The organism is Streptomyces sp. NPDC006339, assembly GCF_040612775.1.
In the GTDB taxonomy this organism is placed as follows: Bacteria; Actinomycetota; Actinomycetes; order Streptomycetales; family Streptomycetaceae; genus Streptomyces.
Map to the genome: position 1 here is coordinate 1 of NZ_JBEXQW010000036.1, position 55,185 is coordinate 55,185.

General features: G+C 74.3%; 54 protein-coding genes. 16 read left to right on the plus strand and 38 right to left on the minus strand.

What is annotated here, in order from left to right:
* Positions 1 to 101 (plus strand): fasciclin domain-containing protein (locus ABZ135_RS26395; RefSeq protein ID WP_356698940.1); only part of this gene is annotated, 101 nt, incomplete at its 5' end.
* Between the two features lie 90 nt (positions 102 to 191).
* Here ABZ135_RS26395 and ABZ135_RS26400 read toward each other — a convergent pair.
* From ABZ135_RS26400 to ABZ135_RS26440, 9 genes are all read right to left on the minus strand, one after another.
* Positions 192 to 1,769: a serine/threonine-protein kinase gene (locus tag ABZ135_RS26400; protein ID WP_356698793.1), complete on the minus strand. Its 1,578-nt coding sequence runs from the start codon at positions 1,767 to 1,769 to the stop codon at positions 192 to 194.
* A gap of 255 nt (positions 1,770 to 2,024) precedes the next feature.
* On the minus strand, positions 2,025 to 3,092 hold the full coding sequence (locus ABZ135_RS26405) for a 3-oxoacyl-[acyl-carrier-protein] synthase III C-terminal domain-containing protein (RefSeq protein ID WP_356698794.1): 1,068 nt from the start codon (positions 3,090 to 3,092) through the stop codon (positions 2,025 to 2,027).
* 185 nt (positions 3,093 to 3,277) lie between these two features.
* On the minus strand, positions 3,278 to 4,540 hold the full coding sequence (locus tag ABZ135_RS26410) for a beta-ketoacyl-[acyl-carrier-protein] synthase family protein (RefSeq protein WP_356698796.1): 1,263 nt from the start codon (positions 4,538 to 4,540) through the stop codon (positions 3,278 to 3,280).
* Complete coding sequence (locus tag ABZ135_RS26415; RefSeq protein WP_356698798.1) at positions 4,530 to 4,796, minus strand: phosphopantetheine-binding protein; 267 nt, start codon at positions 4,794 to 4,796, stop codon at positions 4,530 to 4,532. Before ABZ135_RS26415 ends, ABZ135_RS26410 begins: the two co-directional genes overlap by 11 nt.
* A complete protein-coding gene (locus ABZ135_RS26420; protein ID WP_356698799.1) occupies positions 4,793 to 5,839 on the minus strand; it encodes an acyl-ACP desaturase in 1,047 nt (348 codons plus the stop codon). Before ABZ135_RS26420 ends, ABZ135_RS26415 begins: the two co-directional genes overlap by 4 nt.
* Before the next feature lie 282 nt (positions 5,840 to 6,121).
* On the minus strand, positions 6,122 to 6,871 hold the full coding sequence (locus tag ABZ135_RS26425; protein ID WP_356698801.1) for an anti-sigma factor: 750 nt from the start codon (positions 6,869 to 6,871) through the stop codon (positions 6,122 to 6,124).
* The gene (gene sigK / locus ABZ135_RS26430; RefSeq protein WP_356698803.1) at positions 6,868 to 7,455 is read right to left on the minus strand and encodes an ECF RNA polymerase sigma factor SigK; all 588 of its coding nucleotides are present in this window, start codon (positions 7,453 to 7,455) and stop codon (positions 6,868 to 6,870) included. The genes ABZ135_RS26425 and sigK overlap by 4 nt, the downstream gene beginning before the upstream one ends.
* Positions 7,456 to 7,761: 306 nt before the next feature.
* Positions 7,762 to 8,445 carry a CHRD domain-containing protein gene (locus ABZ135_RS26435; RefSeq protein WP_356698805.1) on the minus strand — a complete coding sequence of 228 codons (684 nt, stop codon included), beginning with the start codon at positions 8,443 to 8,445 and terminating at the stop codon, positions 7,762 to 7,764.
* 166 nt (positions 8,446 to 8,611) lie between these two features.
* Positions 8,612 to 9,055 carry a MarR family winged helix-turn-helix transcriptional regulator gene (locus tag ABZ135_RS26440; RefSeq protein WP_356698806.1) on the minus strand — a complete coding sequence of 148 codons (444 nt, stop codon included), beginning with the start codon at positions 9,053 to 9,055 and terminating at the stop codon, positions 8,612 to 8,614.
* A gap of 109 nt (positions 9,056 to 9,164) precedes the next feature.
* On the opposite strand from ABZ135_RS26440, the gene ABZ135_RS26445 reads away from it, so the two are divergent.
* Complete coding sequence (locus tag ABZ135_RS26445) at positions 9,165 to 9,725, plus strand: quercetin 2,3-dioxygenase (protein ID WP_356698808.1); 561 nt, start codon at positions 9,165 to 9,167, stop codon at positions 9,723 to 9,725.
* A 70-nt stretch (positions 9,726 to 9,795) separates the two neighbouring features.
* On the plus strand, positions 9,796 to 10,707 hold the full coding sequence (locus ABZ135_RS26450; RefSeq protein WP_356698810.1) for an alpha/beta hydrolase: 912 nt from the start codon (positions 9,796 to 9,798) through the stop codon (positions 10,705 to 10,707).
* A 97-nt stretch (positions 10,708 to 10,804) separates the two neighbouring features.
* Here ABZ135_RS26450 and ABZ135_RS26455 read toward each other — a convergent pair whose 3' ends face one another.
* Positions 10,805 to 11,599: a Gfo/Idh/MocA family oxidoreductase gene (locus ABZ135_RS26455; protein WP_356698812.1), complete on the minus strand. Its 795-nt coding sequence runs from the start codon at positions 11,597 to 11,599 to the stop codon at positions 10,805 to 10,807.
* Here ABZ135_RS26455 and ABZ135_RS26460 point away from each other — a divergent pair.
* Positions 11,586 to 12,284 carry a substrate-binding domain-containing protein gene (locus tag ABZ135_RS26460; RefSeq protein ID WP_356698814.1) on the plus strand — a complete coding sequence of 233 codons (699 nt, stop codon included), beginning with the start codon at positions 11,586 to 11,588 and terminating at the stop codon, positions 12,282 to 12,284. The two genes, ABZ135_RS26455 and ABZ135_RS26460, sit on opposite strands and share 14 nt — an antisense overlap.
* A 21-nt stretch (positions 12,285 to 12,305) precedes the next feature.
* Here the strand turns inward: ABZ135_RS26460 and ABZ135_RS26465 are convergent, their stop codons facing one another.
* Positions 12,306 to 12,971, minus strand: coding sequence for a TetR/AcrR family transcriptional regulator (locus ABZ135_RS26465; protein WP_356698816.1), 666 nt, complete (start codon positions 12,969 to 12,971; stop codon positions 12,306 to 12,308).
* Positions 12,972 to 13,268: 297 nt separating this feature from the next.
* Between ABZ135_RS26465 and ABZ135_RS26470 the strand changes: the two genes are divergently transcribed.
* The 4 genes from ABZ135_RS26470 to ABZ135_RS26485 all read left to right on the plus strand — a co-directional run bounded on the left by ABZ135_RS26470 (position 13,269) and on the right by ABZ135_RS26485 (position 18,628).
* Positions 13,269 to 14,549 carry an MFS transporter gene (locus ABZ135_RS26470; RefSeq protein ID WP_356698818.1) on the plus strand — a complete coding sequence of 427 codons (1,281 nt, stop codon included), beginning with the start codon at positions 13,269 to 13,271 and terminating at the stop codon, positions 14,547 to 14,549.
* 34 nt (positions 14,550 to 14,583) lie between these two features.
* A complete protein-coding gene (locus ABZ135_RS26475) occupies positions 14,584 to 16,359 on the plus strand; it encodes a glycoside hydrolase family 3 N-terminal domain-containing protein (RefSeq protein WP_356698819.1) in 1,776 nt (591 codons plus the stop codon).
* A gap of 144 nt (positions 16,360 to 16,503) precedes the next feature.
* On the plus strand, positions 16,504 to 17,613 hold the full coding sequence (locus ABZ135_RS26480) for a 5'/3'-nucleotidase SurE (protein ID WP_356698821.1): 1,110 nt from the start codon (positions 16,504 to 16,506) through the stop codon (positions 17,611 to 17,613).
* 100 nt (positions 17,614 to 17,713) lie between these two features.
* Complete coding sequence (locus ABZ135_RS26485) at positions 17,714 to 18,628, plus strand: hypothetical protein (RefSeq protein ID WP_356698822.1); 915 nt, start codon at positions 17,714 to 17,716, stop codon at positions 18,626 to 18,628.
* 27 nt (positions 18,629 to 18,655) lie between these two features.
* On the opposite strand, the gene ABZ135_RS26490 is transcribed toward ABZ135_RS26485, so the two are convergent.
* A complete protein-coding gene (locus tag ABZ135_RS26490; protein WP_356698824.1) occupies positions 18,656 to 19,495 on the minus strand; it encodes a BRCT domain-containing protein in 840 nt (279 codons plus the stop codon).
* On the opposite strand from ABZ135_RS26490, the gene ABZ135_RS26495 reads away from it, so the two are divergent.
* On the plus strand, positions 19,494 to 20,240 hold the full coding sequence (locus ABZ135_RS26495) for a hypothetical protein (RefSeq protein WP_356698825.1): 747 nt from the start codon (positions 19,494 to 19,496) through the stop codon (positions 20,238 to 20,240). The genes ABZ135_RS26490 and ABZ135_RS26495 overlap by 2 nt on opposite strands.
* A 133-nt stretch (positions 20,241 to 20,373) precedes the next feature.
* Positions 20,374 to 20,838, plus strand: coding sequence for a hypothetical protein (locus ABZ135_RS26500; protein ID WP_356698827.1), 465 nt, complete (start codon positions 20,374 to 20,376; stop codon positions 20,836 to 20,838).
* Between the two features lie 29 nt (positions 20,839 to 20,867).
* Here ABZ135_RS26500 and ABZ135_RS26505 read toward each other — a convergent pair whose 3' ends face one another.
* From ABZ135_RS26505 to ABZ135_RS26540, 8 genes are all read right to left on the minus strand, one after another.
* Entirely contained in the window at positions 20,868 to 21,206 is a 339-nt protein-coding gene (locus tag ABZ135_RS26505) for a hypothetical protein (protein ID WP_356698829.1), read from the minus strand.
* Positions 21,185 to 21,361: a hypothetical protein gene (locus ABZ135_RS26510; protein WP_356698831.1), complete on the minus strand. Its 177-nt coding sequence runs from the start codon at positions 21,359 to 21,361 to the stop codon at positions 21,185 to 21,187. The genes ABZ135_RS26505 and ABZ135_RS26510 overlap by 22 nt, the downstream gene beginning before the upstream one ends.
* Before the next feature lie 81 nt (positions 21,362 to 21,442).
* A complete protein-coding gene (locus ABZ135_RS26515; protein ID WP_356698832.1) occupies positions 21,443 to 22,384 on the minus strand; it encodes an NAD(P)-dependent oxidoreductase in 942 nt (313 codons plus the stop codon).
* Positions 22,381 to 23,544 (minus strand): cytochrome P450, encoded by a 1,164-nt coding sequence (locus tag ABZ135_RS26520; protein ID WP_356698834.1) that lies wholly within the window; start codon positions 23,542 to 23,544, stop codon positions 22,381 to 22,383. Before ABZ135_RS26520 ends, ABZ135_RS26515 begins: the two co-directional genes overlap by 4 nt.
* A 403-nt stretch (positions 23,545 to 23,947) precedes the next feature.
* Positions 23,948 to 25,486 carry a class I adenylate-forming enzyme family protein gene (locus ABZ135_RS26525; protein WP_356698835.1) on the minus strand — a complete coding sequence of 513 codons (1,539 nt, stop codon included), beginning with the start codon at positions 25,484 to 25,486 and terminating at the stop codon, positions 23,948 to 23,950.
* A complete protein-coding gene (locus tag ABZ135_RS26530) occupies positions 25,486 to 26,226 on the minus strand; it encodes a glycosyltransferase family A protein (RefSeq protein WP_356698837.1) in 741 nt (246 codons plus the stop codon). Before ABZ135_RS26530 ends, ABZ135_RS26525 begins: the two co-directional genes overlap by 1 nt.
* Entirely contained in the window at positions 26,223 to 27,170 is a 948-nt protein-coding gene (locus ABZ135_RS26535) for a ketoacyl-ACP synthase III (protein WP_356698839.1), read from the minus strand. The genes ABZ135_RS26530 and ABZ135_RS26535 overlap by 4 nt, the downstream gene beginning before the upstream one ends.
* Before the next feature lie 309 nt (positions 27,171 to 27,479).
* Entirely contained in the window at positions 27,480 to 27,890 is a 411-nt protein-coding gene (locus tag ABZ135_RS26540) for an excalibur calcium-binding protein (protein WP_356698841.1), read from the minus strand.
* Positions 27,891 to 28,120: 230 nt separating this feature from the next.
* On the opposite strand from ABZ135_RS26540, the gene ABZ135_RS26545 reads away from it, so the two are divergent.
* On the plus strand, positions 28,121 to 28,672 hold the full coding sequence (locus ABZ135_RS26545; RefSeq protein ID WP_356698842.1) for a phosphatase PAP2 family protein: 552 nt from the start codon (positions 28,121 to 28,123) through the stop codon (positions 28,670 to 28,672).
* 60 nt (positions 28,673 to 28,732) lie between these two features.
* Here the strand turns inward: ABZ135_RS26545 and ABZ135_RS26550 are convergent, their stop codons facing one another.
* Genes ABZ135_RS26550 through ABZ135_RS26560 form a run of 3 tightly spaced genes read right to left on the minus strand, consistent with a single transcriptional unit; the run spans position 28,733 to position 31,285 of the window.
* Positions 28,733 to 29,377, minus strand: coding sequence for an L-threonylcarbamoyladenylate synthase (locus tag ABZ135_RS26550; protein WP_356698844.1), 645 nt, complete (start codon positions 29,375 to 29,377; stop codon positions 28,733 to 28,735).
* Entirely contained in the window at positions 29,374 to 29,979 is a 606-nt protein-coding gene (locus tag ABZ135_RS26555; protein WP_356698846.1) for a carbonic anhydrase, read from the minus strand. Before ABZ135_RS26555 ends, ABZ135_RS26550 begins: the two co-directional genes overlap by 4 nt.
* A 31-nt stretch (positions 29,980 to 30,010) precedes the next feature.
* Positions 30,011 to 31,285 carry a hypothetical protein gene (locus ABZ135_RS26560; protein WP_356698848.1) on the minus strand — a complete coding sequence of 425 codons (1,275 nt, stop codon included), beginning with the start codon at positions 31,283 to 31,285 and terminating at the stop codon, positions 30,011 to 30,013.
* A 120-nt stretch (positions 31,286 to 31,405) separates the two neighbouring features.
* Here ABZ135_RS26560 and ABZ135_RS26565 point away from each other — a divergent pair, with 120 nt between their 5' ends.
* Entirely contained in the window at positions 31,406 to 31,669 is a 264-nt protein-coding gene (locus tag ABZ135_RS26565) for a hypothetical protein (RefSeq protein WP_356698850.1), read from the plus strand.
* 618 nt (positions 31,670 to 32,287) lie between these two features.
* Here ABZ135_RS26565 and ABZ135_RS26570 read toward each other — a convergent pair.
* The 4 genes from ABZ135_RS26570 to ABZ135_RS26585 form a co-directional block, all read right to left on the minus strand.
* On the minus strand, positions 32,288 to 34,246 hold the full coding sequence (locus tag ABZ135_RS26570) for an FAD-dependent oxidoreductase (protein WP_356698852.1): 1,959 nt from the start codon (positions 34,244 to 34,246) through the stop codon (positions 32,288 to 32,290).
* 133 nt (positions 34,247 to 34,379) lie between these two features.
* The gene (locus ABZ135_RS26575) at positions 34,380 to 35,471 is read right to left on the minus strand and encodes a TetR/AcrR family transcriptional regulator (protein WP_356698854.1); all 1,092 of its coding nucleotides are present in this window, start codon (positions 35,469 to 35,471) and stop codon (positions 34,380 to 34,382) included.
* Complete coding sequence (locus tag ABZ135_RS26580; RefSeq protein ID WP_356698855.1) at positions 35,468 to 36,901, minus strand: FAD-dependent oxidoreductase; 1,434 nt, start codon at positions 36,899 to 36,901, stop codon at positions 35,468 to 35,470. The genes ABZ135_RS26575 and ABZ135_RS26580 overlap by 4 nt, the downstream gene beginning before the upstream one ends.
* Before the next feature lie 82 nt (positions 36,902 to 36,983).
* On the minus strand, positions 36,984 to 37,610 hold the full coding sequence (locus ABZ135_RS26585; protein ID WP_356698857.1) for a TetR/AcrR family transcriptional regulator: 627 nt from the start codon (positions 37,608 to 37,610) through the stop codon (positions 36,984 to 36,986).
* A 230-nt stretch (positions 37,611 to 37,840) separates the two neighbouring features.
* On the opposite strand from ABZ135_RS26585, the gene ABZ135_RS26590 reads away from it, so the two are divergent.
* Positions 37,841 to 39,403, plus strand: a complete 1,563-nt coding sequence (locus ABZ135_RS26590) for an APC family permease (protein ID WP_356698859.1) — start codon at positions 37,841 to 37,843, stop codon at positions 39,401 to 39,403.
* Between the two features lie 70 nt (positions 39,404 to 39,473).
* On the opposite strand, the gene ABZ135_RS26595 is transcribed toward ABZ135_RS26590, so the two are convergent.
* The 6 genes from ABZ135_RS26595 to ABZ135_RS26620 form a co-directional block, all read right to left on the minus strand.
* Positions 39,474 to 40,196, minus strand: a complete 723-nt coding sequence (locus ABZ135_RS26595; RefSeq protein ID WP_356698861.1) for a hypothetical protein — start codon at positions 40,194 to 40,196, stop codon at positions 39,474 to 39,476.
* 180 nt (positions 40,197 to 40,376) lie between these two features.
* A complete protein-coding gene (locus tag ABZ135_RS26600; protein ID WP_356698863.1) occupies positions 40,377 to 41,243 on the minus strand; it encodes an SDR family oxidoreductase in 867 nt (288 codons plus the stop codon).
* Positions 41,240 to 43,696, minus strand: coding sequence for an acetate--CoA ligase family protein (locus ABZ135_RS26605; protein ID WP_356698865.1), 2,457 nt, complete (start codon positions 43,694 to 43,696; stop codon positions 41,240 to 41,242). Before ABZ135_RS26605 ends, ABZ135_RS26600 begins: the two co-directional genes overlap by 4 nt.
* Entirely contained in the window at positions 43,693 to 44,856 is a 1,164-nt protein-coding gene (locus ABZ135_RS26610) for a Glu/Leu/Phe/Val dehydrogenase dimerization domain-containing protein (protein WP_356698866.1), read from the minus strand. Before ABZ135_RS26610 ends, ABZ135_RS26605 begins: the two co-directional genes overlap by 4 nt.
* 116 nt (positions 44,857 to 44,972) lie before the next feature.
* On the minus strand, positions 44,973 to 46,817 hold the full coding sequence (locus tag ABZ135_RS26615) for a thiamine pyrophosphate-dependent enzyme (protein WP_356698868.1): 1,845 nt from the start codon (positions 46,815 to 46,817) through the stop codon (positions 44,973 to 44,975).
* Entirely contained in the window at positions 46,817 to 47,974 is a 1,158-nt protein-coding gene (locus ABZ135_RS26620; RefSeq protein WP_356698870.1) for an acyl-CoA dehydrogenase family protein, read from the minus strand. Before ABZ135_RS26620 ends, ABZ135_RS26615 begins: the two co-directional genes overlap by 1 nt.
* A 258-nt stretch (positions 47,975 to 48,232) precedes the next feature.
* Here ABZ135_RS26620 and ABZ135_RS26625 point away from each other — a divergent pair, with 258 nt between their 5' ends.
* Positions 48,233 to 48,853, plus strand: a complete 621-nt coding sequence (locus ABZ135_RS26625) for an L-threonylcarbamoyladenylate synthase (protein ID WP_356698872.1) — start codon at positions 48,233 to 48,235, stop codon at positions 48,851 to 48,853.
* 77 nt (positions 48,854 to 48,930) lie between these two features.
* A complete protein-coding gene (gene lexA / locus ABZ135_RS26630) occupies positions 48,931 to 49,662 on the plus strand; it encodes a transcriptional repressor LexA (RefSeq protein WP_356698874.1) in 732 nt (243 codons plus the stop codon).
* Between the two features lie 71 nt (positions 49,663 to 49,733).
* On the opposite strand, the gene ABZ135_RS26635 is transcribed toward lexA, so the two are convergent.
* The 3 genes from ABZ135_RS26635 to ABZ135_RS26645 form a co-directional block, all read right to left on the minus strand.
* Entirely contained in the window at positions 49,734 to 50,384 is a 651-nt protein-coding gene (locus tag ABZ135_RS26635; RefSeq protein WP_356698876.1) for a cysteine hydrolase family protein, read from the minus strand.
* Between the two features lie 61 nt (positions 50,385 to 50,445).
* A complete protein-coding gene (locus ABZ135_RS26640; RefSeq protein ID WP_356698878.1) occupies positions 50,446 to 51,717 on the minus strand; it encodes a cation:proton antiporter in 1,272 nt (423 codons plus the stop codon).
* A gap of 6 nt (positions 51,718 to 51,723) precedes the next feature.
* Complete coding sequence (locus tag ABZ135_RS26645) at positions 51,724 to 52,194, minus strand: TrkA C-terminal domain-containing protein (RefSeq protein ID WP_356698880.1); 471 nt, start codon at positions 52,192 to 52,194, stop codon at positions 51,724 to 51,726.
* Between the two features lie 231 nt (positions 52,195 to 52,425).
* Between ABZ135_RS26645 and ABZ135_RS26650 the strand changes: the two genes are divergently transcribed.
* On the plus strand, positions 52,426 to 52,944 hold the full coding sequence (locus ABZ135_RS26650; protein WP_356698882.1) for a HEAT repeat domain-containing protein: 519 nt from the start codon (positions 52,426 to 52,428) through the stop codon (positions 52,942 to 52,944).
* Between the two features lie 298 nt (positions 52,945 to 53,242).
* Here ABZ135_RS26650 and ABZ135_RS26655 read toward each other — a convergent pair whose 3' ends face one another.
* Together ABZ135_RS26655 and ABZ135_RS26660 are read right to left on the minus strand one after the other, a co-directional pair.
* On the minus strand, positions 53,243 to 53,887 hold the full coding sequence (locus ABZ135_RS26655; protein WP_356698884.1) for a response regulator transcription factor: 645 nt from the start codon (positions 53,885 to 53,887) through the stop codon (positions 53,243 to 53,245).
* A complete protein-coding gene (locus tag ABZ135_RS26660) occupies positions 53,875 to 55,095 on the minus strand; it encodes a hypothetical protein (protein WP_356698885.1) in 1,221 nt (406 codons plus the stop codon). Before ABZ135_RS26660 ends, ABZ135_RS26655 begins: the two co-directional genes overlap by 13 nt.
* Between the last annotated feature and the right edge of the window lie 90 nt (positions 55,096 to 55,185).

Consider the following 55,185-nt stretch of genomic DNA (forward strand, 5'->3'; position numbering starts at 1 on the left):
AGGACTACACCGTCAACGACACCTCCAAGGTCGTCTGCGGCAACGTCAAGACCGCCAACGCCCACGTGTACATCGTCGACACCGTCCTCATGCCCCAGTAGCGTCCGCGCGTCCTGACGACACTCCGGTGGCCCGGCACCCCAGACGGGGAGGTGCCGGGCCACCGGTTCACCGTCGCTCGGCGGAGGGACCTATCGGACGATCGGCTGGCGTATGTCGTCGCGGATCTTGCGGGTCTCCCCGGCCGCGACGTCGAGGTCGGGCGCGATGTGCCGGTCGAACACGACGACGGCGACGGTGTTGGTGTCGGCCCAGGCGCACACCGTCTCCCCGACGTACGCCGCGCAGGTGAACTCGACGTCCGAGCCGGGGACGCGGATCACCCTGCGCGGCTCGAGGACGCTCTTCGAGCCCGTCTCGGTCGCGGACCTGATCATGGAGTCCCGATGCCCCTCGGGGTCCTTGAGCCGCCCGTACAGGCCGGTGATCCGCACGTCTCCGTAAGTGTCCCCGGTCGTGCGGTAGTCGGCGCTGATGTGCGTGGCGTCCTTCTGGGTCGCGTTGTCCGCGACCTTCTCGAGCGAGGGCACCTCGTCCTTCTGCGCGTACGTGCCCTTCGCCATCGTCCCGGCGATGGTGAGCCTGTGCGTGGCCTCGGGGAACGGTTCCTCCGGCTCCCTGGACGCGTACGTCGCGTAGGCCGCCCCGCCGATCAGGAGCAGGGCCCCGGCCACGGCGCCGACGAGCAGCCCCACGCGCATCCGCTCCGGTGGCGCGGACTCCGGTACCGGGTCCCGGAGTTCGGCGTGCCGGCCGACGGCGGCGGTCACGGTGACGGCACTCTCGACGCCACCCGCTCCGGCCCGCGCCGCCACGGTCGGCGGATGCGGCAGCGGGTCCGGCAGCGGGTCCGGTGAGGGCTCCGCCGGGGTGTCCGCCGCCGTGTCCGCCGCCGTGTCCGGCGCCGCCTCCGGTACGAAGAAGTCCAGCAGCTCCTCGGGCGTCGGCCGCCGCCCCGGCTCCTTGGCCAGGCAGGCGGCGACGATCACGCGCAGGCCCTCCGGAAGGGCGGACAGGTCCGCCTCCTCGTGGACCGACCGGTACATCAGCGCCATCGGGGTGCCCTCGCCGAAGGCACTGCCCCCGGCCGCCGCGACCAGCACGGCCCCCAGCGCGAACACGTCCGCCGCGGCGCCGACTTCGCCCCCCTGCGCCTGCTCGGGGGCGAGGAAACCGGGCGTGCCGAAGGCCATGCCGGTGGAGGTGAGCCGGGTCGACTCCAGGGCGCGGGCGATGCCGAAGTCGAGGACGCGGGGACCGTCGTCGGCCATGATGATGTTGCCCGGCTTGAGGTCGCGGTGGATCAACCCGCAGGCGTGGATGGCCTGCAGGGCCTCCGCCAGGGCCGCGCCGAGCAGGCGCAGGTGCCGTTCGTCCATCGGCCCCCGCTCGGCGAGCAGCCCGGACAGGGTCGGTCCCGGGATGTAGGCGGTGGCCAGCCAGGGCGTCTCGGCGTCCGGGTCGGCGTCGACGACCGGCGCCGTGTGGAACCCGCCGACCCTGCGGGCGGCCTCGACCTCGGCGCGGAACCGCGCGCGGAAGTGCGGATCGGCGGCCAGCTCGGCCCGGGCCACCTTGACGGCCACCGTACGTCCGCCACGGGACCGCGCCAGGTACACCGTCCCCATACCGCCCGCGCCCAACTCCCGTTCCAGCGTGTACCCGCCGATACGCCCCGGCAGATCCACGCCCTCCGTCCCTCGCGCCATGTGCGGCACGCTCCCCCCGTCGAGATCCCGGATGCGACGGTGCCCGAACCCCCGGCCGCGGTCACCTGCCGACCGCCGGCTGTCCGTCCGGCCGTCCGGCCGGCATCTCCGCCCCGGCCCGTCGCGCGTCCAGTATGCCCGCGGGCGCGGCTCCGAGCCCGCTCGGCCGGCCCGCGCCGGCCGCGCCGGCCGCGCCGAGGACCGTGGTCCCGTCCGCCGCCGGCCTCGTGCTCGCCCCGGCGGCGCGCCGCCGGCTCACCAGCGGGTGAGGACCAGCTCGATGGAGAAGCCGGGGCCCATGGCGGCGATGACGCCGGGGGAGCCCTCGGGAGGTGGCGTCCGCATGAACGTCTGGAGGACGTGCAGGACGGAGGCCGAGGAGAGGTTTCCGTTCTCCGCCAGGGACCGCCGGGTCGGTTCGAGCGCGTGCGGCGGCAGGCCGAGCGCGTGCTCGACGGCGGTGAGCACCTTCGGCCCGCCGCCGTGCACGATCCAGGCGGCGACCTGCTCCGGGGTGAGCGCGTGCCGGCCGAGGAGTTCGTGGACGGCCGGGGGCAGGTGCTGCGCGGTGAGGGCGGGCACCTCCGGGGAGAGCAGGATCCGCAGGCCGTGCGAACCGATCTCCCAGCCGAGCGCCTCCTCCGAATCGGGCACCAGATGACTGTGGCTGTCCACGAGTTCGGGACCGCCCCGGCCGTCACCCCCGCCCCGCTCGCGGTGCCGCCGCGCTCCGGTGGCCACGACGGCCGCCGCGCCGTCCCCGAAGAGACTGCCGGCGACGATGTTCGCCATCGAGGTGTCCTGTATCTGGTACGCCACGGAGCACAGCTCGACCGAGAGCAGCACGGCCACGTGGCCGGGGTGGGCGAGCAGATAGTCCCGCAGCCGGGCGAGTCCGGCGGCGCCGCCCGCGCAGCCGTTGCCGAACAGCGGAATCCGCCGTACGTCCGGGCGCAGACCGATCCGGTGCGCGAGCCGGGCCTCGAGCGAGGGCACGGCCAGGCCGGTGACGGTCGTGCTGATCACGGCGTCCACGTCCCCGGGCCGTACGCCCGCCGTCCCCAGCGCCTCGGTGAGGACCCGCTCGCCGAGCTCCAGGGCGGTGTCGAGCCAGACGCGGTTGGCGTCGGTGAAGTCGGTGAGCGCGCGCAGTTCCGCGAGCGGCCGGGCGAAGTGGCGCGTCGCCACGCCGGCGTTGGACTGGATCTTGCGGAGCATCAGCCGGCCGGTCCCGGTCCGTCCCAGCGTCGTACCCGCCAGCGCCTCCATGATCTCTTCCTGGGGGAAGCGGTGCGGCGGCACGGCGGTGCGGATCGCCGTCACGCGCGGCCCCGGAACGCGCCGCGCCGGGGCGCTCGGGCCCCGGTCCTCGCGGCTTGTGGTCGTCGGGCCGGTGATCGTGCGGCTCGTCGGCACTGGGCTTTCGACCTTCCCCTGCGTTCTGCGTCGTACGGGCGGCGGTGGCGGTGGTGTGGGGGTGTCGGGGGCGGGGGCGGTGGCGGGGCCGGCTAGTCCGCGGTGAGCAGGAGTACGGCGTTCTGGCCGCCGAACCCGAAGGAGCAACTGATCCCCGCGCCGGCGGCCGGGCGGGGCCGTCCCGCCACGATGTCGAGCTTGTGATCGCCGTCCTGGCCCTCGAAGTTGGCGACGGGGGGCACCATGCCGTGGCTCAGCGCGAGCACGGTGTAGGCCGCCTGGACGGCGCCGGCCGCGCCGAGGGCATGGCCGATCACTCCCTTGGCCGCGGTCACCGGCGGCGTGGTGTCACCGAAGACGCGGGCGAGGGCGGCGGCCTCCGCCGCGTCGTTGAGCGGCGTACCGGTGCCGTGTGCGTTGATGTGCCCGATGTCCCCGGGGCCGCAGCCCGCGTCCCGCAGCGCGGCGGTGATGGCGCGTACGGCACCGTCGCCGTGCGGATGCGGGGCGACGGGGTGGTGGGCGTCGGCACCGGCTCCGTACCCGCGCAGGACGGCGCGGACGCGCGCGCGGCGGGCCCGCGCGTCCGCGGCCCGTTCCAGGACGAGGACGGCGGCGCCCTCGCCGAGGACGAAACCGTCCCGTCGCGCGTCGAACGGGCGGCTGGCCAGGGCGGGTTCGTCACGGCGCCGGGACAGGGCGCGCATGCGGGTGAAGCAGGTGGCCGTCATCCGCGAGCGGGCCGATTCGCTGCCGCCCGCCAGAACGATGTCGCAGGTGCCCGACCGCAGCAGATCGCGGGCCACCCCGAGGGCGGTGGCCCCCGAGGCGCAGGCGCTCGCGGTGGTGAAGTTCGGCCCCCGCGCGCCCAGGTCGAGGGCGACCTCGCCCGCGGCCATGCTGGGCACGCTGCGCGGAAGCGCCAGCGGCGAGACCCGCTCCGGCCGACCCGAGCCGAGGTGCCCGAACTCGGTGACGTACGTGCTCAGGGAGTTGGAGCCGACCCCGAGGACGACACCGACCCGTTCGCCCGGCTCCCCGAGGCCGCCGGCGCGGGGCCCTCCGTCGCCACCGACGCCTTCCTCACAGCCGAGACCGGCGTCGGCGACGGCCCGGCGGGCGGCGACGAGGGCGAACTGGATGAACCGGTCCGTACGCCGCGCCAGCGGCCGTCCCAGTTCCCCGGCGGCGTCGAGACCGGGCACCTGGCAGGAGAAGTCGACCGGAAGCCCGGCGAGTTCGGGGTCGGCGGCGGCCAGCGAGCGGCCCCGGCACAGCGCGGTCCAGTTCTCCTCCGCGGTGTGGCCCGCCGGGGTGACCAGACCGAGACCGGTGACGGCGATCTCAGCCGGCATGGCGCGCTTCGTCGAAGGCACGGGCCGCCTCGGCGAGCGTCGACGCCGGGGAGAGGTCCAGGGTCTCCTCGGGCAGGATCGTCCCGAACTCCTCCTCGGCGGCCACCACCAGCTCCATCAGGGCCAGGGAGTCCACGTCGAGACTCTCGAACGTGGTCGACGGGGTGAGGTCCCCGGGATCGACCTTCACGTCCAAGTGCTCGGTCAGCAGCGTGACAAGCTGCTCGGGCAGGGTGTCCGGGACCGACTGGGTCATGCCTGTGCCTCCCTTGCGCGTACCGCGGCGACCGCGGTGTTCCTGTCGGAGTCCGTGCCGATGATCGTGCCGGTGTTCGGTCTGGTGTTCGTGCCGGTGCCGGTGCCGACGCTCGTGCGCGTGCCGGCGTTCATGCGCGCGAACAGCTCCCGGGCGCGGGCCGCCCGCGCGCCGAGCCGTTCCAGATGGAGCCCGAGCCGGTCCCGCGCCCGCTCACCGGCGGGTCCGAGGCCCGGCAGGGTCGCCACCTTCAGCGTCCGCAGCAGGGGAGCCACCACGTGTTCGCGGTGGACGTCCACGTTGTAGATGCCGGCGGCGGCGATCCGCGCGGCTTTGGCCCGGAAGCCGGGAATCGTCGCACCGGGCATCGCGAACCCGTCCAGCACGTCCGCCAGGGCGGTGAGGGCCGCGTCTGGGAAGAGGGCGAGCGCGTCGGCGAACAGATCCCGGTAGAAGAGCATGTGCAGGTTCTCGTCGGCGGCGATCCGCGCCATCAGCGTCTGCCCGGCGGCGTCGGGGCACGCGGCGCCGGCGTTGCGGTGCGCCTGCCGCGTGGCGAGCTCCTGCACGGTGACGTACGCCAACGAGTGCAGGGGCGTCGGCAGATCGGACCGGAAGCCGGTTCCGACGTGCCGCATCCGCAGCTCTTCGAGGGCGACGGGGTCCACGGCCCGGCGGGCGTGGACGTAGGCGCGCAGCACCGCCGCGTGGCGGTCCTCCTCCGCCGTCCACCGGTGCACCCAGGCACCCCAGGCACCGTCCCGGCCGAACCGGGTGGCGATCTCGAAGTGGTAGCCGGGCAGGTTGTCCTCGGTCAGCAGGTTGACGATCAGCGCGTCCTGAACGGCGCGGGGCAGCGCCGACTGCTCCGGCGCCCAGGCCGTGCCGCCCAACGGACCGTCGTAGTCCCGGCCGGCGCCCCACGGCACGTACCGGTGCGGGAGCCAGTCCCGCGCGGCCTCCAGATGGCGCGCGAGCAGCCGCTCCACCGACGGCTCCAGCTCCCGCAGCACACCCTCCACCGCGACGGCGGCCTCAGTCATCCATCCGCTCCTGCTCGTCTCGCGCAGCATGGCCTGCACCGGGGTGGGGAAAACGACCTTTCACCACGTCGAGCACCGGCGGCGGACGACTCCTCCCGAGATCACCTCACGGAGGTACGACCCGGTCCCCAGGGCTGCTCCATGTGGCCTAGGGCGTGTGTCGAAAGCGACCTGCTCGACCGGGAGACCGCGCCAGGCGGGCGTGCGCCGTACGCTCCGACGCTCCGGACCCGTGGGGAGCGGCCCGGCATCCTCCGCGCGAGGATGCCGGGGCACGACCCTTCAGGCCGGGAGAGGCAGGAGGAGGAGGGGGGCGGTGGTGGGGCGGGGGGAGCCTCCGGCGGGCTCGACGGTGAGTCCGACCGCCGCCGCGTCGGCGGGGCTGCCCTCGATGAGGACGGTGCCGTCGCCCTCGACGAATCCGGCCGGACGCATCGTGCCGTCGTGGTCGAGCCACAGTTGGTAGGTGGTGCCCGCCGGCGGGGCCGGCAGTCCGCTGGTGGAGAAGACGGCCGCGTTGTGGCCGGCCGAGGAGACCACCGTGGTCAGAGCGCCGTTGGCGGTCTTGCCGTGCACGGTCCGGGCGTCGGGCGCGGCCAGGACCGTACTGATCGTGTCCAGGCTCTGCTCGGCCTGACGGGCCCGGTCGCGCAACTCCCGGCCCTGCTGCGTCTGCCATGCCGCGACGCCACCGAGCGCGGCCGCGGCCACACTGGCGGCCAGAGCCAGCGGCACGGCCCGGCGGCGCAGGGCGTCGAGGAACGAGGCGGCGGGGGCGGTGGCCACCACGCGCGGGGGCGACTGCCGTACGTCGTCGACGGCGGCCATGACCGCCGGCTTGAGCGCTGCGGGGGGCGTCCGGGAGGCGGCTGCCGCGAGGCGGGCCGCGGTCGCCTCGAACTCCGCGGCCTCCTGCCGGCACGCCTCGCACTCCTGGAGGTGGGCGGTGAACTGCTGCCGCTCGTCGGCGTCGAGGGCCCCCAGGGCGTAGGCGGCCGCCAGCGTGTGGACGTCGGACGGGTGGTGCTTCACGCGGTCACCCCCATGCAGTCGCGGAGCTTGATGAGCCCGTCGCGCATGCGTGTCTTGATGGTCGGAAGCGGAGCGCGCAGGGCCTCGGCCACTTCACGGTAGGTCAGCCCCTGGTAGTAGGCCAGGGTCACGGCCTGGCGCTGGATCTCGGTCAGACCTCGCAGGCAGCGACGGACCTGTTCGCCTTCCAGCCGGCTCTCCACCTGCTCGACGACCTCGTCGAACGCGGTGGCGTGCTCGCGTGCGGCCTGGGCCTGCTCGCGGTCGGAGGCGGCCTGGGCGGAACGGACCCGGTCCACGGCACGCCGGTGGGCGATCGTCGCCGCCCACGTGGTGACGCTGCCGGCCTCCGAGCGGTAGCGAGCGGCCTGCCGCCACAGGTCGATCATGACCTCCTGGGCGACCTCCTCGGACTGCGCCCGGTCGCGGACCACCTTGATCACGATGCCGAAGACGAGGGGTGCGAGGGCGTCGTAGAGGGTGGAGAAGGCTTGCTTGTCGCCGTGGGCGACCTGCCGCATGACCTCGTCGAGGTCGGTGCGGCCGGTCCGGCCCGGGGTGCCGAAGGGGAGTGGTCGGTTCACCGGAGCGGCTCCGGTTCCGGCGACCCGGTGCGGCGGCCTCGGGCGGCCGTCCCGGGGAAGGGTGTCCATCGCATGTGCGTCCTCGCGGTCGGTGGCTCGTGGCCGGGGGGGCGGAGGTGGCCCCGCCACGGAAGGCGGAAAGGTGCCCTGACCGGTCTTCGTAGCGGATGTGTGTGCGGATGGGTGGCCGTTTCACCCCGGGCGGCGGCCCGGGCCCCTCCTTCGAGTGAACCGGCGGCGAAGGCCGCGTCAGGGGCGTCCGCCCGCCGGAGGCCGGCGGGCGGACGCCCGGTCCCCCGGGCCGGGTCAGGACTCCGCTGCCGCGCCGGACGAGTGCGCGGTCGTGCCCTTGATCATGCCGCAGGTGGCGGGGGCGGTGGCTTCCTGGGGCAGCTTCGGGTCGAGCTCGCTCTTGCCCTTGCCGAAGTCGTACCGACCGTTTCCGTTCGGGTCGATGCCGTGCTGGACCACGTGCAGGTCCTCGATGTGGTCCGCGACGGCCTGGGACACCGCGATGGTGCGCGAGTAGCTCAGGGCACCGTTCTCGTCCGCGACCGGCATGCGGTCGACGGCGAGGCCGCTGGCCTTGGTCGTGTCGCCCTTCGTGGTCAGCGAGATGTTGATGTCGCCGTAGGCCGGCAGGCCCTCCGCCGTGGTGAGGACGCCGTCCTTGTTCGTGTCGGCGCTCATGTCCGGGCAGAAGTGGTCGTGCCCGTCGGTGGAGCCGTGGATGTGCTGGGCGTGCGGCAGGCCGGGCGCCAGACCGCGGACGTCGATCGTCACCTTCAGTTGGCGGCCGTCCAGGGTCAGCGTCGCCGTGCCCCGCGCGCCGGAGTCGTTCAGCGGCTCCAGGGCGATCCGGTAGGTGCGGTCGTGCCGCCCGGAGTCGCTGTCGGCGGCGTGGGCGAACACCGGGGCGGTCAGGGCGAGCGTCAGGGCCACGGGCAGCGACACCGCCCGGGCGAGACGGGTGGAGGTCTTGACTGTCATCTGAATGCATCCCCTTGCGTGGAGTCCACCGGCGAACCGGCGAACCGGCGATCCGGCTGGACCGGGGGGTGGGCGTGAGCCCTCTTGCACAGATGATTCGTCGCACGCCGACCGGCGGATGGGGTGTCGGCGGACGGAGCCGCCCGACGCCTCGTACGTCGGGCGCTCAGGGCGCCGCCACCAGAGGGGGTTCTCCCAGGGGAGCGGTCAGCGCCGCGCGCAGGGCGGCGACGGCGTCGGCGCCGATGCGTTCGGCCAGGACGTCCTCGATGACGGCGAGGGTGTCCTGGGCGCGCCGGTGCACCCGGGCGCCCTCGGCGGTGGGGCGGATCAGGCGGCTACGGGCGGAGGCGGGGTCGGGGGCCTGCTCCAGCAGCCCCATGCCGATGAGGGCGTGCACGGCCTGGTGGGCGGTCTGCCGGGTGACGCCCGTCCGGCGGGCCAGCTCCGAGACCGTCGTGCCGTCCTCGTCGAGGGCGCCGAAGACCGCCGCCTGCCCGACGGTGACCGGCTGCTCGCCGGCCGCCCGCATGCTGGCCAGCAGCGCGTCGTCGAACCAGCGCTTGGCGTCGGTGAGCAACTGGGGCAGGTTGCGCGCGGGGGTGGTCATGGCTCCTCACGGGACGGGGGTTCGAGCATAGCGAGCGCGCGAGGGGTGCCCGCCGCCATGAATGTCAGGTAGCCTGACATTCGCCATGTCGTCGCCCCCGGAGGTCCCCATGACCATGGAGTTCGCCCGTCCCAGCCGCCCGCGTTCCGCCATCCCGGCCGAGCCCGGAAAGCCGTACTTCATCGAGAAGGGCATGGGGGACCGGGCCCACCTCTTCACCGACCTGGTCACCGTCTACGCCGGCGGCGAGCAGACCGAGAACACCTTCAACTTCTTCACCGTCGAGGGCCCCAAGGGCGACGTGATCCCGGCCCACGTCCACGCCGACACGTACGAGGTCTTCTACCTCACCGACGGCGCGGTACGGCTGTTCGTCGAGGACCTGGCGGGCGAGCAGCACGAAAGGCTGCTCACCGCCGGCGACTTCGGCTTCGTACCGAAGAACTGCCCGCACGCCTACCGCATCGAGCGCCACCACAGCCGGGTCGTCGGCGTGGCCGCCGGCCCCGGCGGCACCTTCGAGCGGTTCTTCGAGACCCTCGGCGTCCCGACCGAGGAACTCGGCCTGCCGCCCGAGCCGTACGTCCCCGCACCGCACAAGTTCGCCACCGTGCCGCACCGGTACGACGTGCGCTTCCTGCCCGAGCACCAGTGGCGCACCGGGAGCTGACCGGCATGTCCCACGTCACCGCGTGATCCGGCCCGATCGACACGACACCCCCAGCCCCGGAGAGCCCCCCATGCCGCCGACGCCCGACCTCGCCGCGTTCCTGGCCCCGCCGGCGCCCGAGCGCCTGCCGCTCCCGCCCGCCGCGCACCCCGAACCCGGCGTGCGGCTGCTGCGCGGGGTTCCCTACGCCTACCGGGCGGGCGTCCGGCCCCTGGAGCTCGATCTGTGGCTGCCCGAGGACACCCACGGCCCCCTGCCGGTCATCCTCTACCTCCACGGCGGGGGCTGGCGCGCGGGCACGCGTACGGAGTTGGGGCCCCGCTTCCGCGACTGGAGCCCCGACCCCTTCGCCCGCCTCGCGCGGGCCGGGTTCGCGGTCGCCTCCGCCGACTACCGGCTCAGCGGCGAGGCCGTCCATCCGGCCCAGCTCGACGACGCGACGGCGGCGCTGGACTGGCTGCGTGCCCGCGCCGACGAGCTGGGCCTGGACACCCGCCGGACCGTGGCCTGGGGCGAGTCGGCCGGCGCCCACCTCGCCGCGCTGCTCGCCCTCACCACCCCGGTCGCCGGCTGCGTCGCCTGGTACGGTCCCACCGACCTGACCACCCTGCCCGGCCAGTGCGCGCCCGGCGCCTACGACGCCGGCGACGCCACCACCCGTGAGGCCCTGCTGATCGGAGCGGCGCTCGCCGACGCGCCGGACCTGGCCCGCGCCGCGAGCCCGGTCGCCCACGTGCACGCCGACGCGCCGCCGTTCCTCGTCCTGCACGGCACCGAGGACACGCTCATCCCGCTCGCCCAGGGCGAGCAACTGGCCGCCGCGCTGCGCCGGGCGGGCGCCCGCGTCGACTTCCGGCCCGTCCCCGGCGCCGGCCACGGCTGGGCGGGCCTGACGGACGACGAAGCCGAGCGGTGCCTCACCGCGTCCGTGGACTTCGCCCGCGCCTGCGTCGCCGGCCCGCCTCCCTCCGTACACCCGTAGCCCGCCCCGCGCCCCCACGCGACGAGGGGCGGTACCGGCTCCGGGTCGGTACCGCCCCTTCGGCCCGCGCGCCCGCGCCGGCGCGCGTACGGCACGGTCACGCGCCCCCTGCGGCGGTGAGCTGCTGCTCCAGCGCGGCCAGCGTCCGGTAGCAGGGCAGCACCTGGGCGAGGGAGGAGTTCGGTTCGCGGCCCTCGCGGATCGCGGCGACGAACTCGCGGTCCTGGAGCTCGATGCCGTCCGTCGACACGTCGACACCGCTCACGTCGATCGGCTCGTCCTCGCCGGTGAACAGGTCGTCGTACCGGGCGATGTAGGTGCCGGTGTCGCCGATGTAGCGGAAGAAGCTGCCGAGCGGCCCGTCGTTGTTGAACGACAGCGACAGCGTGCAGAGGGCGCCGTTCTCCGCGCGCAGGTGGACCGACATGTCCATCGCGATGCCGAGCTCGGGGTGGACCGGGCCCTGGATCGCGTGGGCCTGCACGATCGGCGAGCCGGTCTGGTACGCGAACAGGTCGACGGTGTGCGCCGCGTGGTGCCACAGCAGGTGGTCCGTCCACGAGCGCGCCTCGCCGAGGGCGTTGAGGTTGGTGCGGCGGAAGAAGTACGTCTGCACGTCCATCTGCTGGATGCGGTAGTCGCCGGCCTCGATCCGGCGCCGCACCCACTGGTGGCTCGGGTTGAAGCGGCGGGTGTGGCCCACCATGACGACCAGGCCGGTGCGCTCCTGCGCGGCCCGGCACGCCTCGGCGTCGGCGAGGGAGTCCGCCAGCGGGATCTCGGTCTGCACGTGCTTGCCCGCGTCGAGGCAGGCGAGGGTCTGCGCGGCGTGCAGGGGGGTCGGGGTGGCGAGGACGACGGCGTCCCGAGGAGGTGACGTGGAACGAGACATCTCCGGGCTGTCCTCCATGGCGACGCGGCCCGTCCTGGCCGAGCTGTCCGCACACATCCGGATCGCTCACGGACTCCCCGTACGGTTCGATTCCGCCGGCGGGGTCGAGATCGCCCGGCGGGTGCGCGAGGGCGCCGAGGCCGACCTGCTCGTCCTCGCCGACGGCGCGCTGGCCGCGCTGGAGAAGGAAGGACACCTCCTCGCCGGCACGGTACGGCCGCTGTGGATCTCGCAGGTCGTGGCCGCCGTGCCGGAGGGAACCCCCGTCCCGCCCCTCGACACGCCCGCCGGCCTGCGGGCCGCGCTGACGTCCGCGACGGGGATCGCCTACTCCACCGGCCCCAGCGGGACGGCCCTCCTGGACCTGATCGCCCAACTCGGGCTCGCCGAGACGCTGCGCGAGCGCCTCGTCCAGGCGCCCCCGGGCGTGCCGGCGGGCGGTCTGCTGGCGTCCGGCCGGGCCGACCTCGCCTTCCAGCAGCACAGCGAGTTGATGGACCTGCCGGGCGTCGTGGTCGTCGGCCCGCTGCCGGGTGACACCGCCATCAGCTCGACCTTCGGCGGCGCCGTCCTGGCCGCGTCCACCCGGCCCGGCCCCGCCCGCGAGGTCCTCGACCTCCTCGGCTCCGAGACCGCGTCGCGCACCGCCCGCGCCCGGGGCATGCGGACGCCGGACACGGCCTGACGTTCGCGCACCGGCCGTGGATCAGGGCGCCGGTGACGGCAGGGCCGAGCCGGTGGCGGAGACCGAGCCGTACAGCCGGTCCAGGTAGACGCGCAGCCGCCGGGCCATGTCGACGGACTCCGGGTCGAGGGCCCACTGGAGCTGGATCCCGTCCATGACGGCGAGGAGTTCGTGCGCCACGGCCGTGCAGTCGGCGTCCGGGCGGAGCTCGCCGGCGTCGGCCGCGGCCCGGAGGGTGCCGGACAGCCTGGCGACGATCGTCGCGTAGCGGCGCCGGAAGAAGGCGTGCGCGGGGTGGGCCCGGTCGGACGACTCCCCGACCAGGACGTTGAACATCCGGGTGCGGCCCGGGCGGCGGCTGTTGTAGTCGACGAGGTCGATCAACCGCAGGAAGCAGTCCGCGGCGGAGTCGAACTCCGAGGAGAAGAACCGCTCGACGTCGTGCTCCTCGCTGCGCTCCAGCACGGAGACGAGCAGCTCTTCCTTGCTGCCGAAGTGGTGCAGCAGGCCGCCCTGTGTGACGCCGACCTCCTTCGCGATCCGCGCCAGGGAGGAGGCGTGGAAGCCCCACTGCGCGAAGTGCTCCACCGCCACGTCGAGGATGCGCCGACGGCGCTCGTCGCCGACCGCGTACGGGCCCCGCGCCTTGGCGGCCTTGCGCGGTTCCCGGCTGTTCGTCCGATCCATGCCGATCACCGTAGCCAGGCATCCCGGCCACCAGAAGCGGTGTGACCTGGATCACTTTCCGAAAACCTACTACCTACTCAGTTTTCGTGGTTGCCTGTGCTCGCCCACCCGGCGGAGGAGTCGGCCCGGCACCGCCCGGCGGCACGCTCGCGACGATCCGCGGCCTCTGCGCCCCGCTGCACCGCTTCCCGCCTCCCCGCCCTCCCGCTTTTCCGACGCCCCGCACCGCGGCCGTGGGCGTCTCCCCTCATCACTTCTGCGTTCCCGCCGGCGCCAGCCGCCATTGAGGAGTCGGACATGAGCAGTCACAGACCCGAAACCGAGCCCATCTCCGCAGGTGAGGCGGGCCGGACGGACGGCCGGGAGCCGGCGGACCGGCATCCCTCAGGGACGTTGGGCAGGCTCCTGCTTCTGCTGGCCGTCGGCAACACCGCGATGTTCATGGTCTACATGGGTGTCGGCCAGGTGCTGCTGCCCGTGCAGGTCGAGGCGCTGGACCCGGCGGACAAGGTCGCCAACCTCGGCCTCGTCTCCGGCGTCGCCGCCGTGTTCGCGACCCTCTTCAACCCGCTGGCCGGGCTGCTGTCCGACCGCTCCGGGCGGCGCAATCCCTGGATCCTCGGCGGCGGACTCGCCGCACTCGGAGCCCTCGCCCTGCTCGGCGCCGTACGCAGCATCCTCCTCGTCACCGTCGGCTGGTGCCTCGTCCAGGCGACCATGAACGTCTACCAGGCCGCCGTCACCGCCATCGTCCCCGACCGGGTGCCGCTGGAGCGCCGCGGTCTGGCCTCCGCCATGGTCGGCATCGGCACCCCGGTCGGCGCGATCATCGGCGTCACGGTCGCGTCGGCGTACGTGAAGGACGTCCGGACGGGGTACCTCGTCCTGGGAGCGGTCATCGCCGTCGTGGCCGTGCTGTTCACCGCCCTGGTACGGGAGAGGAAGCGGCCCGCCGCCCCGGCGGAGCCCCTGGGGCGCCAACTCGCCGCGTTCGGCTCCGCGATGAAGGAGAGCGACTTCCGCTGGGCCTTCATCGGCAGGTTCCTGCTGATGCTCGGCTATTTCTCCGTCGTGCTCTACCAGTTGTACATCCTGCAGGACCACATCGACCTGCCCGAAGGACTGTCCCCGGCAGGCGCGGTGGCGATCCTCTCCCCGATCGGCGCGGTCTGCACCCTGCTGTCCACCGTGGCCGGCGGTGTCCTCTCGGACCGCGTGGGCCGCCGCAAGCCGTTCATCGCGATCTCCTGCGCCTTCACCGCGATCGGCATGATGATCCCGGTCCTCAGCCCCACCTGGCCCGGCATGCTCGCCTTCGGCATCCTGACCGGTCTGTCCTTCGGATGCTTCATGGCCGTGGACACCGCCCTGGTCACCCTCGTCCTGCCCAGCGCGGGCGACGCCGCCCGGGACATGGGCGTACTGAACATCGCCAACGCCGGCCCCCAGATCATCGCCCCGTTCATGGCCTCGGTGGTCGTCGCCTCCCTCGGCGGCTACGCCGCGCTCTTCGTCACCGGCGCCGTCATCACCGTCCTGGGCGCCCTCTCCGTCCTCCCGATCCGCGGCGTGCGCTGAAACACCGCCCCCCTTCCCCACCAGGAGAAAACCCATGACTCCCGCTGCCCGCGACGACGGCCACCCCTACCAGGACCCCTCCCGCACCGTCGACGAGCGGGTCGCCGACCTCCTCGCCCGGATGACCCTGGAGGAGAAGGCAGGGCTCCTCTTCCACACCGTGCTCCCGCTGCACCCCGACGGCCGGCCCGTCGAGTCCGGCGAGGACGCACCCGTCCCCGCCGACACCACCGGCGCGATCCGCTCCAAGCTGATGAGCCACTTCAACCTCTTCGGCACGGCCGGACCCCGGCAGATGGCGCGGTGGCACAACACCGTCCAGGAGCTCGCCGCCGGCACCCGCCTCGGCATCCCGGTGACCGTCTCCACCGACCCCCGCCACTCCTTCACCACCCACATCGGCGCGTCGATGAGCGCCGGGGCCTTCTCCGCCTGGCCGGAGCCGACCGGGCTCGCCGCCACCCGCGACCCCGAACTCGTCCACCGCTTCGCCGACATCGCCCGCCGCGAGTATCTCGCCGTCGGACTGCGCGTGGCCCTGCACCCGCAGATCGACCTCGCCACCGAGCCCCGCTGGTCGCGCCAGTCGGGCACCTTCGGCGCCGACGCGACACTGACGAGCGAGCTGGTCCAGGCGTACGTCCGCGGCTTCCAGGGCGAGACGCTCGGCGCCGGCAGTGTGGCCACCATGGTCAAGCACTTCCCGGGCGGCGGCCCGCAGAAGGACGGCGAGGACCCGCACTTCCCGCACGGCAAGGAGCAGATCTACCCCGGCGGCATGCGGGACTATCACCTGGCGCCGTTCGAGGCCGCCCTCGCCGCTGGAGCCTCGCAGATCATGCCGTACTACGGGCAGCCCGTCGGCACCGACTGGGAGGAGGTCGGCTTCGGCTTCAACCACGGCGTCATCACCGGACTGCTGCGCGAAAAGCTGGGATTCGACGGCATCGTCTGCACCGACTGGGGCCTGCTCACCGACCACGAGATCTTCGGCGAGACACACCGGGCCCGCGCCTGGGGCGTCGAGCACCTCACCGTCGCAGAGCGCGCGGCGAAGGCCCTCGACGCGGGCGCCGACCAGTTCGGCGGCGAGGCGTGCCCCGAGACCGTGGTGGACCTGGTCCGCTCCGGCCGCGTCGACGAGAAGCGACTCGACGTCTCCGTACGCCGCCTGCTGCGCGAGAAGTTCGTCCTGGGTCTCTTCGACCACCCCTACGTCGACCCCGACCTGGCCGAGGAGATCGTCGGGAACAGCGAGTTCCGCGGCGCCGGCGAGAGCGCCCAGCGCCGCTCGCTGACCGTCCTGGTGAACCGCGACCGCACCCTGCCGGTGACCTCCCCACGCCCGAAGCTGTACGTGGAGGGCATCGACCCCCGGACCGCGTCCCGGTACGGGGACGTGGTCGGCGACGCGGCCGAGGCGGACCTCGCCGTCCTGCGGCTGCACACACCGTACGAGCCGCGGGACAACCGCTTCGAGGCACTCTTCCACTCGGGACGGCTGGACTTCACCGAGGAGGAGCTCAGCCCGATCCTGCGGCTGCTCGACACCGTGCGGACCGTCGTGTTCCTCAACCTCGAACGGCCCGCCGTCGTCCCTGAGATCGCCGCACGGGCCGCCGCGCTCGTCGCCGACTACGGCGCGAGCGACGAAGCGCTGCTCGACGTGGCCTTCGGGCGCGCCCGCGCCGAGGGGCGGCTTCCGTTCGAGATGCCCCGCTCGATGGCCGCCGTCGAGAACTCCCGCCCCGACGTACCGCACGACACCGCGGACCCGCTCTTCCCCTACGGCGCCGGTCTCGCGATCTGACGGCGCGGGCCTCAGCCGCCCCCACCGGCCTTCCTCGACCTCCCTCGTCATCCATCGACACCCCTAGCCCCCATAGACGGTCGTCGACACCCATAGACGGTCGTCTACACCCATCGACATCCCTCGACACCGAAGGAACCCCTCGTGGCACGCACCCCGCGCACCCTCCTCGTCCTCTCCCTCTCCCTCGCCGGCGCGACGGCCGCCGTCCTGTCGTCCCTCGGCACGGCCGCCACGGCCGACACCCCTTCCCCCACGACGGCCGATTCCTCCACCTCCTCCGCACCGTCGCTGGCCGGCCTGCGGGTGCTGCTCTCCAACGACGACTCGATGCAGGCCGCCAAGGCGTCCCACGCCGACGGCCTCGGCCTGTACGAGATCCGCAAGGCGCTGTGCGACGCCGGCGCCGACGTCGTCGTCATGGCGCCCTGGCAGGTGCAGTCCGGCAAGGGCACCGCCGTCACCAACGGCGGCACCCTCACGCTCGCGGAGCGCACCCGGCTTCCCGCGGGCTACGAGAACGACTGCTCCGGCACCCCCTCCGGGTCCCCGGTCTACGGCATCTGCCTGTCCGACCGGCCCTGCGCCGCGGACAGCCCGAGCGCGACCCCCTCCGACACCGTCAAGTTCGCCCTGCGCACCGGCCTCGCCGCGAAGGCCGGCTGGACGGACGGCCCCGATCTGGTGGTCACCGGCATCAACTCCGGACCCAACGTCAGCGCCCAGGTGAACGACTCGGGCACCGTGGGCGCCGCCCTCGCCGCCATCGACCAGGGTGTTCCGGCGGTCGCCTTCTCCTCGTCCGGCGACGCCTCCCAGACCCGGTTCCCGGTGGCCAACTACCGGGCCCACGCCCGCTTCGCGGCCGGACTCCTCGCCGGGATGCGCGACCGCGGCCTCTTCACCGACCGCTTCGCGCTCAAGGTCGACTATCCGGACGTGAGCGCCGGACAGCGGGCCAAGCCCCCCGTGTGGTCGAGCGTCGGACACGGGCAGGTCGTCTGGCACGCCTACCGGCCCGCGGCGCCCGGTGGCGCGGACAGCTACGACATCACGCTCGGCGTCTGCCCGGACCGCCCCGGCGACCGGTGCACCGAGACCGTCAGGGACGCCGATTCCACCGCCCTGCTGAAACGGGGTCACATCACGGTCGTTCCCGTCACCGCCGACCGCACCTACGGCGTACGGACGGACGGCGGACGGGAGTTGAGCAGCCTGAGGCACTACGTCGCCCACGACGCCCCCCGCTCCTGAGCCCTCGCACGCCGCACCGGCCCCGTCGCCGCCGACGGGGAATCGGCGACTGCACGCCGCTGGGGTTCCGCCGCGGAGGGCCGGGCGGGATGCTGGATCCATGAAGACGGCGGGGCGGGTCCTCAGAAGGCTGGTGACGGTGACCGGCGGCGTGTGGGTGGCCTCCGAGGTCGTGGCGGGGTTACGGGTCGGCGGCGCCGGGGCCGAGCGGGCGGGGACCGTGGTGGTGCTCGCCGCCGTGTTCACCGCCGCCGTCCTGCTCGTGCCCTGGCCCTTCACGCGGACGCTCGGGCGGGCCGTGGTCCGGAACCAGCGGCGCATGGTGGAGGAGCCCGACTGGGGCAGCTCCGACCGGGAGTTCTTCGCGCCGATGCGCCGGCACTTCCTCCACGTCGGCCTCGGCATGGTCCTGTCGGCCCTCGTGCTGATGGTGGTGGGGCCCGCCGGCCTGTGGGCCGGGGCGGAGCTCGGGGCCCGGCTCGGACGGGACGTCGCACTCGACGGCGGGCTCAGGACCCTGCTCACGGCCGGGCTCGTCGTCGTCGCCGTGGACACGGTGCTGCTGCTCGTGCTCGCCGTGCCGGTGAAGCGCCGCCGCCCCGGGGCGCTGCGGGCGCTGGCCGGCTTCGTCCTCTGCCTCGCGGGTCTGGCGCTCGCGGCGGCGTGGCTGGACGGCGTGGCGGCGACGGGGACGCGATGGCTGACCCTCGCCGTCGTCGCCGCCCTGTTCCATCTGCGCTTCCGGCTGACCCTGACGCTGCCCGTGCCGGGAGTGGCGTCGCTGATCCTCGTGTCGGTCAACGCGCTGGTGCTCTGGCTCATCGTGTGGCTCACGGGCCTGCTCCACGTCGACGGCTTCTGGCCCCTCGTCGGGACGGCCGCCCTGATGTGGGCGGCGGAATGGCCGAGCCGCCTCGCCGACGCCGCCGCGCAAGCCCGGACCGCCCCGCCCCCGCCGCCCCCGCACGACCCCTTCTGGCCGGACCACCACCTGCCCCAGACTCCGCTGTACTGACCGGAGCCCGGGGCGCCTGCGGGCGTCTCAGGCCAGGTGGTCGGCGATCAGGGCGGCGAACTCGTCCTCCGTGAGCACCCGCGTGCCGAGCTGCTCCGCCTTGGCCAGCTTCGCCCCGGCGCCCTCACCCGCGACGAGCAGGGTCGTCTTCTTCGACACCGTGCCGGACGCCTTGCCGCCGGCACGCTCGATCAGCTCGTTCATCTCGTTGCGGTTGCGCCCGGCCAGCGGGCCGTGCATGCCGCCCGTGACGACGACCGACTCGCCCGCCAGCGGCCTGCTCTCCGGGCCCACCTCGCCTGCGCCGGGCTCGACCATGTTCACCCCGGCCTCGGCCAGCTTGTCGATGACCGGGCCCAGCGCGGCGATGTGCGCCGCGATCTTCGGGGCGTTGGCCGCCGGAAGCTTGTTCACCTCCGCCAACTCCTCCGGCGTGGCGGCCCGGATGGCGTCCATCGTGCCGAAGTGGCGGGCGATCTCCCGCGAGAGCGTGCGGCCGGTCCGTATCACGCCCAGCGCGCAGAACACGCGGTTCAGCGGCTGCTTCCTGGCCTCCGCGAGCCGGGCCAGAAGCGAGTCGGCGCGCTTGTCGCTGCCCGTCGCCCCGGCGAGCTGCTCCCTGGTGAGGAAGAACAGGTCGGCGACGTCGGCGACCAGGCCGGCCTCGACGAGCGCCTCCAGGTAGGTCAGGCCCAGACCGTCGATGTCGAGCTGGTCGCGGCCCACGGCGTACTTCAGGGACGGCAGCTTCCCGCACCCGCCGCTCGCCCCGCCCGCGCACTCCCACCGCTCACCGGACATGTCGATGTCCCCGCCGCACCCGGGGCAGACCTCGGGCAGGACGATGTCGCTCACTCCGGCTGCCATGGAGCGCTTTAATGCTCAGGTGGTGAACCGGACACAGATGCACGACTGCTACGGGGACGTCGACCGTGTCCCGGCACTTCTGGAACGGGTGGAGGTCGAGGACGACGCCGAGACATGGGAGGAGCTGGGATACCGGCTGATCCTCGAACACGACCTGGTCTTCCCCGCCAGCTTTGCCGCACTGTCGCGTCTTATACGTCTTGCCTCCACGAGCGCACCGGCGCGTGGACTGGCGGGAGCGATCCTGCGACGCGCGGCAGGGCACCACGGCTGCGACGATCTGCTGGCGGACTGCGCCGACGAGATCGCGGAGTTCCGCAAGCTGCTGGACCGGCACCTGCAATCGCAGCCGGTCGACTACCTCACGGTCTTCCGCGATTCGCTCGCGGCCATGGAGGAGTATCACTGGAGTGCCGTCCTGGGGGACTTCACGGACGACTTCTACCACCTGGCCTGCCCCAACTGCGCCGTGGAAGTGACGATCGCCATCGGGGACCACGGGCGCTATTCAGCGATCCGGGACTGGAACCTGGGCGACGTGGCCCGTCGTGGCCTACGACCGGCTTCCTCCGAGGAACTTTCCGGCGTCGGGCGCTGGATGTACGAGACTGCCGTCCGCGACGGGCACGAGCCACTCGCCAACGGAATCGCCCACCTCTTCGGCAAGGCGGAATGCCCTCACTGTGCCAGCGTGTTCAACATCGCAGACGAATACACATCAGCCAATCGCCCCATCCTGTGGTAGGCCAGGGCGAATCGGAAGTAAGAGAGAAGCTCGGTTCCTTGCAGACCGGAAGCCATGAAGGCAATGCTCTGGCCAGGAGGCCGGCCGAGTCGCGTACGCGGAGCTCCGCCCGTTGCTGACGAGGAGGTTGGATATGGCACGGAGAGCGCTGGCAGAGGCCGAGGGTCTGCTCGAGAGAGAGCTGAGAGCTGACCGGCACATGCTTGCCGACCTGACTACGGAAGAAGCGTGGCTCGCGTTTCTCCGTTTCGGCCGACGGCTGTTCGACGTCTCCAACACCCCTGACGCTGACGGCCTCCTGTTCCAATACGGAACCTACTCGTTCGACGGCCCTCGATTGTTCACGCTGGACCTGGTCCGACAGTTTGCGATCTCCGACAGCGACGGTGAGCACGACCATTACGTGCAGGTCCACTGCGAGCTTCGATACGCACCCGCTCCCGCCCTGGAGGTCCTGGGCAGCTTCGACTCATGGTTTTTCCACGATGCCGGAGAAGACCTCGAAGGGTGGTCCCGAAGCCTGACAGAACGGGCAGCCTGGAACGCCATCAAGACACTTGAACCAGCCGAGATCAGGGTGTACCAGGAACGGGTGTAGTCGGTCCGGCCTGAGCTTGTCGCTGAACGTCAGGAGTTCGGCTGGGCGCTCTTGCTACCCGCCACGGGGGTCACCTGGTCGGTCCAGGACCAGGGTTCCCGGGGTGAATCCCACGTCACTTCGACGTCGGCTTCGTGAAAGTCGTGGGCGAGTGCCACGACCATGGCGGCCGCGGCGGTCCGCGCCTCGGCCGGGTCGGCATTGATCGGCACGTCCGCGAGGCGCCCGCAGAGCATTCCGTCTTCCACGGTGAGGACACTGTGGCACCAGCCTTCCGGCGTCGACAGCAGGACGATGCCTTGGGGCATGCCGCAGGAAGGCCGCATCTTCTGTTCCCGCTTTCGTGTCACCGTGGAGCCATCCAACATCGTCCGCTTCTTGCGAGTGTCCCGACCTTGGAGGCGTCGTCGAGAACGGTGTCCCCATCGGCGTAGTACGCCGCTGCGGCGGCGAGGGCCTGCTCGACCGCGAGGTCGTACGCGGCGCGGTCGGTGAGCGAGAGGGCGGGTGCGGCAGTCGTCATGGAGTGATCATGGCGCGGGGGTCTGACAATCGGACTCCACCCGTCCGCATGCGCCCCCTCGCAGACGCCGCTCCGGCGGCGTCACACAGTCCCGGCCCCGCTCGCGCCGCCGGCCGCTGTCGCCGTCGCATGCGCGTAGTCCAGCAGCGTCCGGCGCGCGCTCCACCCCTGCGCCTCGGCCTTGGCGACGTCCAGGACGACCGGGTGCGCGAGCTGCTGCACGGCGTAAGGGGTGAGCGCCGGCTCGGTCTGCGGGCGCAACCTGGCCAGGGCCTGGGCGGCGCTCGCCGCGGCGCGGGCGGCCGGGAGTGGAAGATGCCCGACGCGGGCCCGTACGCCGTGGGCGCGCAGCACCGTCCGTATCGCCTCGTCCCGGTCGTACGGTGCCGGGTCGGCGATGTTGTACGCGCCCGGGGGCCAGTCGGCCGCCCCGAGACAGGCGTCGGCCAGGTTCTCCACGGCCGTCAGGCTGAGCCGCACGCTGGGCCCCGGCAGCAGGAGCAGTCCGCGGCGCACGCGCGACAGCAGCCGGGGCACCAGATGCGGATCCCCGGCCCCGTACACCGCCCTCGGCCGCAGCACCACGGCACCCGCGGCGAGCGCCAGCGCCTCACCGGCGGCCTTGGTCCGGCCGTACGCGTTCAGGTGCCCCCGCACCGGATGGTCCTCGGTGATACGCGAACGCCCGCGCCCGGGCGCGTACACACTGGCACTGCTCACCCACACCACCGGCCGGCCCGCGGCGGCCTCGAGGAGCCGCGCCGTGCCGTCGACGTTGACGGCACGCATCGCGGCCTCGGCGCGCGAACCGGGCACCGGGTCACCCACCGCCGCCGCGCAGTGCACGACCACGTCCGCCCCGGACAGGTCCGGCACCTCGCGGGCGGCGTCCCAGGGGACGTGCCGGCCGACCGGCCCGGGGCGGCGCCCGACGCACAGCACCTCGGCGCCCCGGGCGGCGGCCGCGGCGGCGACATGGGAGCCGCAGAAGCCGCTCGCCCCTGTGACGGCGACCGTGGTCATCGGTCCTCCGGGGACAGCCGGGCCGCCCTTATGGCCAGGGAACGCCAGCCGGGAAGGGCCGCGCCCCGGTCGACCCGGGCGCGCACGACGGTGGGACGGTACGGGGCCAACACGGCGAGCAGATCGTCGAGTTGGGCGAGGGCCAGGCGGGCGCCGGGACAGGCGTGGCTGCCCGCGCCGAAGACGAGCCGGGCCTCGCCGGGCGGAGCGGGGCGGTGGGCGTCCGGCGGGTCGCTGTGGGCGCGGGCCGCGTGCCGCGCCACGAGGATCAGACGGTCCCCGGCCCGTACGGGACAGCCGTCCAGTTCCGCGTCGGCCGCCGCCACGCGCGGCAGCAGCGGCGAAGGGGCGATCACCCGCAGCAACTCGCCGACCAGGACGGGCCGCAGCCGGTCGTCGGCCGCCTGGCCCCACAGCCGCGCGTCGGCGCACCAGGCGACGGCGCGCGGCAGCGCCGCCACCGTGGTGTTGACGGCGGCGACCGCGAGCATGGCCCGCAGGGCCGGTTCCGCCCGATCGCCGGGGTCTGCCGTGGCGAGCAGTTCCTCCAGCCGCGCCGCCGCCGCGGCCGCCGCCCGAGCGGCACCGGGCGGCCGCGGGCCCGGCAGATGGTCGCGCACGGCGGCGGCCGCCGCGCACGCGGCCGCCTCGGCGATGTGCTCGGAAGGGGCGGTGGTGCCGAGGAGCGCGCGGACGGTGGCCCCGGCCAGTTCGCGGGCCAGCGGGACGAGGTCCACCGTGTGCCCGGCGGCGAGCGGCGCCGTACGGCGGGCCAGGACCTCCCGCCACACCGGGCGCAGGCGCTCCACCCCGGCCGCCCCGAGGTCCTCGGCGACCGCCCGCCGCGCGTCGCGGTGGCCCGCGCCCTCCTGGTCGAACAGCGCGCCCCCGACCGACAGTTCGCGCGCGGCGCCACCCGTGGTGCCCGCCGCGGTGCGGTCGAGCGGGACGCGGGCGAGGGCCTGCCGGTACGGCTCGGTGCCGTGCACCAGCACGGCGCCGCCGATCCGGGCCACCGGCCGCCGGCGCGTCGCGGCCAGCAGACCGAAGAGCACGGGGTGGGAGCGGGTGTACACCCGCCGGTCACGGCGCCGGGCGCGAGCCGTCGCGGCGGCCGTGGGCGCGGCCACCGGGGTGGGCGTGGGCAGGGAGTCGGTCAACGGACGTGCCCTTCAGTGGGGTCGGTGGGCTGATGGCGGCGGTCGTCGCATCGGGGGTGTGTCCGGCTGGTGTCACAGGGCCGCAGCGGGCGCGGGGCGGTGCGGGCGAACCCGTAGACAGGGCACGGCATCTGCCGAGTGCCGCGCCCGATGCCGTAGCGGACACGGATGCATGCGGCGGCGATGTCCCGCTCCGACTCAGGGCCGACGTGCGGGCGCGTCCGCGCGCCGACCGCGGGGAGGGGAACCGGGGCGCCGGCCGCCTCGCCGTACGCCGGTCCACCGGCCCGCAGCGGGACTCCGGCCCACGCCGGCCCTCCGGCCGGCAGTGGCACTCCGGCCCGCAGCAGCGCACGGGCCTGCACCGGTCCACCGGCCCGCAGCACCGCACCGGCCGGCGCGGTCACCCCCGGCCCCCTTCCGCGCCGCGCCCCGCGAGCCGGCCGGCGGCACGGCGCGGGGCGGCCGGACGGATGGCGGCCAGCCGCTCGGTGGCCAGGCGGGAGGTGGCGGCGCGGTCCGGCTTGAGGGACCGTCCGGACAGGGGGATGTCGGCAAGGAGCAGCGCGTCCGGCCGGGCGGAGCCCATGCGGTCCAGCGGGCCGGTCAGCGCGGCCCGCAGGGCGTCATGGTCGGCACCCTGTCGCGGCTGGACGACGGCGACGAGGCGTTCGTCGCCGTCGTCGGCGGGCACACCGACCAGCAGGGCGAGTTCGACGCCCGGCACGTGCAGCGCGGGCTCGTACAGGCCGGGGTAGATGTTCTCCGCGCGGCGCAGCACCATGTCCTTGGCGCGGCCCTCCAGGACGATGCGGCCGCCGCCGTCGAGGCGGGCGCGGTCACCGGTGGCGACCCACGGGTCCGGTTCCTCGCCGAGGTAGCGGTGGCGGGCGGCGGCGCCGGACAGGAGCAGTTGGCCGGAGGCGTCCGTCGTGGCCGTGACGCCCGGCAGGGGAGAGCCCGCCAGGTCGCCGTCGCCGGTGAAGGCGGCCTTGTCGGCCTGTTCCACGGCGGCGGCGGGGAAGAGTTCGGTCAGCGCGTACACCCCCCACGCCTCGTCCGCGCCCGCCTGCTTGACGCGCGTGAGCAGGTCGGCGCTCGCGGGGGCCGAACCCGTCCACACCCGCCCCGTGAACCGGCCGCCCGCCGACAGCAGCCGCCGCAACTGTGGCGGTGTCAGGTAGGTGGCCTGCGGGGCGAGCCGGCGGATCTGCCGGGCCAGGACGCGCGGGGAGCGGGCGGGCAGCGCCACCGGCGCCCCGCTCGCGAGGGAGGGCAGGAGGACGAAGAACGTGCCGCCGAGGACGGGCCGGCCGGCCTCGGGCCGTACGAGCTCGGCCACCGTGGCCATGCCGGCGGCGAGCGAGGAGCGGGTGTGCACCACCGCCCGGGGCCGCGAGGTGGTGCCCGAGGTGAACACGATGACCGAGTCGCCGTCCTCGTCCACCGGGCGCGGCAGGCCCGTGGTGCGGACGCCGGTGTCCAGGGCGGGGGCGCAGCCGGGCAGTCGGGGCCCGACCGTGACGACCGGGCCGAGCTCGGCGAGGTCCGGCAGAGCCAGGCGGGCCCGGCGGGCGAGCGGCCGGGCCCAGCCGGCGACGGCCTGGGCGGTGGCGTCGGCGAGGACGAGGTCGGGCCGGGCGAGGGCGAGCCGGGCCCGCAGCACGTCCGGTCCGGCGCCCGGGTCGAGGACCGCCGCCCGGGCGCCGAGCCGGTGCACGGCCAGCATCACGGCGAGCGCCCGGGGCCCGGGGCGCACGGCGACGCCGACGGTGGAGCCGCGCCCGATGCCCCGCCGGTGCAGGGCGGCGGTCCAGCGGTCGGCGAGGGCGGCCAGGTCCCCGCGGGCCGCCTTGACGCGTACGGCTCCGGTGCGGGTGGTGCCGAGGACGGCGGGCAGCTCGGGGCGGGCGCGCAGGGCGTGGGCGAGTGCGTCGAGCATCAGCGCGGGTCCTCCCCTTGACGGCCCGGGCCCTTGTCCAGGTACCAGCGGGCGGTGCCGACGACCCCGTACGCGCGCAGGCGCCGGGTGGAGTTCTCCACGACCATGTCGCGGGCGTGGACGATGGCGGTGGTGTGGCGGCGTACCCGGTTGAGGAAGAGCCGGTCGGTGGGCGACGGGCGGCGCGGCATGCCGCCGACGGCCTCGTACAGGGCGGCGGTGACGGCCATGTTGTTGCCGGCGTGCATCCGGTACGGGGTGAGGTAGCCGTGGCGGCGGTGGTGGGCGGGCCGGATCCGGCCGAAGAACGCGGCGATCCGGACCAGGGCGCGGAAGGCGGCCCGCCCGAGCGGCCCGTGCTCGTCGCGGCGCGCGTCGATGCGTCCGCACACGAGGCCGGCGCCCCGGTGCAGGGCGTCGCGGGCGCCGGCCGTCCAGCCGGGGTGCGGCAGGCAGTCGGCGTCGGTGCGGGCCAGCCATGTCGCGCCGTGCCCGATCGCGTAGCGGAAGCCGGTGTCCACGGCGCAGCCCACGCCCTTCTCCGGCTCGTCGAGGACATGGACGGGGAAGGGCGCGCGGCGGGCGAAGTCGTGCGCGATCGCGGCGGTGCCGTCGGTGGAGGCGTTGTCCACGACGACGAGGGTGAAGTCGCGGTCGCGCTGGGCCGCGAGCGCTTCCAGCGTGGCGCCGATGCGCGCGGCCTCCTGGTGGGCCGGCACCACCACCCACAGGGCGCTCATGCCTTCTCCCACACCATCGTCATGATGCTCACGCCGCCGCCGAGGCCCACGAACAGGACCCGGTCGCCGCTCCGCAGCCCGTCGTGGACGCGGTCGAGCTGGACGCCCAGCGTGGCGCTGGCCATGTTGCCGAGCTCCGGGACGGTGACGACGAGCCGGTCCCGGGGGACACCGGTGAGCTCCACGAACCGCTCCAGGTACGGCAGGGTGACCTGGTGCACCAGGATGTGCCGGAAGTCGTCCCACGCGAGGCCGGTGCGCTGCCGCATCCGGTCGAGCACCGACGTGCCGACCTTCTCGAACACCTCGCGCAACTCGCCGCCGTCGCCGTGGAAGTAGGTGTGCTCGTCCCCGCGGGGGTGGCGCGAACCGCCGCCGAAGATGCCGCCGACCGACCAGTGCTCCGAGTGGGTCTCGGTGTCCACGTCGAGGATGCCGCCCCGCTCCACCGCCTCCACGACGACCGCGGCACCGGCGTCGCCGAAGGTGTAGCCGGCGAACCCGTCCCGCAACTGGTCGGGTCCGGACGGCTCGTGCCGTACGGCGCGGCTCGGTGTCTCGCCGGTGACGACGAGGGCCCGGCGGGCGCGGCCGGCGAGGATCATCGCCCGCGCCGTGTCGATGCCGTTGACGAAGCTGTTGCACGCGTTGGTCACGTCCAACGCGTGGGCCCGGGAGCCCAGTTCCGCCTGGACGATGTGCGCGGTCGCCGGCTCCACCACGTCCCGTGTCGCGGACGCGAAGACGAGCAGGTCCACGTCGTACGGGGTGAGCCCGGCCCGCTCCAGGGCCGTGCGGCCGGCCCGCACCGCGAGCGTGGAGGCGTACTCGCCCTCCGCCACCGCCCGGCGCGAGGCGATCCCGGTGACCCGTTCGAGCATCCGCGCCGGCAGGGCCATCCCGGAGGCCGCGGCGATCCGCTCCTGCACCTGCCGGGACGTCACTTCTCGCTCCGGCAGGCAGGAGGCCACCGCGGTGATACCCGCCCGACCCAGGGGGCCGCGGGCAGCGTGGTCTATGTGCATGCCCCGGACGCTACGAGCGGACCGGGACGCCGCGCCTGAGCACGCGTACTCAACCGGCCTGGGTGATCCACCGCCCCATGTCAGGGACAGCGACCGGCCGGCAGGGCCGTCGATCCCGCCGCGCGACCGTCGAGGACGAGCGCGACCGTCGAGGACGAGCGCGGGCTCACCCTCGACGGCGCGGCGGCGCGCCCGTACTGCGAGTGGTACGGGCGCGGTGAGTGGGGGTCAGGCCCGGCGGCGGCGGACGACGACATAGCCGCCGGCCGTGGTCGCCCCGAGCGCCAGAGCGAGGCCGATTCCCGTGCTGAGGTCGCTGATGCCGGACGCCCCACCCACCCCGGCCTGGGTGCCGCGGGTGGGCATGGCCGGGTTCACGGGCTGCGTCACGGTGCCACCCGTGGCGGTGGGCGCCGGCCGCACCGTTCCGGTGGTCGAGCGTCGCGGCAGTACTTCGCACGCGATGCCGTCGTCCGGGCCCTGGTCCTCGTCCAGCCCGTGCGGGTCGCTCGGGTCCCGGTCGAATTCGGCCTGGGCGTCCTCCTGGTAGAGGAAATTCTCGCAGTTGAGATCCTGGGCGTGTGCGACGCCGGTGAGCGGGGCGGCGGAGAGAACGCCCAGGGCTATGCTGGCGATCACGGTGCGGCTGTGCATCCAGATCCTCCTCAGGGCGGGACAACCGACGGACTCACCGTAGGAAACGGCCTCGGAGCGGGCACTCGGCGCGAGCCCGAACGGGTGACGTTCCTCACGGTGAGTAATCGCCGCGCCCGCTCGCCCCACCGGGGAAGCCGGACGCGTCGCCGGGGGCGGCGCGGGCGGGGGAGGCGGTGGGCATGAGAGGGGGTGATTCGGGATACGTGCAGGCCATGAGCGTGGTGGCATGGGTGCGTGAGGTCGACCGGGTGCTGAGTCAGCGGGCGGCGGCCCGGATTCCGCCCGCCGTCGGCAGGGTGCTCTCGGGGGTCGAGGAGGCCGCCGAGAGTACGAAGCTGTGGTGCGGTGCCGCGGTCGCGATGGCGTGGTGGGGCGGGTGGCGCGGGCGGAAGGCGGCCGGGGCGGGCCTGGCGGCCCTGGTGGTGGCGCAGGTCGTGTCCAACGGTCTCGGGAAGCAGATGGCCGACCGGCCCCGGCCGCCGAAGGAGTGGTTTCCGCACGACGAGGTGGACGACCGTCCCGACACCTCGTCGTTCCCGTCCGGGCATACGGCGGCGGCGGTGGCCTTCACGGCCGCGGTGGCGCCGACCTGGCCGGCCGCCGGGGCCGCGTGCGCCGTACCCGCCGCACTGGTGGCGGTCGAGCGCGTGCAGAGCGGCGCGCACTACACCAGCGACGTGGCCGCGGGAGCGGTCCTCGGACTGCTCAGCGCCTGGCTGGTCCGCCGCGCGCCGCGCCTCGCGCGACTCGCGTACCTGCGCTGACCGCCCCCTGGTCGGGGGCGGTCAGCCGTGGCCGCTCGCGGGCGTGGTCGCGCCTCGCGCCTATCGCATGACCAGGTCGGGCACGACGGCCCGCAGGCGCTCCACCGACAGCACCCCGTCACGGACGAGGACCGGCACCGGCCCGCTGAGGTCCACGATCGACGACGAGACCCCGCCGGCCGTGCGGCCCCCGTCGAGGTAGACGTCGACCGAGTCGCCCAGCATGCCCTGCGCCGCGTCGCAGTCCTGCGGCGACGGGTGGTCGGTCAGGTTCGCGCTGGACACCGCCAGCGGTCCCGTCGCGGCCAGGAGGTCGAGCGTGAGCGGATGGTCGGGCATGCGGATCGCGACCGTGCCGCCGGTCTCGCCCAGGTCCCAGGCCAGCGAGGCCCGGTGCCTGACCACCAGGGTCAGCCCGCCCGGCCAGAAGGCGTCGATCAACGCCCGGGCCGCGTCCGGAAGTTCCTCCGTCAGGCCGTCCAGCGCCTCGGCGGAGTCCACGAGCACGGGAGACGGCTTCTGCCGCCCCCGGCCCTTCGCCGCGAGGAGCCCCGCCACCGCCGCCGGGTCGAAGGCGTCGGCCGCGACCCCGTAGACGGTGTCGGTCGGTACGACCACGAGCCGGCCCTTCCGTACGGCGGCGGTCGCCTCCCGCAGCCCCTCCGCACGGGCGGACGGGTCGGAGCAGTCGAAGCGTAGCGTCACGACGCCGGGGCCCCCTCCGGGACCTCGCCGCGCGTGGTCACGACGCGGGCGTTGCCCTCGGCGAGGGCGTAGCCGAGTCCGACGACGGCGACCTCGCCGGCCTCGACCTGCTTCGACAGCAGCCGCGAACGGTCGACCAGGTGGTCCACGGTGTGCCGGATGTGCTCGTCGATGATGTCGCTGTCGGCGGTGAGACCGGCGGAGCGCGCCGCCAGGATGCTGGGCGTCACGCGCTCCACCACATCCCGTACGAAGCCGCCCGCCGCGAAGCCGTCCTCCACCGCCGCGCGGGCGGCGGCGACCGCGCCGCAGGAGTCGTGCCCGAGCACGACGACCAGGCGCGCCCCGAGGACGCTGGTCGCGTACTCGACACTGCCGAGCACCTCGGGGCCGACGACGTGACCGGCGGTCCGGACCACGAACAGGTCCCCGAGCCCCTGGTCGAAGATGATCTCGGCCGCGAGACGGGAGTCGGAGCAGCCCACGATCACCGCGAACGGCTCCTGCCCCGGCGCCAACTCCTTGCGGCGCGCGGCATCCTGGTTGGGGTGCTCCGGCGTGCCCGACACGAAACGCCGGTTGCCGGAGAGAAGGGCTTCCATAGCGACAGAAGGAGAAGTTCTAGGCATGCCCTCACCCTAGTGCTTGCCGCTTCCGCGCCGCCGTCCGGCCCGCCGACCGGGCGGTGGCCGTGGGCGTGGGCGTAGGCGTGGTTGTGGTCGGCGGTGGCCAGGGGCCCGCGAGGAGTGCCTCGGCCTCCGCGACGATCGCCGCGGCGGCCCGCTCGCGCGTCCCGCTCCCCGCTGCCTCCGTCCCGGCCCCGTCGGACGCCACGTGATACGCCTCCACGAGGTCGACGAGCGGCCGGAGCGCCGGCGGCCGGCCCAGGGGTTCCCAGCCCTCGTACGTGATCAGGTCACCGCCGGCGGCGGGAGTCAGGGCGCCGTTCACGGCCAGCCGGAGCCACCAGCGGACGAGCTCCCAGCGCGCCGACGCCTCGGTGACCGCTCCGGTACCCGTCTCCGGGGCCAGGCCCAGCTCCGTCAGGACCCGACGGAACAGCGCCTCCGCCTCGCCGTGTTCGGCGCGCGTCAGACCGGCGAGCAGCGGCAGCGACTCCGACTCGACGTCGAGCACCAGAGCGGTCAGCCCCGCCTCGATCAACTGCTCCGGGTGGTGCCGCCGGCCGAGCAGTCGCTCCAGCGCCAAGATCCGTAGCTGCTCGACCGCCTCCGGCGCGGTGACGGCGTACGGCCGGTACGGCGTGGGCGCGGTGACGTCGATACTCGGACCGCTCCCGACGAAGTACGACCAGAAGCCGACGGTCGCCCGTGCGAAGAGGCTGCTCGAACGGCCGGTGAACTCGCGCCGGACGTAGTCGGCGAGATCGTTCCCGTAGAGGATGATGTCGGTCTGGTGGACGGACAGCACGGGGTGGCCCCACGCGCCCGCCGTGCCGGGCAGATAGCGATGGCCGTAGACGGGGACGAGCTGCGGGACGGTCGCCAGCTCGGCCCGCGCGACCCGCACGGCCTCGGCCGTTCCCGTGGGCCTCGGGCTCCAGCGGGGATGCCAGAAGCGGTTGTGCTCCACGTCGAAGAGCACCCCCTCCACCGGCCGCGCCAGCCGCCGGGCCAGGTCCTCCGGGTCGCCGTTCCGCCAGTCCGGCCAGCTCGGCGAGCCCAGCGGCAGCCCGGCGGCGAGGAACGTCCGGTGATCCGCCGCGAACGTGAACCCGAACCGCGCCTCGACCCCGTCGAGCTCCCGCTCGCCGAGCCCCGGCCCGATCTCGGCGCCCAGCATCCCCTGAAGGGCCTTCGCGGCGTCGAGAGTGAGCGGCGGCGGCACGGCGGGGTCGGGGTCGGGGTCGGGCGCCGGGTACGGGTCGGGGGGAACCGGAACGATCATGGTCGGCAGCCTAGCGGCGGGGCGCCGGCGGCCGGCGGGACGGACACTGTCAGACCCTCCCCTTAGCGTCGAAGACACGGGGCCGGGACGTACCCGGCCCACCGGAGCAAGGGAGCCGTCATGGGTGAGCTCAGTGTGGACCGGCAGCACCTCGACCACCTTCTCGCGGACCCCGCGAGTGCGTACGACGTCCCCTACCAGCAGGCTTTCGCCGAGCTCGCCCTCTCCCACCGGGGCCGCCCGGCGGCGACGATCGTGCCCCTGCTGCGCGCGGCGGCGGAACGGGCACTCCTCGGCTTCACCTCGTCCGACCTGGCCGACCAGGCGGAGGCCATCAGCAGCGGGAGGCCCTACGAGCTGAGAATCCGCGTCACCGGGAGATAGCGAGCGGTGGTATCCGGCGCCCGGTAGCCGCCACCCGGCGGCCTCGAGGGCAGCGGCCACCCGGGCCGTGTCGCGCGTCCGCTCCTCAGTGGCTCTCGTCCGCGCCCGGCGCGGGCTGTCGGCCGGTGTCTTGGCAGTCCGGGCAGTCCATGCCCAGGTCGCACTCCGGGCAGGGCCGGCCGTGCACGAAGCCCAGGCCCTCGCAGGTGGGGCAGGAGCCCCAGCCTCGCACGTGACGCACAGCGTGTGACCGGGCTGCACTGCGGTGTCGGTGGGCGTTGCCAGTGGGAGCGGATCCATAGGACGGGTGTGGAGGCCGAGATGCGGAGGGCGCGGCCCGCGCGGAGGACGGTCGCATCGAGGCCGTCGTCCCGTGACGCCTTCAGGACCCGGAGGGTCTCCGTACGCCAGCCCAGGGCGCGGAAGGCGGCGCTGGCGCGTGTGGTCGGCAGGTGCAGCGACAGCCGGAACCGCTTGCCCATCATGCCGCTCACCGTGCGCCGGTCGTCGGTGCGCTCCTCGACGCTCGGCTCGACACCGGGCGCCGCGGCGCCCGCGACCGCCCGCACCTCGCGCCGCAGCCCGGGTGACCGCCCGTGCGAACCGCTTGGCCGCGCCCTAGAGCGACGCCGCCGCGGTCAGGCCCTCCAGGACCGCTTCCTCGACCGTGCGCGGGCTGACGCAGTCCCCGACCGACAGGACCAGGTGCGGGGTCGGGGGCGTGAGGTCGGTGACCGGGGTGTGGCCCTGGGCCAGGACGACGGCGGCGGCGTCCTCCACGAGCACCGGTTCCTCGGTCAGGGTGTGCTGGAGGTAGACGGTGTCCGGATCGGCGCCGTACAGCCGGACGTTGGGGACGATCTCGATCCGGGCGCGTGCCGCCTCGGCCAGCATCCCCGCCCGTACGTACTGCTGAAGGTGCTCGCCGGCCGCGAAGCCCGTCACGCACAGGGTCACCTTCCGGCCCCGGCCCGCGAGCAGAAGTGCGACGCCCAGGCCGATCCAGTCGCCGCGCCAGTCCGCCACCACGATCCGGCCGCGCGGCACCTCCGCGCCGCGGATCACCGCCCACGAGTCCAGGACCACCGGGTCGTCCATCAGCTCCAGCGGAGGCCGGCGGGGCACCGCGCCCGTCGCGAGGAGGACGGCGTCGGGGGAGGCGGCGGCGAGAGCCGTGGCGTCGATCCGCGAGCCGGTCAGGATCCGGACCCCCGCACGGCGCGCCTCGCCCTCCAGATTGGTGATCACCCCGCCGAACTCCGCCCTCCCCGGGAGCAGTTCCGCCAGCAGCACCTGGCCCCCGACCCGTCGGCCGGCCTCGTGCAGTTCCACGTCGTGACCGCGCCCGGCCGCGACCGCCGCGGCCTTCAGACCGGCCGGACCGCCACCGACGACCAGGACCCTCCGGCGCCGCGTCACCGGCGGCAGCGGCACGAAGCGGCGCTCCCGCCCGGTCTCCGGGTGCTGGATGCAGGAGATGGGGTGGCCGAGCTGGAAGTGGCCGATGCACGCCTGGTTGCAGCCGACACACGCCCGGATCTCCTCGGCGCGCCCGCCGGCCGTCTTGGCCGGCAGCTCGGGATCGCAGATCAGGGCCCTGGTCATGGCGCAGGCGTCGGCCTGCCCGGCGACGATGATCTGCTCGGCCTCCTGCGGCTGGTTGATGCGGCCCGCCACCATCACCGGAACGGAGACCACGGCCCGGACGCGCGCGGCGAGCGGCGCCGTGTACCCGGCGGGACGCGCCATCGGCGGGGCGATGTGCTGGGCGCCGGACAGGCTGGACGAACTGCCCGCGCACACCGACACGTAGTCGAGCAGTCCCTCGCCGTCGAGCCGGGCGACGGTCCTCAGGACGAGCTCGGTGTCCAGGCCGTCATGGCTCAGTTCGTCGCCCGAGACGCGCAGGCCCACGACGAAGCCGGGCCCCGCCTGCTCCCGGGCACTGCGCAGGGCCTCGCGCAGGAAGCGCAGCCGGCGCTCCGGGTCGCCGCCCCAACCGTCGGTACGGACGTTGACGTGCGGGCTGAGGAACTGCGCCGGCAGATAGCCGTGGCTGGCGACGACCTCCACGCCGTCGAGGCCCGCCTCGCGCAGCCGCCGGGCCGCCCGGCCGTAGCCGTCGACGACCTCCTGGATCTCGCGCTCGGTCATCGCCCGCGGCATCACGTGGAAGCGCTCGCTCGGGACGGCCGAAGGGGCCCACGCCACGGGCGCGGTGCCGTCGGCGGACTCCAGGATCTCCCGCCCCGGGTGGAAGAGCTGGCCGAACACCTTCGTACCGTGCCGGTGGACCGCCCGCGCGAGCCGGGCGTAACCGGGGACGCAGGAGTCGTCCGTGGCCATCAGGACGTGCGTGGTGTAGCGCGCGGACTCGTGCACGCCGGAGACCTGGAGCACGATCAGGCCGACGCCGCCCGCCGCACGCGCCTCGTGATAGGCGATCAGGTCGTCTGTCACGGCCCCGTCCTCCGCGAGGACCGTGTCGTGGCCTGAGGACACGATCCGGTTGGGCAGCGTCACGCCGCCGATGCGCAGGGGAGCGAGCAGGCGGGGGAAGCGTGGTGCCGTCGCCATCACAGGTCCTTTCTCAGGGTGTCAGGGCGTCAGGGCGTCAGGACGGAAGGCCGTCAGGCGTCAAGGCGTCAGGGCGTCGGGGCGTCAGAACCTCGGGGCCGAGGGAGGGGCGGGCAGGGCCGGACCCGGATCGTCAGCGTCGGCGCAAGGGGATGTGCGGCTCGAACGCGTCCAGGAGCAGATCGCGCATCCGCGGCGCCGGCATCTCCGCGGTCCCCGCCAGGACCTGGATCGCCAGTCCGTCGACCATCGCGGTGAACCGGCTGGTCAGGGCCTCCGCGTCGGCCTCCGCCCCGAGCCCCTCGGCCTGGCAGGCGCGGACCAGGTCGAGCACCGTCCGCCGCCAGCGGGTGTAGACGGCGCGCTGCCCCTCCCGCAGGCCGGGGTCGAGGATCGCCTCGTTCCAGGACTGCACCCACACCGACCACTCGTCGCGGTCCTCGTCGCGGGTGACGAGCTGGACGTCGATGAGCCGGCGCAGTTTCTCGGCCGCGCCGTCCGCGTCCCGGAACTCGGCGTCGAGCCGCCGGTGGAGGCGGTCCGCGCAGTGGAGCAGGGAGGCGCGCAGCGCGTCCTCCTTCGTCGGGAAGTGGTAGTGGATCGTGCCGGTGCTGGTGCCGCAGGCGCGCGCGATGTCGGCGACCCGCACCCGGTGGAAGCCGCGCCGGGCGATGAGCCGTGCGGTGGCCCGCAGGATCTGCTCCTTGCGTACCTCCGCGTCCACCGCGTCGGCCCGGCGTCGTGCGCCGCCCTCCGGTCGGCGGTCCGCCCCGGCGGGCGGGCGGCCCTGGCCGGTCCGCAGATACCGTACGGACACCCGGCCCTCCCGGGCGATGGCGGCGAGCTCGTGGTCCGCGAGACGGCGGCCGCCGCACAGGGACTTGGACAGTGCGGTGGGGTCCATGCCGATGCGCTCGGCGAAGGCGCGCTGGCTTCCCGGCGCCGCCCGCACCACCAGCCGCGCCCGCTCGGCCACGGCCCGTGGGTCCTCCTGCGCCGGTACGGCCCGCCGTGCCCGTACGTCACCGGCACCCACTGGCCCGCCCTCCCCGGCCCCCACCGGCACGTCCTCCCCGGCCCCCACCGGCACGTCCTCCCCGGCCCCCGCCGGTACGTCCCCGACCCCGGCGCCCGCCCGCGCGTCCCCGACCGGTACGTCCCCGACCCCGTCGCCCCGCGCCCGTCCGTCCGCCGCCCGCACGCCCCGGGTTCCCTCGTCCGTCATCGTCCCGTCCCTCCCGCGTCCGCCGCCCGCAGCGCCGCCAGTACCTCGTCGGCGGCCCGGTAGCCCGACGACACCGCGCCGTCGATGTAGCCGTTCCACTCCGAGGCGGTCTCCGTGCCCGCCCAGTGCACGGGGCCGGTCGGTGCCCGCCAGCCGTCCTCTCCGGCGGCGCTCCACCCGCCGGGGGTCAGGTACGCCTCGTAGCCGCCCCGCGCGAACGGGTCGTGGGTCCAGATCTTCTCGGTGTAGTCGCGCGGCCGGCGGGCGCGCGGGCCGACGACGGAGGCGAGGCTGTCGAGGACGGCGGCCCGGCGTGCGGTCTCCTCCAGGGCGGCGAAGCGGTCGAGCCGGTCGGCGTACACGAAGCCGACGAGGATGCCGTACGGCCCGCCGGCGTCCGGGGAGTTGTCGAACACGACGCCGACCGGGCCGTCGTCGTACAGCGTCGCCACGCCGGACAGTCCCGCCTCGCGCCAGAAGGGGGTGTCGTAGACGGCGTGGACCTTGGCGACGCGGCCCATCGGGGCGTGGGCCAGCCAGGCGGCGCGGCCCGGCGGGAGCGGTGGCGTGAAGTCCAGGGCGCGTACGGCGTGCGGCGGCAGGGCCACGATCGCGCGGCGGGCCAGGAACTCGGACGTCTCCGTGCGGACGCGGACACGGACGCGGACACGGGCATGGGCGCCCTCGGAGCCGTACGCGATCGACCGCACGCGCTCGCCGAGGCGCACCCGGTCGCCGAGGAGCGCCGCGACGGCGTGCGCGGGAGCGGCCGCGCCCCCCGTGAACCGGCTGTCCTGCGCGCAGCCGCGCGTCTCCATCAACTGCTCGAAGCCGCCGGCCGCCGCCACGTAGAAGAGGACGTGGAAGAGGGAGATCTCGTCGGCCTCGGCGCACCACAGCCCCTGGACGGCGAGGTCGAGGCGGCGCAGGGCCTCGGGTTCGTTCGTCTCGGAGCGGAAGAAGTCCCCCGCCGTCTGTGCGTCCCACTCCGCGAAGCGGGCCGTGCGCCGGGGCCGCGCGGTGTCCACGGTGCGGGCGAGGGCGTCGAGGAGCCCGGTGATCCGGACGTACGCGGCGATGCCCGGGCCCTGTTCGGGCGCGGCGCCGGTGTAGGGGACCCGGGTGCCGTCGTGCCGGACCTCGATGTGGTTGCCCTTCTCCCAGGTCGGGAACGTGGGGCAGCCGAAGCGCGCGGCGAGTGCGACGAGACGGGTCTGGGTGGGGCCGACCCATTGGCCGCCGTGGTCGACGGTCACGCCGTCGGCCCTGACCTCGGTCAGGACCCGTCCGCCGACCCGGTCGGCGGCCTCGACCAGGACGAAGTCGGCGGCGTTGTCGTGGAGTCGGAGGGCCGCGGCGAGCCCGGCGTAGCCGCCGCCCACGACGATGATGTCGGATTCGATCAGATGCGAGGCGCTCTGTCTCTCCATGGGCCGAGAGGATGCGGCAACACTGACGGGTGCGTCAATGGTTGCGACGTCCCGGAGCGCGGAAGGGATCCGGCGCGCTCGGTCACTGACGGTCGGCTCGGGCCAAGTCCTCGCGGGAAACGCCCAGTTCGCGGACGAGCGCCTCGTCGACCCACTCCAGCATCGTCGCCCGCTCGATCGGCCCCTGGTACGCCGTGGTCTGGACGGCCAGGCCGTCCAGCAGCGCGGTGAGACGGAACGCGGCGTCCGCCGGGCGCTCGCAACCGAATTCGCCGGCCGCCACGCCCTGCGCGACGACCTCGGCGATCGCCGCCTTCCACTGCTGGTCGAGGTCGTGGGTCACCTTGCGCAGGGCGGGTTCCCGCAACGCGGCGGCCCAGCCCTCGATCCACAGCCGCCAGCCCTTGGCCTGCCCGGTCGGCGCGTACCAGCGCACGGCGGACCGCAGCCGGCGGACGGCGCTGGTGCCGGGCTCGTCGAGGATCCTCCGCAACTGCGCGAGGTCGCCCTCGGCGGCGTGCGCGAATGCCTCGGCGACGAGGAGTTCCTTGGTGGAGAAGTGGTAGAGCACCAGCGAGCCGCTGACGCCGAGGGCCGAAGCGACGTCCGCGATGCGCACGTTGCCGACACCGCGGGCCTCGATCTGCTCGACGGCGACGCGCAGGATCTCCGCGCGCCGCTCCTCCACGCTCAACCGCACTCTGGCCACGCCTTCACCCTACACAGCCCTTGACAGTGCGGTGTGGCCGGGCTCACAGTGCTGGCTACTGACTGGCTGTTCAGTCAAAAGTCGTCCGTCGAAGTCGTCGGTCGTAGTCGCCCGTCGCGGCCGTCGGTCGAAGTCGTCCGTCGCAGCCGTCCGTCGAAGTCGCCCGCTCGCGCCCCCCACGCCCGTACGAGATCGCCGAGATTCCCCCGTGCCGCCGTAGGAGTCCGCCCGTGACCCACATCCCCGTCACCGCCAGCACCCCCGCCGCACCCGACACCTCCGACACCCCCGACCTCTCCGAGGGCTGGGGCGAACAACGCGGCAGACTGCGCAAGGAGCTGCGCCGCTTCGACGTCCTGCTGTTCCTCATCTGCACTCTCGTCGGACTCGACACCATCGGCTCGGTCGCGGCGCAGGGCCCGCAGGGGCTGACCTGGATGGCCGTCCTCGCGGTGCTGTTCTTCCTTCCGTACGGACTCCTGGTCGCCGAACTCGGCTCGGCCTTCCCCGTCCAGGGCGGCCCGTACGTATGGACCCGGCTCGCCTTCGGCCGGCTCACCGCCGGCCTCAACCAGATCCTCTACTGGATCTCCAACCCGGTCTGGGTGGGTGGCAGCCTCTGCATCATCGCCCTCACCACCTGGGAGGAGTTCTTCACCCCGCTGCCCGGCCTGTGGAAGTACGCCGCCGGCCTCATCTTCATCTGGGGCGGCGCGCTCGCCGTCGTCCAGTCCGTCCGGATCGGCAAGTGGGTGCCGATCGCCGGGGCCGTGGCCCGTATCGTCCTCCTCGGCTTCTTCCTCGTCTCGGTCGTCGTCTACGCCGTCGAGAACGGCGTGCACACCCTGCCCGCGCACGAGTTCACCCCCACGTACGCCGGCTTCGTCGCCCTCGTCCCCGTCCTGATCTTCAACTATGTCGGCTTCGAACTGCCCAGCTCCGCCGCCGAGGAGATGCGCAACCCGCGCCGCGACATCCCGCTCTCCATCCTCCGCTCCGGCCTCGCCTCCCTGCTGCTCTACGGCGGGCCGATCCTCGGCATCCTCTTCGTCCTGCCCGGCGACCGGATCGGCAGCCTCGGCGGCTTCATCGACGCCTGCAAGGCCGTGTTCACCGTGTACGGCGGCTCCATCGCCGCCGACGGCACGGTCACCCTCACCGGGGCGGGCGCCGTCTTCGGCGGCATCGCCGCCGCCGGGCTCATCATCGGTCTGCTGACCTCGGGAGTGACCTGGGCGATGGGCGCGCACCGCGCCCAGGCCGTGGCCTGCGCCGACGGCGCCGGGCCCGCCTGGCTCGGCACCATCTCCGAGAAGCACGGCACCCCGGTCCGCGTGAACCTGCTGTCCGCCGTGCTCGCGTCCGTCCTCCTCGTCGTCGCGCTCAACCTCACCGAGGGCGACGGCGAGAAGTACTTCGCGGCGGGCCTCGGCCTGACGATCTGCACCACCTTCATCTCGTACGTCATCACCTTCCCCAGCCTGCTCGTGCTGCGCCGCAAGTACCCCGACACGCCCCGCCCCTACGCCGTCCCCGGCGGACGCCTCGGGGCCTGGACCGTCACCACGCTCGCCACCGGCCTCGTCGCCTTCACCGTGGTCGTCCTCATCTGGCCGGGCTTCGGCGTCGGCTGGTTCGGCACCGACGGCTCGGCGGCCGACTCCCTCCCGGCGGCGTTCGCCGGCGAGCGCGCCGCGTACACCCTGAGCCAGGTCGTTCCGCTGCTGCTCATCGCGGTCATCGGGCTCGTCTTCTACGCCTTGGGCGCCAAGACCCGCCGTACGACGCGCTGACGAGGGCCCGCACGGGGGGAGGAGGGGGGCGGACCAGCCGGGCCGCCCCCCTCCTGCCGTACGCGCGTCGTCAGAGCGCCGGGCGCCGGTACGCCGTCGAGCGGGCGCCCTTGAGCGCGTCGAGGACCCGTTCGTGGCTGTCGCCCACGACGTCGACCACCCGGACCCTGACGTACAGGGCCTCGACCTCGTCGACGAAACGCGGGGAGAACGCGCCGAGCAGCGTCGTCTCGTTGGTGCCGGCTCCCATCAGCGGGAAGTTCCCGAAGGTGACCAACTGGAAGTCCTCCCCGACGGTGAGACCCGCTGCGGTCAGCACCTCCGCCGCCCCCGGGACATCCGTCCACGGGGCGCCGGCGTCCCCCGGCCCGGACGGCGAGCCGCCCCGCAGCACGACCCGGCACGCGTACTCCTCGACCACCGCCGTGTGCGAGCCGCCGTTGAGCAGCCCGACCTGCCACTCGGGCACACCGCCCCGCAGGTGGCCGGTCTTCCAGTCGGCGCGCCAGCCCAGGATCGGCCGTACCGTGCGGGCGTACTGGGCCCGGGCGAGGACCGCGCCGGCCGCGACCGCGAGCAGGCTGCCGAGCGGCTCCATGTCGAGCAACTGGAGCCGCCACGGCCAGTCGGCCCGTGCCTCCGCCGTCATGTTGGCCCGGACGATCTCCCAGCCCAGCACCGCCGTCAGCAGGACGAGCAGCACGATCGGCGCCGTGAACAGCAACGGGCTGCGGCGCACCCGCCGTTGGGCGTCCGGCACGGCGTTCGGCCGACCGCGTCTGAACCTGCGCATGGCGACTCCCCCCCGGTTCGCGGAACGAGAACCCCCGGCCGGATGACGGCCGGGACACCTCGACGGGGATCATCGTGCCCGACGCCGGGCGGGGCCGACCAGAGGGTGTCCCGCGGACCGGGCCGGGGGCGGGCTCACGGCCCGGCACGGTCCGGTCCGGTCCGGCCCGGTCCGCGGGCGCTAGACGCCCTGGGCGGCCGCGCGCCCGTACACCTGCTTGCCGAGCCACTGTCCGCCGTCCACCGTCAGGCACTCGCCCGTCAGGTACGCGGCGCGGTCGCCCAGCAGGAACAGCGACGCGTCGGCGATCTCCGCCGGATCGGCGAACCGGCCGGCCGGGACCGTGGCGAGAACCTTGGCGCGGGCCTCGGGGGTGGCCCACAGGGCGGCCCCTGCGCCGGCCGTCTCGGTCGGGCCGGGGGCGACGCAGTTCAGGCGGATGCCCAGCGGGGCGAGCTCCACCGCGAGCGTCCGGGTCATGGCCAGCACACCGGCCTTCGCGGCGGCCGAGTGGACGGTGCCCGGGTGGCCGTGCCAGGCGTAACTTGCGATCACGGAGAGGATCGAGCCGCCCGTGCCCTGCTCGCGCAGCCGGCGGGCCACCGCGCGGGTGCAGTAGTACGAGCCGTTGAGGACGATGTCGACGACCGCGCGCCAGCCGCCCGGCGAGAGGTCGATGCCCGGCACGACGAAGTTGCCGGCCGCGTTGTTCACCAGGCCGTCGAGCCCGCCGAACCGTTCGACCGTCGCCGCCACCAACGCGTCCACGGCCTCCGGGTCCCGCACGTCCGTCGGCACCGCGAACGCCTCGCCGCCGCCCGCCTTGCCGCCGCCCGCCCCGGCTGTGCCCGCCCCGGCTGTGCCCGCAGCGGCGGCCAGCGCGACCGTCTCGTCGAGCCGCTCCCGGGTGCGCCCCGCGACGGCGACCCGCGCGCCCGCCCGCGTCAGGGCGAGCGCGATCGCGCGGCCGATGCCGCTGCCGCCGCCGGTCACGATGTACGTGCGGCCCTCGAAGCCGCTGTCGGAACCGCCGTCGAAACCGGTCATGCCGTCACTCCATGGGCGTCGAGGGCGACCGCGCCGCCCGGGTGGACCAGCAGAGGATTGACCTCCAGCTCGGTGAACTCGGGATGCTCGACCGCCGCCCGTGCCACCGCGCACAGCGCGTCCGCGGCGGCGTCCAGATCCACGGCGGGCGCGCCCCGCCAGCCGGTGAGCAGCGGCGCGTGGCGCAGCGAGAGCAGCAGCGCGCGGGCGCGGGGCGGGGTGAGCGGGGCGAGGGCGAGCGCGGTGTCGGCGAGCAGCTCGGCGGTGACCCCGCCGAGGCCCACCATGGCGACCGGCCCGAACGCCGGGTCGCGGCGGACGCCGACGATGAGCTCGACCGCGTACGGGTGCGCGGCCATCGCCTCGACCGCGAACCGGACGGCGCCGGTGGCGTCCCGCATCCGGCCGAACGCGTCCCGCAGCCCCACCTCGTCGGCGATGCCCAGGACCACACCACCGGCCTCCGTCTTGTGGGCCAGACCCATCGCCTTGAGGACCAGCGGATACCCGATGCTCCGGCGGGCGGCCTCGGCCGCCTCGTCGGCGTCCCCGACGAACGCGGCGGCGGGAAAGGCGAGCCCGTACGGCACGAGGAGCGCGCGGATGCTCTCGTACCCTCCGGTGGGGGTCGTTGGGGTCGTTGGGGTGGTGGGGGTGGTTGGGGCGTCCGGGACGGTGCCGGTACGCGGTCCGGTGCCGGTCCCTGGGGCAGTGGCCGTGGCCACGGCCGACGGCAGTGGCGGCGGGTCCTGTGGTTGCGCCCGCTCGATACGGGCGGCGTGTGCCAGGGCCGTCGCGGCCTGCTCGACGCGTTCGTAAACGGGGACGCCGTGCTCCCGCAGGACCGCGAGGGCGGGGGTGTCCCGCGCCATGGTGTGGACGACGAGCAGCCGTCCGGAGGCCCGCGCGGCCTCCGCCAACTCCCGGGCGACCGCGCATTCCTCGTCGGCCTGGGCGGGGCTCGCGCCGGCGTAGTCGCCGAAGTACCCGGTGAGGAGCGTGACGTCGGTGTCCCCGCCGTCGAGCAGGGCCCGCGTGACCCGCGCGTAGGTCCGTAGATCCGCCTCCCCGGCGCCCGCCAGGTCGACGGGGTTCCCGCACCCGCCCCCGCCCGGGAGATACGCCCCGACGGCGGCCCGTGTCTTCTCGCCCAGCACGGGCACATCGAGCCCCCGCACGACGAGCGCGTCCGCCGCCAGGGCCCCTTGACCACCGCTGTCGCCCACGACGGCGACGCGGAGGGGAGGTGCGGGCGCCGCCCTGTGATCGTTTCGCTGCTCCTGTTCCTGTTCCTGTTCCTGCTCCTGCTCCTGCGCCTGCGCTTGGCCCGACCGTGCCTCGGCGCAGGCGCGTCCCTCGGCGGACTGCCGCGGACCTGCCGGGCCGCCGGCCCGGGGGCCCGCCCCCTCGGGGAGCGTCACGGCCATGCCTCCGACGCCGCTCACGCGCGTGCCCCGCGTCGCGGTCAACAGGACTGCGGCGTCGGCGAGTTCGCCCGCCGAGTCCACCAGCACGGCACCCGCGTCGCGGCACACCGCGGCCACCACCGAGCGGGCGCTCACCAGTGCGCCCGTGTGGGAGGCCGCCGCGCGGCCCGAGGCGGCGCTGAGGCCGAGCGTGAGGAGGAGGACGGGCTTGCCCGCCGCGCGGGCCGCGACCAGCGTGCGGGCCAGGCGGCGGCCGTCGCGGAAGTCCTCCACGTACGCGGCGACGACCCGGGTCGCCTCGTGGGCGACGAGCGAGGCGAGCGCGTCGGACGCGTCGATGTCCCGCTGGTTGCCGAGCGACACGAACCGGGAGAAGCCCTGACCGCCCCGGGCGAGCAGCCGGCCGATCTCCAGGGCGAGGTTGCCGCTCTGCGAGACCAGACCGACCGAACCGGCCGGGAAGTCGCCCCAACTGAGCCGCAGTTCGGTGGTGGTGTCGACGACGCCCATGCAGTTGGGGCCGAGCAGCCGCCCGCCGTTCGCGGTCACGAGCGCGGCCAGCTCGCGCTCCTCCGCCGGGTCGGACCCGCCCGACGTGATCACGGTGAAGCAGCGGGCGCCCGCCGCGAGCCCGTCGATCACCACGGACCGCACCTGCCGTGGCGGCACCGCCACCACGACGTGCTCCGGGGCGGTCGGCAGCGCGCCGAGGTCCGGCAGGAAGGGCACGCCGTCGAGGGCGCCGCCCCGCCGGTTGACCAGGTGCACGGTGCGGCGGGACCGCCCGGCGAGCGCCCCCGAGGCCAGCCAGTAGCCCCACTTGGCGGGATCGGCGGAGGCCCCGACGACGGCGACGCACCGCGGATCGAAGAGCGCGTCCAGCGCGGGCGGCGGCTCGGGAACGGCGGCCGACGCGGATACGGCGGGTGGCTCGGGGACGGCGGGAGACCCGGATACCGTGGGCGACCCCGATACGGCCGGCGGCTCGGGCGCCTCCGGCACGGCGGGCGCGTCGGCGGCGCTCACGCGTACCAGCCGAAGCGCTCGGCGATCACCGGCAGCCGGTCGGCGACGACACCGTGCGCCGCGACCCGCGGCGTGGTCCCGTCCCGTTCCGCCCGGTCCAGGACCTGCCCGACCAGGGTCCGCATGGAGCGGCGGATGTGGGCGAACGCCTCGTCCGCGTCGGCGCCGATGTCCCCGAACAGGGTCCACCACCACCAGGCGTTGGTGGCGGAGTTGACCACGACGTCCGGCAGCACGGTGGTGCCGCGCGCGGCCAGCAGCTCCTCCGCGTCCGGCAGGACCGGCATGTTGGCGGCCTCGACGATCCAGCGGGCCGTGATCCCGCCCTGGTTGGCCGTGTCGATCGCGTACGAGACGGCCGCCGGGACCAGTACGTCGGCGGGCACCGACAGCCAGGCGTCACCGGGCAGTTCGCGGTCTCCCGCCCGCAGGGCCGTACGGTCCACCGTGCCGTACGCGTCGCGGGCGGCCAGCAGCGCCTCGACGTCCAGGCCGTCCGGGTGCGCGATCGTGCCCTTGACGTCGGCGACGGCCACCACGACGAGCCCGGCGCGGGCCAGGAAACGGGCCGTCGCCCCGCCCATCGTCCCGAAGCCCTGCACCGCCACCCGTGTCCCCGCGTGCGGGACGCCGGCCCGGTCGAGGGCGGTCAGGACCGATTCGGCGACGCCGCAGCCGCCCGCCAGTTCGTCGAGCCCGATGCCGTCCACCTCGACGGCGAACGCGTCCGCGAGCCGGCGGCGGGCCGAGACCTCGTCGTCGAGCAGCGGGTAGACCGCCTGGATGGAGGAGACCAGACCGGCCTCCTCGGCGGCCCGGTCGACCAGATCCTGGGTGAGACCGAGGTCCTCGCCGGTGGTCCAGAAGCGTTCCACGTACGGGCGCATCGCGCGGAGATAGCGGACGAGCACGCCGTACGCCTCGGGGTCGCGCGGATCGCAGTCGATGCCGCCCTTGGCGCCGCCGAGCGGGATGTACCGGGCCGCGGGGTCGTAGTGGAGCGCCTCCTTCATCGTCATGCCGCGGGCGAGGCCGGTGACCTCGTCGAGGGTGCAGCCGGCCCGCATCCGCAGACCGCCGCTGGACACCCCCCGCACGAGACGGTCGATCACCAGGTGCCCCTGCCGGCCGGTGACGTGGTCCGTCCACGTGACCGACACCAGCGGAGGAGCAGGAGGGGCAGGAGGGGCAGGAGGGGCAGAAAGGTCGGGAGGGGAAAGAGGAGAAAGAGAGGAAGCGGGGGACGGCGACGGAGACGGCGTCGGCTCAGGGGTCGTCATCGGGAGGACTCCTCGGGGACGGTGACGATGGTGGGTCCGGGGGTGGCCAGCGCTCCGGTCAGCGCGGCGGCGAGTTCCTCGGGCGAGCGGACGACCGTGCCGCGCCCGCCGTACGCACGGGCGAGCGCGGGCAGGTCGACCGGCGGCAGGTCGACGGCCGTGGGCTCGTCCCCACGGGCCGCCATCTCCTCGCGGATCTCGCCGTACCCGCCGTTGTCGAAGACCACGACGGGCAGCGGAACGCCCAGTTGAGCGGCCGTGGCGAGCTCCTGCACGGAGAACTGCAGTCCGCCGTCGCCGCTCAGGGCCACGACCTGCCGCTCGGGGCAGGCCGTCTTGGCGCCGATCGCGGCCGGCAGAGCGTAGCCGAGGGTGCCGAAACCGGTGGGGTGGAGAAAGCGGCCCTCGGGTCCCACGGGCAGGTGGGGCAGCGCGCCGTAGTAGCAGCACTGGGCGCTGTCGGAGGTGAGGACGGCGTCCTCGGCGAGGACGCGGCGCATCGCCCGCAGATACGGCAGCCAGCGCGCGTCACGGGACCGGGTCTCGTCGTCGCGGGCGGTACGGAGGGCGGCGACCTGTTCCGCTTCCGCGCACTCGGCCCCGTCCTCGTCCACGCCCCTCGCGCGCTGCCCGCCGTTCCCGCCACGCCCGCCGTTCGCGCCGTGCTCGGCCTCGCCGCCCGCACCGGTCCCGTCCTCGTACGCGGCGAGCAGCGCGCCCAGCACCACCGCCGCGTCACCGACCAGCGGCACGTCGGCCGGGAGCCCCGCGTACATCTGTGCCGGGTCGACGTCCACCCGTATCAGCGTGCCGGTGAGGGCAGGCAGCGGGCCCCAGACGTCGGACTCCGCGAGCTCCGTGCCGACGGCGAGGAGGACGTCGCGGTCCGCCAGCCAGGTCCGCACGGCCGGACTGTGCAACGAGACGCCGAGGGAGAGCGGGTGGCGCTCGTCGACGACGCCCTTGCCGTTGGCCGTGGTGACCACCGGCGCGCCCAGGGCGACGGCGAGCGCCCGGCACTCCGCCGCGGCCGCCCGTGCGCCGCCGCCGAGCACGAGTGCGGGACGGCGGGCCGCGCGCAGGGCGGTGACCGCCGCCGCGAGCGCGGCCGGATCCGGCGCCGGGGGGCCGACGGGCGGCGCGAGGCGGGTGGCGACGAGCGGTTCCACGGCCTCCAGCAGGTCCAGCGGCACCTCGATGTGCGCGGGCCGGGGCCGTCCGGTGCGGAAGAGGGCGAACGCCCGCGCCACCGCCGCGCCGATCTCGTCCACGGACGCCACTCGATGGCTGAAGGCGGCGACTCCGCGCAGGGCCTCGGTCTGGCTGCGCATCTCGTGCAGGAGGCCGGTGGACTGCCGGGGATGGCGGAGCGGCATGCCGGGCGAGACGACGAGCAGCGGCACGCTGTCGGAGTACGCCTGGCCGACGGCCGCCGCGATGTTCAGCAGCGCGGGCCCGGTCGTGGTGATCGCGACGCCGGGCCGCCCCGACACCCGGGCGTACGCGTCGGCGGCGTACCCCGCACCCTGCTCGTGACGGGTCGTCACATGGCGGATGACGTACGGACGGAGGTGACGGTAGATCTCCAGGTTGTGCGTCCCGGGAATCCCGAACGCGTCGGTGACTCCGTGCGCGGCCAGCGCCCGTACGACCGCCTCGCCCCCGCTGTACGAACCCGAGGCGGCCCGGTCGCGCGCCCACGCCGGCCCCGAGGCTTCGGGCCGCCCCACGACTCCGTACCGGTCCTCCGTGCCGTGCCGTCCCTCCCCGCCGTACCGGTCGCCCGTGTCGCCCCCGGCCCCCGCCGCCCCGTCCGCGGCGAGGACCCTGCGGCCGCCCATCACAGGCCCCGCGCGATGACGAGCCGCATGATGTCCGAGGTGCCCTCCTCGATCTCCTCCAGCTTGGCGTCCCGCATCCACTGCTCCACGGGGAACTCGCGGGAGTAGCCCCAGCCGCCCAGCGTCTGCACGGCCGCCCAGGTGCAGTACGCGGCCGTCTCTGACGCCGTCAGCTTGGCCATGGCGGCCTCGGTCGTGGCGGTCAGGCCCGCGTCCAGGCGCTTCGCCGCGCGCCAGGTCATCAGGCGGGACTGCTCGATGCGGGTGCGCATGTCGGCGAGCCGGAAGGCGACGGCCTGGTGCTCGACGATCGGCTTGCCGAACTGCTGCCGGGTGCGCGCGTAGTCACGGGCGTACTCGTACGCGGCCCTCGCCACCCCCGTCGCCGCCGCGCCCAGCACGGTGCGGGAGATGTCGAAGGTGCGCATCAGGCCCTGGAAGCCCTGGCCCTCCGCGCCGAGGCGATGCTCGTCGGGGACGAAGGCGTCGGAGAAGAAGATCTCGCGGCAGACGATCGCGCGCTGTCCCATCTTCCGCATGGGCTCGCCGAAGGCGACCCCGGGCGTGTCCTTGCGGAGCAGGAAGGCGGTCACGCCGCGGGAGCGCTGCGTGGGGTCCGTCTTGGCGAAGACGACGTACTGCTCCGCCTCGCCGGCGTTGGAGATCCACGCCTTCTGGCCGTTCAGCAGATAACCGCCCTCGGTGCGGGTCGCCGTCGTGGCGATGGACGCCGCGTCGGAGCCCGCGCCGGGTTCCGTGGTGGCGAGGGCCGTCATCGGGGTGTCGGGGCCGGCCAGCGGCGTGAGCCAGGTCCGCTTCTGCTCCTCCGTGCCGAGTGCGAGCAGCGGGTCGGCGAAGAAGCCGTTGGAGCAGAGGAGGTTGCCGATGCCGAGGTCGCCGACGCACAGCTCCTCCTGAACCAGACACTGGGTGAAGACGTCGGTGAAGCCGCCGCCCCCGTACTCCTCGGGAAGCATGAAGCCCGTGACGCCCACCTCGGCCGCCTTGCGCCAGAGGTCCCACGGGGTCTCGACGTCGGCCTCGTCCACGGCGCGCGCCCGCGGGCGGATCTCCTCGCGGGCGAAGGTCCGGGAGAGCTCGACGATGCCACGCTGCTCGGGGGTGAACGGAACCAGCTCGGTGGGGAGGTCGGACATGGTGCCTCCAGATGCGGCAACGGGTGACCGGCTCAGGCAGTCGCAGATGCAGACGCAGACAGATGCAGACACAGACGCAGGTGCAGGCGCAGGTGCAGGCGCAGACAATCCGGATACTGACTGAACCATCAGTCAGTATCCGGAGCCCTGAGCGACGCTGTCAACGCACCGGAACCCGCCGTCCCTGCGGAGGGAGCGGGCCGCGGCACGGAGCCCGGACGCGGAGACCGGACGCGGGCAATCCCGTAAGGTCGGAAAATGGCCAAGTACTTCGACGTCCATCCGCAGTCCCCGCAGCCGCGCACCATCGGGACGGTGGTCGAGAGCCTCCGGTCCGGCGCCCTCATCGCGTATCCCACCGACTCGTGCTTCGCCCTGGGCTGCCGCATCGGCAACCACGAGGGGCTGGAGCGGATCCGGTCCATCCGCCGCCTGGACGACCGGCACCACTTCACCCTGGTCTGCGAGAACTTCGCGCAGCTCGGACAGTTCGTGCACGTCGACAACGACGTCTTCCGCGCCGTCAAGGCGGCGACCCCCGGCAGCTACACCTTCATCCTCCCCGCCACCAAGGAGGTGCCGCGCCGGCTGATGCACCCGAAGAAGAAGACGGTCGGCGTGCGGATCCCGGACCACCCCGTCGCCCGGGCGCTCCTCGCCGAGCTGGGCGAACCGCTCGTGTCGAGCACGCTGCTGCTGCCCGACGAGGAGGAGCCGCTGACGCAGGGCTGGGAGATCAAGGAGCGGCTCGACCATGTCCTCGACGCCGTCGTCGACTCGGGCGACTGCGGCACGGAACCGACGACCGTCGTCGACTTCTCGGGTGGCGGGGCCGAGGTCGTACGCTACGGCGCCGGCGACCCCGCGCGCTTCGAGTGACCCACCCGACCTGCTGCGATCGGGGCGGTCCGGGTTAGTGTGCCCTCATCGGCGAAGCTGAAGAACGGAGGCCGACCATGGGCAGGAACCGTGCCGGCCGGCCGCCGGGCACCCGGACGAACCACGACGGGCTGACCCAGCGGCAGCAGCAGATCCTGGACATCATCCGCCGGCACACGCGGCAGCACGGCTTCCCGCCCTCGATGCGGGAGATCGCGGCGGCCGCGGGCCTCCTCAGCACGTCCAGCGTCTCCCACCAGATCCGGGCCCTGGAGAAGAAGGGCGTGCTCCGGCAGGACCCGCAGCGCCCGCGCGCCTACGTCGTGGCCGACAGCGGAGCCGACTCCGCCGACTCCGACGCCGACGCCTCGACGGGGACAGGGCTGGGGGCGGGGAGCGGGACCGGCGGTCCGATGGCGCGGGAGGGCGAACGGCAGGCCGTCGTCGTGCCCCTCGTCGGGCGGATCGCGGCCGGTGCGCCCATCACCGCCGAGGAGCACATCGAGGACACCCTCGTGCTGCCCGCCCAGGTCGTCGGCGCGGGCCGGCTGTTCGCCGTGACCGTCGTCGGCGACTCGATGCGGGACGCCCACATCGAGGACGGCGACGTCGTGGTCGTCCGCGCGCAGGACACCGCGGACGACGGCGACATCGTCGCCGCCATGCTCGACGGGGAGGCCACGGTCAAGCGCCTGTCCCACGACGGCCCGCACGTCTGGCTGCTCCCCGCCAACCCGCGCTACGAGCCGATTCCCGGCGACGAGGCGACGATCCTCGGCAAGGTCGTGTCCGTGTTCCGCCGCCTCTGACACGGTTTCGCCCCCTTGGGGCAGGGCCCTGACCCGGGCCCGGGGGAGTCGCCGCGAGCCCGGCCCTGCCGTCAGTTCAGCGCGGCGGCGTCCGGCACCACCACGCCGTACAGGTCGCCGATGGTCGCCAGTGCGCCCCGGTGCAGCGTCTCGGCGGACACCAGCCCGCCGCCCGTGGTGCCGAGCGGGCGGGTGGCGCAGGCGTCGGCGACGACGGTGGGGCGGTTGCCGCGCAGGAAGGCGCCGGCCGTCGTGAACGCCACGCACATGTGGGTCATGAATCCGGCGACGACGACGTCCTTGGTGCCGGCCGCGTCCAGGTGCTCGCCGAGATCGGTGCCGACGAACGCGTCGGGCACGGTCTTGACGACCACCGGCTCGCCCTCGACCGGCGCCACCCGCGGGTGGATCTGCCCGATCTCGGCCCGGATGTCGTACGGGGTGCCCTCGCCGCCGTCGTTGATGACGTGGACGACCTTGGTGCCGGCCGCCCGCGCCCGGGCGAGCAGCTCCGCCGCGGCGTCGAGGGCGGCCTCCCAGCCGGACAGCTCCATCACGCCCCGGGTGTAGGTGTTCTGGTAGTCGACGAGGATCAGCGTCGAGTCCGCCAGCGGGGCCGGCGCCGGGTCGAACCCGTTGAGCTCGCGCAGGGTGGTCGAGGGAGCGGGGCTCGAAGACCCGGTGGCCGAAGGCGTGGTGGTGGAAGGCGTGGTGGTCGGCATGGCCGCCCTTTCTCCTCGTGCGAAGGTCCCCCGGGCCGGGCCCGGGGGCGGTGGCTCCACGCTACGAAGCGCCTCCGGATGGCGGCAATGTCATGTGACTTGCAGATCCGGACATGGCCGGCTCCTCCTCCGGGACGCCTGCCGGGGTGACGGCGCCGGACGGGCGGCGACGGCGGAGCAGGCGGGTCAGCCGGGTGGCGAGGGGCTCGGTGTAGCGGGCGGTCAGCGGGCCCAGGACGACGAGAATGAGGACGTACGCCGTGGCCAGCGGCCCGAGGGAGGGCTCGATGCCCGCGGTGACGGCCAGTCCGGCGATGACGATGGAGAACTCGCCGCGGGCCACCAGAGTGCCGCCGGCGCGCCAGCGGCCCTTGGCGGAGATGCCGGACCGCCGGGCCGCCCAGTAGCCCGTCGCGATCTTCGTGCCGGCGGTGACGACGGCGAGCGCGAGGGCGGGCAGCAGCACGGGCGGGATGCTGGCGGGGTCGGTGTGGAGGCCGAAGAAGACGAAGAACACGGCGGCGAACAGGTCGCGCAGCGGGCTGAGAAGGTTGTGGGCGCCCTCGGCGACCTCGCCCGACAGGGCGATGCCGACCAGGAAGGCGCCGACGGCGGCGGAGACCTGGAGCTGCTGGGCGACGCCGGCGACCAGCAGGGTCAGACCGAGCACCACGAGGAGCAGCTTCTCGGGGTCGTCGCTGGAGACGAAGCGGGATATCAGCCGCCCGTAGCGGAGCGCCAGGAACAGCACCAGGCCCGCCACGCCGAGCGCGACGGCCAGGGTGGCGCTGCCGGCGGCCAGGCCGACGCCGGCGAGGAGCGCGGTCACGATCGGCAGGTAGACGGCCATGGCCAGGTCTTCGAGGACCAGGATGCTGAGGACGACCGGGGTCTCCCGGTTGCCGAGCCGGCCGAGGTCGCCGAGCACCTTGGCGATGACGCCGGACGAGGAGATCCAGGTGACGCCCGCGAGGACCACGGCGGCGACCGGACCCCAGCCGAGGAGCAGCGCCATGGCCGCGCCGGGCAGGGCGTTGAGGGCGGCGTCGACGAGACCGGCCGGGTACTGGGTCCTGAGGTTGGTGACCAGGTCCGTGGCGGTGTACTCCAGGCCGAGCATGAGCAGCAGCAGGATGACGCCGATCTCGGCGCCGATGGCGACGAACTCCTCGCTCGCGCCGAGCGGCAGCAACCCGCCCTCGCCGAAGGCGAGTCCGGCGAGCAGATAGAGGGGGATGGGGGAGAACTTCAGCCGTCCGGCGATCCGTCCGAGGAGGCCCAGGCCGAGGATGATCGCACCGAACTCGATGAGGAAGACGGCGGACGAGTGCATGGCTGCTCACTCCCTTTCGAGTATCAGGGCGGCGGCGTCGACCCCTTCGCGGGTGCCGATGACGATGAGGGTGTCGCCCCCGGCGAGTCGGAACTCGGGTCCGGGGGAGGGGATGGCGTCGGCGCGGCGCAGGACGGCCACGATCGAGACGCCGGTACGGGTGCGCATCCGGGTCTCGCCGAGGTGGCGGCCGTTCCAGTGGGAGGCGGAGGACAGCGCGATCCGCTCGGCCACCAGGCCGAGGTCCGTGGTGGAGAGCAGGCTCGGACTGTGGTGGGAGGGCATGAGAGCGTCGATCAGGGCCTCCGACTCCCCGGCCGTCAGCCGTACCGACAGGGAGCATTCGTCGGGATCGTCACGGCGGTACGCGTTCAGCACACGGGTGCCGTCGCGGCTCGCGACGACCGAGAGCCGGCGGTCCTCACGGGTGGTCAGGTCGTAGCGGACGCCGATTCCGGGCAGGGGCGTACGGCTCATACGGGCAGCGGACACGGGACTCTCCTGGGGCGGACGTGACGGACAGGGGAGGTGGGGGCGACTTGGCAATGACTTTACCCAGGCAACAAATCGGTCGATCCATGGGCGGACTCGCCAGGATCCCCGCAACCAGCCCTCTGTTACCGGACCTTGCAACGGCCTGACCGCGGACCCCGGCCGGACCCCGGCCGGGGCCCGTGACAACATCAGCGCATGGGAGGTGGTCGGGCGATGACGCCTGAGGAGCAGGATCTGGTCATGGGCCTGGTGTTCGTACCGGGGGAGGGGCGGAGGAACACGCTCGACGAGGTGCTCGCCCACTTCGGCGAGTCCGACGGCGCGGCCCTGGCGCTCCGGCTGCTCCGGGACGCCATGGAGCGCCGGGACGCCGACGACGTCGAGATGGCGCTGATCGTCCATGCCGCCGCCAAGGCATCGGGCGAGGAGTTCCTGGAGCCGTTGATCGAACTGTTCCCCGCCGACTGGCACAGGGGATACGAGGACATCGTGTCCATCCTGGGCGCGTTCCGCTCGCCCAGGGCGGTGCCGACGCTGGCCCTGGCGACGCGCTGGGTTCCCGAGTACCTGGACTGGGACGAGAACCGGGCGCTCGCGGTGAAGGCGATCTGGGCCCTCGGCGCCGTTCCCGGCCCCAAGGCCCGGGAAGTCCTCGAGGGTTTGCGCGACGACGAGAACGAGATCATCCGCCAGAACGCGCTGAACCAGCTCGCACGCCGCGGCGAGCTCTGACCGCGGAGCCGTAGCCGTCCTCCGCGACGCCGGGACAGGCGCGGGGCCTTCGCCGGCGGCCTGGCCCGCCCGCCCGCCGGCTCTTCGCCGTCCTCGCCCGAGGCGGCACAGGGGAGCCCCCCGCACTCCCCGTGCCGCCCCTCCCCCTCGCCGAACGGTTCTGGCGGCGCCGCGGCTACGGGGGTGTGACCGCGGCGCCGGAGACGACGATAGGGAGGGGCGGGCCGCCCCCTGCAGCCGTCCGTTTGGGGGGCTTGCGGCGACGGCCGGAGTCGCCGCCCCCGTACGGCATCCGGCCTCAGCCCGGGCCGAGGCTGTCCTCGCGGACCCGGCGGGCCAGGTCGATCTTCGTGTACGTGGGGCGGCCGGCCTGGCGGTACTTGGTCTTGACCCGGTCGAGGTAGTCCTTCGCCGTGTGGACCGTGATGCCCGCGCGGCGGGCCGCGGACTTGAGCGTCATCCCGGAGGCGTAGTCCAGCAGGATCTGCCGCTCGCGGGGCGAGAGGCGTGGCCGGGCGGGGGAGTCGTCGTGCGCGCAGGCGAAGGCGAGTTCGGGGGAGTGGGCGCCCTGGCCGGCCGCCACGTCCTTGACGGCGGCGACCAGGGTCGGCAGGTCGTTGTCCTTCGTCAGATAGCCGTCGGCGCCGGCCCGGACCGACTCGATGATCCGGGTGCGGTCCGGCACGGTGCTGATGACCAGGACCCGGCTGCCGGTGCCCAGCAGCCGCCGGATGTTGTCGGCGGGCGCGGAGCCGTCCCGCAGCACGAGGTCGAGCAAAACGACGTCCGGCGGCGGGGCGGCGCCACCGGAGGCGAGGAGCTCGCCGACGGTGGCCGCGGTCGCCACGAGGCGCAGCTCCGGCACCCCGCCCAGCCAGGCCCGCATGCCGTCCAGGAGCATGCGGTCGTCGTCGACCACGGCGACCGTGATCACGCCGGCCATCTCAGCTCCACCCGTACGCCCTCGCCGGGCGCGGTGTCGACCACGGCCCGGCCGCCGACCTCCGCGAGCCGCCCGTGCACCGAGCGGCGCAGGCCGAAGCCGGACTCCCGGGTCCCGGGATCGAATCCGGGGCCCCGGTCGACGACCGTGACGACGGCCCCGGGCCGGCCGTCCGGGCCCGCTGGGCACTCGGTGGCGGTGAGGTAGGCGTGCCCGGTGCCGGCGTGGCGCCGTACGTTGTTGAGCGCCTCGCGCGTGGCGTCGGCGAAGGCGGCGGCGACCTCCGGCGGCACCTCGGGCAGCCGGTGGTACTGGGCGGTGACCCGCAGCCCCAGGCTCTCCGCCGAGCCGACCGCCTCCTCCAGGGCGGCGCCGATCCCGGGGTGGGGGACCTCGTCGGCGCCGCGCTGGACCAGGCGGCGCAGATACGCGGCCTCGCGGGCGCAGCGCTGCCGCACCTCGGGGGCGTTGGCGTCGATGCCGCCGGCGGCCAGCGCGGTCAGGGTGGCGAGCACGGTGTCGTGGAGCGCGCGGTGGTGGGCGAGACGCTCGGCGTAGCGGGCCTTCTCCGCCTCGGCGGCCAGGGCGCGGGCGTTCGCCTCGTCGAGGAGCCGGCCCTGCCGGCGCAGGTACCACCACATCACCCAGGCCATGACGGCCGAGGACACCAGGGAGTTGAGGTGCCCGCCGAGGACGGCCCGGCTCGCCCCCACCAGGTGGTAGCCGTACAGATGGGTCGCGACCAGCAGCGCGACGGCGGCGAGGGCGTACGGCCTGGTGAGGGCGACGGCCGCGACGGCGCTGGCCGAGCCGCCGAGGAGCATGGCCCAGCCGAGCGACGGGGTGTCCCGCACCCCGCCCCAGGCGTACAGCGCGAACGGCAGCGCGCAGCCCGTGACCAGCACGTCCGCGCCGACCTGGCGCGGGTCGAACCAGCCGCGCCGCAGAGCCGTCCCGTACACCAGGATGCTCAGGCCCAGCGCGGCCGCGAGCCCCAGGTACGGCACGGGGCGGTCCGGGCGGTGCTGGGCCACGGCGAGGACGCCGACGGTGAGATGGCTCGCCCGGTAGAGGAGCGTGGTCAGGATCATGAAGGAGCGGGCGCGCCGGAGCGCCGAACCCGTCCCGCTCGACCACCGCAGCGCGCGCCACCGCGCCAGGGGCAAGGACCCCGCCGGCACGACCATCTCCCACTCCCGCCCTGTCACGACCGTCCCCGTCGTCCCGCATTCTGCCCCTGCGGGCGACCGTGGACACCCCCTCCACCAGCCGTTTCGCAGACGGTGTGAAGACGGTGT

Bases quoted from the DNA above. Each gene is read 5' to 3' on its own strand.
- ABZ135_RS26600 (WP_356698863.1), bottom strand. From the start codon at position 41,243: ATGACCGGTTTCGACGGCGGTTCCGACAGCGGCTTCGAGGGCCGCACG.
- ABZ135_RS26620 (WP_356698870.1), bottom strand. From the start codon at position 47,974: ATGTCCGACCTCCCCACCGAGCTGGTTCCGTTCACCCCCGAGCAGCGT.
- ABZ135_RS26570 (WP_356698852.1), bottom strand. From the start codon at position 34,246: ATGGCGACGGCACCACGCTTCCCCCGCCTGCTCGCTCCCCTGCGCATC.
- ABZ135_RS26575 (WP_356698854.1), bottom strand. From the start codon at position 35,471: ATGACGGACGAGGGAACCCGGGGCGTGCGGGCGGCGGACGGACGGGCG.
- ABZ135_RS26450 (WP_356698810.1), top strand. From the start codon at position 9,796: ATGCCGCCGACGCCCGACCTCGCCGCGTTCCTGGCCCCGCCGGCGCCC.
- ABZ135_RS26410 (WP_356698796.1), bottom strand. From the start codon at position 4,540: ATGCCGGCTGAGATCGCCGTCACCGGTCTCGGTCTGGTCACCCCGGCG.
- ABZ135_RS26565 (WP_356698850.1), top strand. From the start codon at position 31,406: ATGGGTGAGCTCAGTGTGGACCGGCAGCACCTCGACCACCTTCTCGCG.
- ABZ135_RS26645 (WP_356698880.1), bottom strand. From the start codon at position 52,194: ATGAGCCGTACGCCCCTGCCCGGAATCGGCGTCCGCTACGACCTGACC.
- ABZ135_RS26455 (WP_356698812.1), bottom strand. From the start codon at position 11,599: ATGTCTCGTTCCACGTCACCTCCTCGGGACGCCGTCGTCCTCGCCACC.
- ABZ135_RS26510 (WP_356698831.1), bottom strand. From the start codon at position 21,361: ATGACGACTGCCGCACCCGCCCTCTCGCTCACCGACCGCGCCGCGTAC.
- ABZ135_RS26515 (WP_356698832.1), bottom strand. From the start codon at position 22,384: ATGACCACGGTCGCCGTCACAGGGGCGAGCGGCTTCTGCGGCTCCCAT.
- ABZ135_RS26615 (WP_356698868.1), bottom strand. From the start codon at position 46,817: ATGGGCGGCCGCAGGGTCCTCGCCGCGGACGGGGCGGCGGGGGCCGGG.
- ABZ135_RS26580 (WP_356698855.1), bottom strand. From the start codon at position 36,901: ATGGAGAGACAGAGCGCCTCGCATCTGATCGAATCCGACATCATCGTC.
- ABZ135_RS26445 (WP_356698808.1), top strand. From the start codon at position 9,165: ATGACCATGGAGTTCGCCCGTCCCAGCCGCCCGCGTTCCGCCATCCCG.
- ABZ135_RS26560 (WP_356698848.1), bottom strand. From the start codon at position 31,285: ATGATCGTTCCGGTTCCCCCCGACCCGTACCCGGCGCCCGACCCCGAC.
- ABZ135_RS26655 (WP_356698884.1), bottom strand. From the start codon at position 53,887: ATGGCCGGCGTGATCACGGTCGCCGTGGTCGACGACGACCGCATGCTC.
- ABZ135_RS26490 (WP_356698824.1), bottom strand. From the start codon at position 19,495: ATGGCAGCCGGAGTGAGCGACATCGTCCTGCCCGAGGTCTGCCCCGGG.
- ABZ135_RS26625 (WP_356698872.1), top strand. From the start codon at position 48,233: ATGGCCAAGTACTTCGACGTCCATCCGCAGTCCCCGCAGCCGCGCACC.
- ABZ135_RS26495 (WP_356698825.1), top strand. From the start codon at position 19,494: ATGGAGCGCTTTAATGCTCAGGTGGTGAACCGGACACAGATGCACGAC.
- ABZ135_RS26435 (WP_356698805.1), bottom strand. From the start codon at position 8,445: ATGACAGTCAAGACCTCCACCCGTCTCGCCCGGGCGGTGTCGCTGCCC.
- ABZ135_RS26640 (WP_356698878.1), bottom strand. From the start codon at position 51,717: ATGCACTCGTCCGCCGTCTTCCTCATCGAGTTCGGTGCGATCATCCTC.
- ABZ135_RS26595 (WP_356698861.1), bottom strand. From the start codon at position 40,196: ATGCGCAGGTTCAGACGCGGTCGGCCGAACGCCGTGCCGGACGCCCAA.
- ABZ135_RS26400 (WP_356698793.1), bottom strand. From the start codon at position 1,769: ATGGCGCGAGGGACGGAGGGCGTGGATCTGCCGGGGCGTATCGGCGGG.
- ABZ135_RS26440 (WP_356698806.1), bottom strand. From the start codon at position 9,055: ATGACCACCCCCGCGCGCAACCTGCCCCAGTTGCTCACCGACGCCAAG.
- ABZ135_RS26555 (WP_356698846.1), bottom strand. From the start codon at position 29,979: ATGGAAGCCCTTCTCTCCGGCAACCGGCGTTTCGTGTCGGGCACGCCG.
- ABZ135_RS26485 (WP_356698822.1), top strand. From the start codon at position 17,714: ATGAAGACGGCGGGGCGGGTCCTCAGAAGGCTGGTGACGGTGACCGGC.
- ABZ135_RS26530 (WP_356698837.1), bottom strand. From the start codon at position 26,226: ATGAGCGCCCTGTGGGTGGTGGTGCCGGCCCACCAGGAGGCCGCGCGC.
- ABZ135_RS26475 (WP_356698819.1), top strand. From the start codon at position 14,584: ATGACTCCCGCTGCCCGCGACGACGGCCACCCCTACCAGGACCCCTCC.
- ABZ135_RS26470 (WP_356698818.1), top strand. From the start codon at position 13,269: ATGAGCAGTCACAGACCCGAAACCGAGCCCATCTCCGCAGGTGAGGCG.
- ABZ135_RS26525 (WP_356698835.1), bottom strand. From the start codon at position 25,486: ATGCTCGACGCACTCGCCCACGCCCTGCGCGCCCGCCCCGAGCTGCCC.
- ABZ135_RS26650 (WP_356698882.1), top strand. From the start codon at position 52,426: ATGACGCCTGAGGAGCAGGATCTGGTCATGGGCCTGGTGTTCGTACCG.
- ABZ135_RS26545 (WP_356698842.1), top strand. From the start codon at position 28,121: ATGAGCGTGGTGGCATGGGTGCGTGAGGTCGACCGGGTGCTGAGTCAG.
- lexA (WP_356698874.1), top strand. From the start codon at position 48,931: ATGGGCAGGAACCGTGCCGGCCGGCCGCCGGGCACCCGGACGAACCAC.
- ABZ135_RS26420 (WP_356698799.1), bottom strand. From the start codon at position 5,839: ATGACTGAGGCCGCCGTCGCGGTGGAGGGTGTGCTGCGGGAGCTGGAG.
- ABZ135_RS26465 (WP_356698816.1), bottom strand. From the start codon at position 12,971: ATGGATCGGACGAACAGCCGGGAACCGCGCAAGGCCGCCAAGGCGCGG.
- ABZ135_RS26415 (WP_356698798.1), bottom strand. From the start codon at position 4,796: ATGACCCAGTCGGTCCCGGACACCCTGCCCGAGCAGCTTGTCACGCTG.
- ABZ135_RS26505 (WP_356698829.1), bottom strand. From the start codon at position 21,206: ATGTTGGATGGCTCCACGGTGACACGAAAGCGGGAACAGAAGATGCGG.
- ABZ135_RS26635 (WP_356698876.1), bottom strand. From the start codon at position 50,384: ATGCCGACCACCACGCCTTCCACCACCACGCCTTCGGCCACCGGGTCT.
- ABZ135_RS26500 (WP_356698827.1), top strand. From the start codon at position 20,374: ATGGCACGGAGAGCGCTGGCAGAGGCCGAGGGTCTGCTCGAGAGAGAG.